Origin of the sequence: Leptolyngbya sp. NK1-12, assembly GCF_032598965.1 — a bacterium.
Classification (GTDB): domain Bacteria; phylum Cyanobacteriota; class Cyanobacteriia; order Elainellales; family Elainellaceae; genus Elainella.
Map to the genome: position 1 here is coordinate 5,744,661 of NZ_CP053586.1, position 57,671 is coordinate 5,802,331.

A 57,671-nucleotide genomic window follows, 5' to 3' on the forward strand; every position below is an offset into this window, starting at 1 on the left:
GTGGAATGTTTCAGTCCGCGAGCTAATGCAGCCCAAAGGACAGGTAGAAACCGTCATCTCTAATCAACCGCTGCTGGATGTGGTAACGCTGTTAGAGCAAAAGAAGCTTCCCGAACTGATAGTGTTGCAAGAGAATGGCAGATTAGTTGGCTTGCTAGAACGAGCATCGATTATGCAGCTACTCCAGCGTCGAGCTGAGGCTAAAACCGCCTAGCCAAATCTTTGCTATCTGTCGTTGTTGCTAAGGATTCGACAACAGTGACTTGTTATCAGCAGCAGTAGCTAGATGAGTTGAAAGCCGCGCCACCATTTCCGCCCGGGATGAGACCTCCAGTTTACGAAACATACGTTTCAAGGCTTGCTTGACGGAATGTTCTGTAATGCAAAGGGTTGCGCCAATTTCGGCATTAGTTAACCCCTGGGCAACTAGTTCGGCAATTTCAGCCTGACGCGCTGTCAAACAGGCCGTATTCAAACGTGGCGTTAAGTGCGGCTGGGCCGTGAGGGTGGCTAACCGAGTGGATAGATGTAGACACAGAGCGCTCAAATCAGCTAAGTTTTGGGCATCAAAGGCGGGATGATGTTGATCGCGAGTTAATCCCACGCCACCGATCAAACGACCGTTGTTGACCACCGGACCCACCATCACATGCCAATGATCCGGACGCGGACAGATCAGTCGCCAAGTTTTGGGAGAAACCACTAATCCTTCGTGGACCGGGGCATGGCGTTCAGTTAAATAACGCAACACCGGATTATGCTCCACCGATAAGGCGATCTTGAAGCGGTTTTGAAAACTGGCGTCTGCAAGCGAAAGTTGGTCGGGGAAAAACAGCCGCGCTCGCTGGGCCGCGAAATACTCACGCACTTCAACCTGCACCTGCTGCTGAAGTTCTTCTGCATTCGCCGCATGGGCAATCAACTCGAAGAGATCGTTTAGAGAAATAGCCATTTAATTAGATTGAATTGAGCCAAGTGTACTCGATCGAGGTCTAGGCGGAGTTGAGAAAGCACTTTATCGTAGGCAGTATCAAAGCAATCTATCTACTGATTTGCCTTCAAGGATAGCTCAGGATGATCATCAGTTCTAGCATTGATCCAACTCCATCGAGTCAGCCGTCCTACATTGGCTTCTATGTCGCAGCCGTGCTCTTCAACCTTTGCCTGGTGGCCCAAGTGCTGACGGTTGGACTAGCCTATTTCTACAATCCAGAATAGTGGAGTGTACATATTTGGCTGGTACGTGGCTATGCGGGCGTATCGCTTGTTCTCACGATATGGGCCTATCTCAGCCCCTTTTTGCGTCGGATTCGCAGCCTTGCTAGCAGTTTGCCAATACTACTAATTCTGCAATTTCTGACGATTCACCTAAAGTCACCGTTGCCTCTCGGAGTTGTACACCCACTCACAGGGTTTCTGTTGTTTTCAACTTCTACAACTCTAGTTCACCGAGCCTTTCAGGTGGCATTTCCACAAGCCGATACAGCGTTGGCTGCTAAGTCCTAGTCAGACCTGGCCTAACATATGTACGAATATTGGTAGTGCTCAAGAAGTAATGGTTTTAGGATGAGGATGTGCCGCGCGGAGCGCGGCACATCCTCACTTGTTTAGCACTACCCGAATATTAAAAGGAAGATGAACATGTTTACTCAAGATTCACCTAAGTTGCAAATTGGGATTTTTATCAGCCCGAACTGCTATATTCCAGACATCATCGGAATTTATACCGTGTTCAGTGTTGTTCCCAATTGTGATATTCACTTTATCTGGGAAAATAAAGACCTCATCATTGGTTATCCTACTTTTCCAATGCACGCTACGACAACATTCACGGAATGTCCAGAGAATTTAGATGTTTTGTGTATTGGTGCGTCCACAGCCATGTTGTCTGATCAGGCTCTCTTGTTCCTAGCCGACCGAGGTGCCAAGGCAAGATACCTGATTGGAATTTGTGGCGGTAGCCTCCTGTTAGGGGCGGCGGGTTTACTTAGGGGCTATCGAGCAACGGCAAGTTTCTCTTTAGTCGATGAACTTTCCAGCTTTGGAGCAATTCCAGTCAAAGGCGGCGAAGTCGTGGTCGATCGCAACCGAATTACGGCCAGTCCGGTTTCCGGTTCCTTTAATGCTGGGCTAATCGCGCTAGGAAAGTTGCGGGGTGAGAATGCCGCCAAAGAAGCAGAATTGACGCTGGAATATGCTTCCCATCCGCCCTATGGAACGGGTAGCCCAGAATTGGCCGGACCCGAACTGACGCAAAAAGTGCTGCAAAAATACGAAGCTGTCTTTGATGAATTTCGCCAAGCGGCGCGACAAACAGCGGCACGGTTAGCTGTTGTGCAAGCTTGAATCAATGGTGAGATGGGTTGTCATAATTGGTGGAATACTCCATTGCAGCAAAGCCATGAAAGCGTGGTACAGGGAAGATCTGGCGTACATTCATGATGTTGGACATAGAGATTACGCGCTCAAATCTGCGCCAGGCATACTCAGCATTTTGGCTCAAAACAACATTCCAGCAGGTCTAGTCGTGGATTTGGGCTGTGGCAGCGGCTTATCAGCATTGGAACTCACCAAAGCCGGCTATTCCGTTCTCGGAGTTGATATCTCTGCATCGATGATTGCAATTGCTCGCATCAGGGTTCCAGAAGCTGAGTTTCGAGTTGAGTCCCTGTTTAAGACCGACATCCCATCTTGCCATGCGGTTATTTCGGTTGGTGAATGTTTTAACTACCTGTTTGACGCAGACAACACCTGTGAACTGTTGGTTCAACTCTTTCGCCGCATCTACGCTGCCCTAGTTCCGGGTGGCGTTTTTGTCTTTGACATTGCCGAACCTGGTCAAACCGCAGCCGACCGGACTCAGAGCTTCACGGAAGGAGAAGATTGGATTGTCCTAGTTGAGAAAACGGAAGACCGAGTGCAGTCGCTATTAACTCGTCGGATTATTACACTGCGCCGGGTGGGAGAGTATTACCGGCGGGATGAGGAAGTTCATCGGCTGCGGCTGTACGAGGCAACAGAGATGGCTGAGAAACTGGGTCGAGTCGGTTTCGAGGTGCAGATCATGCGCAGTTATGGTCAGGACCAACTGCCAAACGCTCATGCCGCTTTTATTGCCCGTAAACCAATCTAGAGTCTGTTGATACTTTAGGCACCGATCCTGTCAAGCAGGAGTGGCTGAAGTGCAAGTGTCGCGATTTTGGAGGCTTCAGAGGCAGCTTCTTAATCGTCTAGCTCTTGCCTTCTGCCGCCTTCCTGCCCTATTCCAGCCCTCCCTGCCGCTTTGCCAGCTCAAAATAGTAAACAACCGTTCCATCTGCCGTCACATCGTAGATGGCATCAAAGGCTTTGGCCTGCTCATCCAGGTAGGCTTTGACGAGGTTGCCGTCCAGTCCGGTTACCATCGCCAACTGAAGCGCGGTGATGTGACCATTATTGTTTTGCAGCAGGGTAAAAAAGCGGGACTGGAGCTGCTGGGTCTGCTGCTGTTGGGCTTGTCGTCTAGCCCCATACCAGATCCATCCACCCAAACTGGCCGGAGCTAAGCCAAACATTACCAGTGCTACCTTAGCCTCTTCTCGCTCCTGCGGCGGATTATCGGGGTCAAGCAGCTTCGCCGTTGCTAGCAGCGTAATCAAGATGCCCCAGCCAAGCAGCAGCCCAATCGCCACTTTCGTCCCAAGCTTCATGCTCCCAGCCTTAATCACTGTCCTAATGATATTCAGGAAGGATAGTGAAGGAGAGATAGTCTCAGCCCTTGCCAGGCTACCCTACGCCCTCACCCATCCACCCTAACATCTGCGGCAATGCTACATGTGGGCCATGCCTGTCTACAGGATTCCCACCCACCTACACCAGCTAGGCTCGCGTTGCTTCCAAGAGGCGAGAGAAATAGAACCGGGTTTTGGTCATGGCATTGCGTTCGATTTTCCAGCCGTTGGCTTGCAGCGCTTTCACCACATCGGACTCTCGGTGCAGGTAGGCGCGGGTGGCTTTACTGGGGCCAGGGAAGAAGTCGCCGATTTTTTTCAGCAGGCTGTAGCCGAGGGTTTTAGGGGCAAAGCTGATCAACAGACGCGATTCGGCCAAACTGCTGAGATGGGCGATCATCTCCATCGCTTTGTCCTGCGGATAGTGGATCATCACATCCAAACAAATCACGGTGTGGTATCTGCCGCTCAGCGTTTCTAAATCCTGCACCACAAAGGTGGGATTAGTAGACTGACCCAATTCGGCCTGCGCCCGCTGCTTTGCCTCGCCGATCATTTTCTCGGAGATGTCGCTGGCAAACACCACGGCCCCCAACTCCGCCAAGGGAATACTGAGACTGCCGACACCGCATCCCGCATCGCAGATGGTCAGACCGGCCAGATTAGCATCGGCCTTCAGCCACGCCAGCACTGTGTCTACGGTTTTTTGATGCCCGACTCGAATATCGAGCTGCACCTTGTTGACATCGCCATTGCCATAGATGCGCCGCCAGCGGTCGAACCCGGTGGAATTAAAATAGTCCCGAACAACTGTCTTATCGTCTAGTGCCGTCATTATTAAACACAAGGATCCCAACAGTTAACGATAGTAGTACGATTTCGGGACGTTATTCTCATTCAATCTATTTGGGGTTAGATTCCCCAACCCTTGGGGCGTTCGTATTCGGTCATGTGAACCGAAATACTCCGCCGCTTGCGGCGGAGTGAGTTTATTTAATACTCTAGCTCTTGGAAATCCTCGTGATCTGGAAACGGGTAGACCCGAAAATTACGCTGATCGTTGATGTTGAGCTTTTGATAAAACATGGGATGAATGGCGCAATAATCAGTGACGAGCAGCGGCAGCCTCGATTCAGAGCTATACTCAAACGTTGCTTCCACAATCCCTGCCTTTTCGTTGCAGCTGCGAATCCGTCCCACCAAGCCCAACTCAGCCACGAGCTGCCGAAATGCATGGGGTGAGTACTCGCCAGCAGGCCATTCCGAAGCGGTGAGGGGAGCGCGTTTGTCTAACTCGTTGCCTTTGAAGATCATCGGCAAGCCAGACAGCGCCTCGACAATGCGGCCCACTTTGGGATACACCGAACTGTAGGAGTTGAACACTTCTTCAGCTAGCGCCTTTTGGCCATGCAGCACGGCTTTGACAATATCCTCTGGCCGGAAAAACGGAAAGGTGCGCTGCTGTTGGGCACGATGGGCGATTGCATTACAGAGCACAATCAACTGGCGAGGCCGCATTTGGGTGTGGCGCAGCACATAGGGAAAGCTCAATTCCGGCGTACCTCCATTATTGCGGAGACTGTTGCCAAAATACGGCGTCCACATTTTTTCGCGCACGTCGTTGTAGTCGTCCCAATCGATCTGGTACGATTCGGGAGCCAACTGCCTGGTTGCCTGTAGGTAGTGATACAGCCGCCAGCTAATCAGCCGCATCAGATCCTTGGGTCGCCAGTTGAGGTAAATTTCATTGCGAATAAACTTTAGCGTATTCAGAATCACTTCTTCTTTAATGTAGGGAAATACCTCGGCCATTGTAAAAATCTTCAAGTGAATTCCCTTGCGAGCATAGTCGCGGTTGAATTCGGAGCCATGCTGAATTAAGGCTGCCGTCGCTCGCATCATCACATCATCGTTTATATTGTAGTTCTCCAAAGTATCAACTGCAACGATAATTGGTTTGTAACGCGCTAATTCTAGAACGGCAGCGCGACCGGCTTTGACTCGTTCATCGGCTAGCAGTTCCTCTAGCTTGTCGAACAGGTTATCTTCCAATGAGAGGAAGTGATTCAGCAATCCCTTCAGCGTCAGCCGCAGAAAATCCACCACTTTCCCGTTGTGGTCGCCAAAAATGCAGGCGGCGCGAATCCGCACATCGTAGGCCTGAAGTTTTTTGAAGATAATCAACCAGATATTGACATCCTCCCCACCCTCGCGTTAGCAGGGTGGGGATTCCTAAGACTCACGACTTAGGTTTCTGCTTCTTAGCACCTGCCTTCCGAGATTTACTCTCTTCAGGTCTTACGGTCGCTCCACAGACTGACACGGTGTGTCCCACCGCCAAAATATTACGAGCCGCGTTTACATCTCGATCATGGTGACATCCACACGCAGGACAATCCCATTCACGAATGTTTAACGGCAAGCGATCGACAATGTGACTGCAGTTCCCACAGCGTTTAGAGCTAGGAAACCACTGGTCAATTTTGACGAGGGTTCGACCATACCACTCGCACTTGTACTCCAGTTGCCGCACCATCTCGCCCCATCCCGCATCGCTGATGGAACGGGCAAGTTTGTGGTGCTTGACCATGTTCTTGACTGCCAGCGACTCCACGGCTATCGTTTGGTTTTCACGGACCAACCGTGTCGTGACGTTGTGCAAATGGTCTTTCCTGGAATTGGAAATTTGCTGTTGAATCCGAGCAACCTTTATCCGTGCTTTATCTCGATTGCGCGAACCCTTCTCCTTGCGGCTCAAAGCTTTTTGCGCTCGTTTCAGCCGCTTGTGATGGCGATTAAAGTGCTTAGGGTTGGCAATCTTCTCACCCGTGGAAAGCGTCACCAAGCTGCTAAGTCCAGCATCCAAACCCACCGATTGAGCAACGGGTTCCAGTTTCAAGTTTCGCGGGTCATCAAAGCGAATGCTGATGTACCACTGACCAGAAGGGTTCAACCTGACGGTCACAGTAGACAGTTCAGTGCCCTCTGGAAGCTGTCTCGACCATCGGATATCCAACGGCTCAGCACACTTTGCCAGAAACACTTTTCCGTCTTTCCATTTGAACGCAGACTTGGTGAATTCTGCGCTGCCACCATTGCGCTTCTTCTTGAAGTTGGGATATTTCGCCCGACCCGCAAAGAAGTTGGTGTAGGCGGTTTGCAAATGTCTCAATCCCTGCTGTAAGGGAACACAACTAACCTCATTCAGAAATTGAAGGGCATCTTGTTTTTTCCATTCGGTCAGCATTGTAGAGGTCTGGTTGTAGCCAAACCTCTGCTGTTTCGAATACCATGCTTCAGTCCGTTCTGCCAGTGCCCGATTGTAAACCAACCGTACACAGCCCAAAGTTCGACGCAGGAGACGTTCCTGTTCTGACGTGGGATAGAGACGGTAACTGAAGGCTTTTTCCATATTTCACATTACAGCATTTCTTTTGTGAGGATGCCAGTGTTCAATCAGGCAAACGGATGCCGCTCCTATCCCTCCCCCACCTGCTACGCGAGGATGGGGATTTCTCGGAGAACCTGATGAATATCGTTGGAACTTTGATCAGGAGAATTTTAGTCGTGATCTCTAGTTGAATTCGGCATTAGATCTGGGTTTGGTGATTTGGTTGAGGAGCCAGGAGTCAAGAGCCAGGAGTTAGCAGCTGAAAATCAGGAGTCGGGCGTTGGGAGGTAGGAGTCGGGGTCAAGAAGTCTTCTAGCTTTGAGCTTTTGACTTACCTTTTCGTAACTGATCTAGGATTGCTATATATTGGCTGAATGATTCAGTTGAGAACGATGTCAGCTTTGGTCGTGTGTTTGGTGCATTTGTAATGAAATTTGTCCTGTTGAGACCATGAATTAAGACTATAAATTAAAGACCACAAATTAGAGACCACAAATTAGAGACCACAAAACAGTTGAAAATGCGGTACAGCAACTGGATTGAATCGTTTTACCGCCTGTAGTGCCATGCCTCCTTCTCTTAATTTAGGCCACCGCATGAATCCTTACACGCTACCAGCCGACCAGATTGCTGCCGATCCGCCGACCCAAACTCATCCCAACTGGCGTCTGCTGTTGCGGGAAACTCGAACGCGGATCTGGATGTGGTACATCGGGCTGATTGTGCTGTTCATCGGGCTATTGACTCCTGTGACCTATCGCATCGTGTCGGAGCAGGTGAATCAACGCCTGCGAGAGGAAGTTGTGGAAGAGGTGGCTGAGTTTCGGCAGGAGTTAGCGACGGCTCAGATCCGCAACACTGAGCAACTGCGCCGCTTCATGCTTGACTATCTCCAAACCGAGCCGATTGAAGAAGATCAGTACTTTATTGCCATTTTGCAGCAGCAATTTCTTCAGGCTAGCCCAGTAGAACTACCAGAGGCAATGCAGCCTGGCTCTGAGTTAATGGAAATTTGGCAGGCATTGCAACAGCCAACTCACGGCGAGCAGTCGGTACGGGATCCAGAGGTGATTCGGGTGATCTATTACGCTGAGCCAATCGAAATTGCAGGCGTACTTCAGGGGACCTTCCTCTCGGCTTACATTGCGGCTGATGAGCATCGTGAAGTGCGAGCCACCATGAGAACCGTGATTTTGGTGAAGCTGGCCATTTTGCTGATTGCCTCTTTGATTGCCTGGTTAGTTTGCGGTCGGGTGCTGCGCCCACTGCGAACAATGGCCCGGACGGTTCGTAGTATCAGCGAATCAGATCTGTCGAAACGGCTGCAAGTCGAAGGCAATGACGAACTGGCGGAGGTGGCTAAAACCTTCAATGAAATGATGGACCGCTTGCAGGGAGCCTTTACCGGCCAGCAGCAATTTATCAACGACGTTAGCCATGAGCTGCGCACACCCATCACCATCATCGAGGGCCATCTGGAGCTGATGGGAGATGACCCCGTCGAGCAGCAAGAAACTCTCGCCTTAGTTGCCGATGAGCTGGACCGGATGAAACGGTTTGTCAACGACCTGTTGCTGTTAGCCAAAGCCGATCAGCCCGATTTTTTGCGACCTGAAGTGGTGGAACTGGGAGCCTTCCTAAATGAACTGCACAGCAAAGCCAAGGTGCTAGCTGTTTGCGAGTGCAGCTTAGCAATCGAGCCAGAAATCGTCACTCAGCAGGTGTACCTCGACCGGCAGCGCATCACCCAGGCGGTGCTGAATTTGGTAAATAATGCGGTGCAGCATACGCCGGACGATGGAAAGATTACCCTGGGAGCCACGATCGTTGAAGCTAAACTGCGCTTGTGGGTCCGCGATACTGGTACTGGCATTGCCCTAGCCGATCAGCAGCGGATTTTTCAACGATTCATTCGCCTTTCTGGCTCACAGCGGTCTGAAGGGGCCGGATTAGGGTTGGCAATTGTGCAGGCGATTGTGCAGGCGTGCAATGGGCATGTAGAGTTAGATAGTCAAGTTGGTCGAGGGTCTACCTTTACTCTGGTGCTGCCCCTACTGACCTGCGGTCAAAGAAATCAGTTGCCCCAATCTAGTTAGATCAGTTTAGATCCGATAGTTAGATAGGAAGGGTACTACCGTGACTGCCATCCCTAGCGCAACCCAGCCTCGATCAACCTCGCGTCCTTGGTGGCAGCAGGTTTTGGGTGCAACTCGGACTCGGATTTTAATAGTGTATCTGCTGCTGCTGCTGCTGCTATCAGGGATAGCGACGCCGATTTTTCTGCTGCTGTTTCTCGCCAGCGTCGATAACCGGGTGCGAGAGGATTTGGCCGAAGAAATGGAAAGCTTTCAGGACACCTATGCTCTGTGGGAACAGCAGCCCGCTCAGTCTGTTGGCGACCTAAAGCAGTTTATTGTCGATTTTTTAGCCAGACGAGTTCCGGAAGATGACAATTATCTGATCTTCACGATCGAGGGTGAGTATTACCAGGCGAATCCCAGAGTCTTGCCAGACGTGATCCAACCCGGTTCCACCCTGATGAATTACTGGGCCAACCTGACTGCACCCGCTCAGGGTGAGCGATCCTCCTCCGATCCAGAAATTGGCAATATTTTGTATCTGGCCCAGCCGCTTGAGGTAGATGGCGAAGTGCAAGGGGTTTTTATCAGCGTCCACACCACAGCGGGGGAACGGCAGGAAGCGCTGGCTGGCGCCGCCATTTTTTTTCAGGTAGCGGCTGGCGTGGTGCTGGGAGCCTTTGCCCTCGCCTGGGTGGTAACTGGCAAATTGTTAGCACCCGTGCAGAAATTAGCCGTCACTGCTCGCTCAGTGAGTGAATCGGATTTAACTCAGCGTCTTCCAGTCAAGGGAACGGGAGAAATTGCCGACCTGACCCATACGTTCAACGAAATGCTCGACCGGCTGCAGTCGGCTTTTATGGCCCAGCAGAATTTTATCAACGATGCGGGCCATGAATTGCGCACCCCTTTGACGGTGATTCGCGGCCACCTGGAGCTATTGGATGCAGAATCGGAAGAACAGCAAGAAACTCTCAACCTGGTGATCGATGAGCTAGATCGGATGAATCGCTTTGTGAATGATCTGATCCTGCTGGTCCGGGCTGAACAGCCCAACTTCTTGCAGCTTGAAACAATCGACATTCCCAGCTTCATCGAAGAAGTGTTTGCCAAAATTCAACCCCTGGGCGATCGCAATTGGCGGCTGACGATTCGAGGTACGGGGCAGATGAGAGGCGATCGGCAGCGGTTAACCGGAGCCTTGATTAACCTAGCCCAGAACGCGGTACAGCATACCCGCATGGGAGATTTGATCGAGTTAGGTGCATCGGTTCGCTCTACTCAGGTGCAGCTTTGGATCCGGGATACGGGTGAAGGGATTGCTCTCAGCGATCAGGAGCGGATCTTCGAGCGGTTTGCCCGGGCAGCCCACCGCTACCGACGCTCGGATGGGGCAGGGTTGGGGTTGCCAATTGTGCGAGCTGTGGTAGAAGCACACGGCGGCAAAGTTACGCTCACCAGCCAGGTTGGTGTTGGTTCAACCTTTACGCTGATCCTGCCGCTACAGCCTCCAGAAGACTAACCCCTCAAATTATGCAACCAGTCCGCAACATGAAAGCTTTCTCATCTCCATTTCATAACCGTCTTACCCCGCTGCTGTAGCCTCAACTTACAGGCAGTTCTATAGCAACAAAAATCTTTTTTATAGTGTTTGCCAGAAGATATAGACCATCGTTGTGGGCGCGAAGCGCGCTCACGACAATGCCTCTGTCCTAACTGTCGTGGCGACGGCTATAATTTTCTGCAATCCTCTAGATTATTCTAATGTTGGAGAATACTGCTTGAGAAATAACGGTTTGAGGAATGAAAGAATCGGTAATGGCAGAGCAGCAAAAACTAGGTGTGACACAGTTAACTACAAATAAGTTAACTACAAGCAAGTTAACTACAAGTAAACTAATTACAAGCAAGCTAATTACAAGAGAACTAATTCTGAGCCGATTTGTGCAGGAAATCATAAAAAATACCATACCAAAAACCATACAAAAATCGATGCCCTCATGGGCAATCTTAGGATTGACAGCGTGGGTGGGGGCAGTGGGGTTGGCCAGTATAGCTCCGCGTGCCGTTGAGGCTGTGCAGTTAAGCAGTGGCAAAGTTTATTTTGATTATCCGCCCCGCTTAGTTGAAGCCACTGCAACCAAAACCCAAACCTTTGTTCGCAATCCAATCTACTACTTCACGCTAGAGCTGCCCCAACAGGCTGGAGAGCCACTAGGGCAGGTTGCAATTCAACAGCAGAATGGCTCCAGCCAAACTCGTCAGATTCGCTTCCGCACTGAGCGCAGCGTCGCCTTTACTGGCACCCGCACCGAGCGAGGCGAATCCCTTAACCTAGCTGCCACTGAGTTTGACCCGGAAACCCAAACCCTCACCCTGATGTTTGATCCGCCGATTCCACCGGGAACCACAGTTACTGTCGGGCTACGACCCGAACGCAATCCGCGCCTAGGAGGCACCTACCTCTTTGGTGTCACGGCCTATCCGGTTGGCACCTCTAGCCACGGACAGTTCCTCGGCTTTGGCCAATTCAATTTCTTCGAGGAAACGGAGACTTCTTTCTAGGCAGCGGCTTCGTCCTAGAACCGAAAGGTGGTTCGGATTGTGCCCAGCAAAACATCGGGATTAGCGGCATTGTGGTTAGGAGCCGTTAGCCAGATCAGTCCGGGTGTAATCGACAGGTTATCGCTGAGAGCAATCCGGTAGAAGCCTTCTACATGCAGACCAACATCTAGATCCCGGCGTCTGCCCAATGCTGCTCCTAGCCCAGGTGTGGTCCCGCTCAAGCGGGGTTCCATGCCAACGATGATGCCGCCCAAATTGCCTTCACCGCCCAAATCAGGGAAACTGAGATGCACCGCATAGTTCCAAACATCGGCATCCCCTAGGCCAATCGCTCGCACGGCAGAATGCCCGACCCAGCCTCCCAGTTGAAAGCCATCGTTGATGGCGTAATTAATGCCGAGGCCATAGGAGTTGACGACTACCGGACGGGTGTTTTCTGCGTCCGTATACTCAACCTCAACAGTTGCTGGAATGCTGCCGGTGCCGGTGCTGTTGCCGCCGTCTGGAACATAGGAGTGGGCGTAGGTAAGGGATAGCTCCAGTGGTTCAGGTGTGGCTGTAATCTGACCAATCACCCCATAGCCCCCATTGAACAGGCCATTGCCTAGGCTGGGATTGGAACTGTTGGCGGCAATGTAGCCAACCTCTATCGATAGGTCATCCAGTAGGAAAATATTGGCTCCGATGCCCGTGCCCACATCGAAACCAGAGCCGCGATAGATCGGATTGCGCTGCCCAAATCGGGAAATTGTGGCCGTACCGCTGCTAGACAAGGGATTGATATTGGTAATGAAATCATTCAAATTGCCGCCCTTGGCAATTGCGAGCACCGTAATATCCTCTCCCGCCGGAAATTCATAGGACAGCGTATCTAAGCCGATCTCGCCCTCGTCGGTGCCGGTCGCAAAACTGAGTCGCCCTTCGTTGGTAGACTCCGGAAGCATAAAGCGCTCAAAGTTGCCGAACTCTAAAGTAGCCCGCAGCCGATCTTCTCCACTAAAGCTGGCATCAAAGGTGAGATTGGTGCGACTTTGCAACACCGGATTATTCAGCCCCTCTTCATCCCCAGCCAAAACCTCACTAATCGCAAAAATCGTCTCTCCTTGAAGTCGCAAGGTTGAAGCTGATTGCAGATTGGCAAATCGCTGTTCCAGATTCGTGATATCGGATTGAAGGGCCGCTAATTCAGCCGCAAATTCCGACATCAACCGTTCCACAACCGCTAGTTCGGCTCGGGTCGCATAGCGCTCCAGTTCGGTTGCTAGTAATTGCTGCATCCGGTTGAGGCAGGCATTGAGGCCAGCCGCAAATTCATAACGCGTTAGAGCACGGTTGCCCCGAAACAACTGGTCAGGATAGCCCACCAAACAGCCATAGTTTTCGATCAGCAGTTGCAGAGCCTGATAAGCCCAATCCGTCGGTTGCACATCCGAGAGCTGGGAAACAGAAGTCACCTGCCCCCCCATTGCCCCGTCAACTGCGACGACACTGCCGGCTTCTGGCTCCTGACTCCTAACTCCCGTCGGCTGACGCTCTGGGAAGCCTGACTCCTGACTCCTATCTTCGATCGGCATCCCTTCGGATCTGTCAATCACCTGTTCAGGAGCGAAGTCGGGTTCAACAATCCTGGATTGAGCGACCGTAGATTGAGCGACCGCAACCTCAGTGAACTTGAAACTCATCCCTAACCAAACTGGAACAATTAGCAACCACTTCCCCACAGCCTTGCTTGGACCTCCGCCTGAATCAACCCTATCAGCACTTTGTCTGTCTGCTGTATTATCTTGCCTTGCAGTGGCAATACTTGCACCAAAGGCACCTAAACTTAGCAGGTTCCAGTGAAGACGAGATGAAGTGAAGATGAGAACCTTTTCATGATCAATTTAGGTATACCAATTCGCCCAATCGGGGCTAGTCGCATCGATATCATGCATCAACAGCATTAGACCGATTCCAGCACGTCCAGCACAGCCTTGGGCGACAGTTTGTCCTTAAACCAGATTACATGGGCTGGAGTGTGGTTAAAGTTGACACCAGCCTTTTCCAGGTTTAACCGCTCTGAAATCGCCAGAATCAAATCATTCCGTCCCGATTGCCGCACTTGTAAAAACTTTTTGCGCAGATATTCGGGCCGCCAGTAGCCGACAATTTCTAGCAAAAATGAGCGTCCGTCGGGATGTACCAACCGAAAATCGGGAATCATCACACTGCCGGGAATCGGAATCAAATCCACCTCTCGTTCGAGTCGCCATTCACTGTTGAGGCTGTCCCAGCGGTCGGCAAAGGAGAGTTCCAAAAAACTGTCGTAGGGCTTACCGGGCGGGTAATGGCTCACCAGCCCACAGCCCGAATCGAGCGTAAACCGCTTGGCTTGTTCCTGTTTGCTGTAGGAATCGCGCCAGTGCAGGTCAGCCGCCAGGCTCCATTTAGTTACATGCAGCAGGGCCGGAATCAGTTTGGCAATGTCGAGGCCATAACGAGTGCTGGGCTTAAACAAACTGGTGGGACCATCGATGCTAATCGTAAACCCGTGATCCGCGTCGCCTTCGATGTAAGCCATCAGGCCAAACAGCTTTAGGTAGCGAAACAGCAGCTTATATTCACCCGGATCGTTACGGTGCGCCTGAATTCGGATTTGGCTGGCCTTATAGAAAATGCCCTGCACTTGAGACAGGTTATAGCGATGCAGCAATGCTTCGGGTGTGGGCGGATCAAACTGAGTCAAGATCCGATTTTCGGAGAGGTCGGCATAGAGGCCATTTCGGATTTGCTCAGGGTAGACTTCATGGCCTAATTCCTGACTGAGCTGCTCGGCCAAAGTAGCAAAGGTATGGGCTGCCGTCTGGGGTAAGGGGGCCGCTTGCGCTGCCCAGGCAAACACCCGCTGCCGCAACTGTTGAGGCTCTAGCGGACTGACTACCTCGAACTTGCTAAAAGCATCACTTCTAAGCAAATAGGCCAAGCCGCGCTTGATCCGGTAATCGGTACTGTCCCCCTCTAACTCCTGAAGCTGCCGGTCCAATTCGTTTTGAGGCTGGCCCTGCGCCTGCTGAAAGATGCTAATCAGCGTTGCTGCCATCTCCCAATTGCGCGAGTTGATCGGCAGCCGTTTGGGAACAATTTCTTCCCCGTTGTGCCGCTGGATTAGGAGATCGGTAGGGAGCATAGGGGTGGAGCTAGTGAGAGCAATCTAGCAATCTCACGAATATAATAGGCTAACGCTTGCTCGTCTTAAAATGTTATTTTTAATCATCCTCGTGACCTACCTCAAAATGATTGTGAACAATTGCTGCACCCACGAGAACAACAAGTTGGCCAGTCATATCAAATCCGGTTGATCAGCCAGAGTTCGCGTAGAGGCGTTTCGCCGAAACGCCCGTACAACGCGGCATTTAAATTTAGGGCGTTTAGTCGGATTTAATATCAGTCTATTAGAGGCATAAGGTAGATGACGAAGCGACACGTTAAGTAAACTCAATTTAGAGACGGGTTGAACTGTTAAGTTTAAAAACACTGCGCAGGCTATGAATGCCAAGTGTCATCAGGAGATCTACCACCAATCATTCGCAATCAATCATTCGCAATCAATCATTAGGAATTGAGAAAATCACTGGTTATGGTCAACTTACCGATTAGACGAATGGTGCTTTACAAGCACGGTGTGGGATTCTTTGAACGATTTGGCTCTCTGGGAACAATGTCTTCGGTTACGCTCAACTTCAAAAAAGAGGAGATGAATGACGTTCTTAAAAGTCTAGCCGTCTTTCCCCAAGGTGAGGGACAGGTCGTTAGTGTCTCCTACGAAACCCCAGAAGAAAAGGATGAAGCCTTGAAAAAGGCACCTTTGCTGTTGAGCGATTGCAAGTCTTGGTTGGATCTGCTGCGATCGATGCGAGGCTGCCAAGTGCGACTTCACATTGCAGGACTAGAAGGCGACAGCGGCTCAGAACGATTGGTTCATGCTTCCAACTCTGAAGTCGTGATCAGTGGTTATATGGTGGGTCTCAACGAGGCAGATGGCAAACCGGAACAAACCCTGGTGGCGATCATGACTACCGGCTCAGAAGCAGACAGTAGTCCTAACGTCCGCACCTATTTACTGTCCCAAGTGCGCGGGTTAGACATCATAGATCCCCAAAGCGGTGATGATCTGCGATATGTGTTGGACCTGAGTCATTCCCGTGAAAACCAGCGCGCGGTTACGCTGTTCCTCGATCGCCCCCAGCAAGAACTGCTAGTGAGCTATGTTGCCCCCACGCCAACTTGGCGCGTCAGTTATCGGCTGGTTTATACTCCCGACTCTCTAGAGCACAGTCGCTCATCGGAATCTGATGGTGCTCTATCTGCAACTGGGCAACTGTTGATTCAGGGCTGGGGCATTGTTGATAACCAGCTCGATGAAGACCTGGAAGATGTATCGTTAACGCTGATTGCCGGACAGCCAATCAGCTTTATCTACGACCTCTACACCCCTCGCTTTGTTGAACGTCCTACAGTTGAGGATGAAACCCGCACGGTTCCCGGTCCGGTGATGTTTAACGCGGCGCTATTAGAAAAAGAACTTGAGCTAAGCCTTAATGATGACTTTAATAATGTCGCTTTTGCTGCCCTCGGAGATGACGAACTATACGCACCCGAAGCAAGAGCCGTATCGAGTGCTCCCAGAAGGAAGCGAATGCAGCGCAATTTGGCAAAGGCGACAAAAGTGCAGGCAACAGGCATAGCGCGGGGCGAATTGTTTCAATACGACGTAGGGGTTCCCATAACCATCAAGCGGGGACAGAGCGCGATGGTGCCGATCCTGGGTGCGACGATTGCCAGCCGCAAGCAGCATTGGTTTAATGCCGAGAAAATGCCAGAGCATCCGGTTGTGACAATCGTGGCAACCAACACCACTGGACTAACCCTAGAGCAAGGTCCGGCAACTGTACTGGAGGTCGATAACTACGTCGGTGAAGCGGTGCTGAACTTCACGCCTACCGAGGCAGAGTTTTTTGTGCCCTATGCTGTGGATTTGGGGGTGCGGGTATTCCAGGAGCACGCAACATGTGAGGAAACAGCGGCGATCGCCCTCGGCCAAGGTGGTTATCTGGTTCATGACTTGTGGATGGTGCGCCAGACCACTTATCAGATTGAGAACCAGACCACTTACCCCATCAGCCTAGTTATTGAGCAGCGCAAGCTGGAGGGATACAACTTAGTAGATACATCAGAACCGATGGAGCAAACAGCCGAGTTTCGCCGCTGGCAGCTACCAATTGCCTCTCGGCAACAGACAAAGTTCCAAGTGCAGGAACGGCAAAAAATCAGCCGCCGCGAACAAATTACCAATTTAGATTACCAAATCCTCAAAACATATCTGAGGAACAAATTTATTGGCGATACCCTGTTTCAGCGGCTTGAGGGCATTTTGCAGTTACACCAGCAGTGCCACCAGCTAGAACGAGATATCCAGGACCGCTGCTATCAACAAGACCGTCTGTCAACCGCGCAAAAGGAGCTGACCGAAAAGCTAAAACCCCTACAAAGCAGCGGGAATGAAGGTGAGTTGCGCCAGCGATTTGTCAGCAAAATTGGGGCACTCGAAGACGAACGAGATCGCCTCCAGGCAGAGATCACGACTCTGGAACAGCAGGCACATGACCTGAAGCAGCAACTCCAGCAACAACTCCAACAGCTATAGGAACTTTGTAACGTTCGGTTAGCCGGATGATAGCGCTGTTATCACGTCGTTGAGCAAAATTTCTTCAGTTTCACTAACCGCCAAAAGCGCCAGAAAAATAGCCCTGCCACAACTGCAATGGCCACCGATTGCCCAATCCACAGGCCCACGCTACCCAGCCCTAACTGGAACCCCAATCCATAGCCCACCGATAAGCCCACGCCCCAATAGCCCAACACATTCAGGATCATTGGCACTTGCGTATCCTGTAGCCCTTGCAGTGAACCATACACGGCTTTCTGAAATCCATCCAGCACCTGTGCAATTGCGGCAATGATCAGCAGCGGCAATGCAAGCGCCACAATCGGAGCGTTGTCAGGGTTTTGTACATCTAAGTAAATGCCAATCACCTGTTTAGGAAACAGCAGAAAGATTATAGAAACCATCAGCATAAACATTGTGCTAATGCTCATACTCACCCAAGCAGCCTGCTGAATACCGATTGAATCACGGCGTCCCAACCATTGCCCGACTCGCACTGTGGCTGCAAACGAGATCCCTAATGGCACCATAAACGCTACCACAATCGTTTGAAATACCACCTGATGTGCTGCCAATGCCTCTGTGCCCAACCGGCCCATCCAAAACATAATCACCATAAAAAAGCCGACTTCTAACCCAGAGAATAAACCAATCGGCACTCCAACCCAAATCAACTCCCACAAAATTCGAGGCCGGATGCGGTGCAGATCGTGGAACACGCGATAGGAACGCAAATTTGGATGCAGCCAGATATACAGTGCCAGAGCTAAAAACATACCCCACAATGCCAGCACACTTGCCAACGCCAAGCCGGCCAGTCCCATAGCCGGAAAACCAAATTTGCCAAATCCGAGAATATAGTTCCAAACAATATTGAATCCCGTGCCCGTCACCACAATCAGCATAACTGGACGTGCCTGCGACAGAGCCGCCACCGTAGCCCGCAAAGCTGCAAATCCCACAGCCGGAAACAACCCCCAGCGCATGATGTCTAGATAGGTCTGAACAAGTTGCACCGTCGTTTCCGTCTGCCCGGTCCGACTCAGCCAAATCTCTAGATCCCCCAGCAGAATCGAGATCGGCAGGGCTACTAACAGCGCCAGCCACAATCCCTGCCGCGCCAACTGCTGAATTCGCGTCTGCTGGCCAGCCCCAAACGCTTCCGCAACCAACGGACTTACGCCCATCACCATGCCGCTGGTAGCTGTCATCGTCGAGAGAAAGATGATTGCCGCTAGCCCCCCTGCTGCCAAAACATCCGCACCCATCCGACCCATCATGATTGTGTCAGCAAATCCGGTAGCCGACTGGGCAACTTGGGCACTGGCTAACGGAACCGCCAACTTAAGAAACTCCCGCACCTCTGTGCGCAGATCACGTTGCATCGGAAAAACAGTCATGGTTCCATCTCCGCAATGGCTCGCAATGTCGCTACTTTAGAAAAAACAGCCGGATGAAATCTCTCTTGCTTTTGCGGTTTTGTCAAAATCTTGCTGTCAATCTGCTTGCTCTGGCTGCTCTGATTGCCTTTCTGGCTTCTGAATTCCAGTGAATTCCAGGGTTTCCAACGGCAGACCACTATATCAAATGGCTGCAGACCTGGCTTCATCCACCATCAGCGTGGTCCCCGTGATAAACTTGGCCTCATCGGAAATCAGAAAAGCGACGGTTTTGGCTAACTCGGTATAGGTGGCTGGACGCCCCCACATCAAATCAGTGGGAACGTTCCATCCCTCGAGTTCTTCGAGCTGGTCAGCGACAAAAAAGGGCGCAACCGAATTCATGCGAATGTGGTCGCCTCGATAACGTTTGGCATACAGCTTGGTGAATCCAGCCATTGCTGCCCGTAAGGTGCCGCTAAAGGGAGTTCCCAAATCAGGTTCCAGCACATCGCAGGCGGAAATATTCACAATTGCGCCGCTGCCCTGTTGCTGCATTGGTTCTGTGACGAGTCGCGCCAATCGTACCACGCTCAAAAACAGCAGCTCAAAGTTCTCTAGCCACATCTGATCGGAAATATCCAGCAAATCAAGACGGGGTGGATCGCCAAAGCTATTCACGAGTGCATCTATGCGACCATAAGAATCTAATGTAGTTTGCACGAACTGTTGTAAGTCTTGTATGTTCGACATTGAGCCTTGAACTGCAATACCCTCCAGTTCTTGCGCCAAATCGAACACTGTTGCGGACCGTGCCAGCAGCGAAACCCGATAGCCCCGTGCCGCCAACTCCCTAGCACATCCAGCTCCGATTCCACGGCTAGCTGCTGTAACCATCACTACTTTTTTAGTATTCGGATTGTCATCCTCTTTGGTGACAACATCTGAATTCATACTATTCTCCCCTACTGTTTGAACTTCAACTAGAAGATACCTAGTTGATATCACTCATTCACCCATCTACCCTAACCTGTGCTCCTACAGCCGAGAAGACGGTATAGTGGCAAAATACCTGTGCCGCTGAGGAATAAATCAGGAACAAATGCTAAGCGTTCTTAATCAACTGCCCGAACTAATTGCCTTTGTCGAAAGTGTCGAATCCAGCAGTTTCAGTGCGGCGGCCCGCTCCCTCGGAACGACTCCTTCTGCGATCAGCAAGCGCGTAGCCAAACTAGAAGACCGATTGGGTGTGCGCCTGTTGCAACGAACGACCCGCTCCCTCAGTCTGACGGCAGAAGGTGGGGCCTACTACGAACGGGTGGCTCGTCTCTTGCAAGAACTGGATGAAGCCAATGACCTGGTCATTTCGGGCGGCAAGCCGCAAGGCAAACTCACCATCAGCACCTCGCTGGATCTCGGCCAGTGGTTTTTGGTTCAAGCGTTGCCTCTGTTCCTAACCCAGTATCCAGAAATTCAAATCGATTTGCGGTTGAGCGATCGGCTAGTGGATTTGGTGGCTGAGGGGATTGATGTGGCAATTCGGTTAGGCGATCTACAAGATTCCAGTTTGATCCGCCGTCACCTGGGACAGACACAATTTGTACTTTGTGCTGCGCCCAGTTATCTCGATACTTGCGGAACTCCTACCACACCAGCCGATCTGGTTTACCACAACTGCCTGCGGTATCTGTTTAACGGCCAACCTTTGTCCTGGGAATTTTGGATTGATGACACATGGCAAACAATTCCGGTCAGTGGCTCGTTGAATTCGGATAACGGAGGAGCCTTAAAGAATGCCGCTTTAGCTGGTCTTGGCATCACTCGATTGCTCAGCTTTCAGGTGCAGCCAGAACTAGAGAACCAGCAGTTAATTTCGTTGTTTCCCGATCAGTTACCGCCCGGATTGGTTGTGCAAGCGCTGTTCACCCATTCCCGCAACATATCCCCTCGCGTTCAGGTTTTTCTAGAGTTTCTCACGGTTTATTGCACCGGAAGCGGATTAGTAAAATAACAGTAGTAGGACGGAGAACCGCCATGTTTGCGATTGTCTCACCGGAAAAGATTCAACTGCCGCCAGGAAGCGTGCTACGGATGCCTGCCACTTGGCAACAGTACCAAAGTCTATGTCAACAGCGCGGGGATGGTGCAATTCCTCGCCTTAAATATCGGGATGGAGAAGTTTTGCTCATGTCGCCGCTACCCAAACATGGACGCGATGCTCATATCATTGCCAATATAATCACAACCCTGCTCGATCATGTTGGGCTTGAGTATGATGCCTTCACACCTGTAACAATGGAACTTCCTGAAGAAAGCGGGATTGAGCCAGACTATTGCTTTTATATCGAGAATTGGCAAGCCGTTTCGGGCAAAGAACGCATCGATTGGCGCATCGATCCACCGCCTGATTTGGTACTCGAAATTGATGTTACTAGCTATTCTGATGTAAACGACTATTTGCCTTATCGTGTTCCAGAAGTCTGGCTATTTCGCAAGCAACTAGCAATTTATCAGTTGCGAAATGCAGACTATTTGCTGCAATCCCGCAGCCGTTATTTTCCTGAAATCGATCTGCAAGCTTTGATTCTGCAATACCGCCAGATCGCCTACGAGCGTAATACCAGCGCAGCCATTCGCCAACTGAGGCAGGCATTGAATCAGTGAACTATGCAATCTAGAAGAACCATTAATCTTGAGAACGACTAGGAATAAATAGCACAGAACCAACCGTAAACAAAATACTAGCTGAGATATGCAACAGCGACGAGAACGAAACGCCCTTGAGGTTTTCTAACACTGCATCCAGGGTAAACAACAGCGAACCAATCAGGAACAGCCAGCTCACCAACGCTTCGCGATCCATTTCTCTAGAGTGGTTCTGAGTTGGCTGAGGCTCCTGTCCTTCAGCAGAAACTTCGGGATGTAACGGAATGACATTACCACCCTGCTCTGCAAGCGGCGAGGCCGAATTTTTGACTCCTGTGGATTCCATCGGTGAATACATGACCTTAGGTTATTACGAATTGTAACTGAATCGACTACAATTACAAATTAAGGGAATCACAGGTTTCGGGATATCTGAATCTTGCGGAGCTGTCAAAATCTTGCTGGAATCTTTTGGTTCTGTAAGCACAGATTGAAGCAGCTGGATTAATCAATGTGGCGATAGCCGAGATTGTAGGGAGCATAGGAGGCGGCCAAACCATATGGCAAAACCATCCCAAACGGCAGTTAATCCAGTGAATCCAATTAACCCAATCACAATTAACCCAATCAATAGAGTTGTCCGCTCATCTCCTGACGAGCCGCCCAGCCCGATTCTGTCGAGTCAAGCCTTAGGATGGGAGCCACTTCTGGTAGAAGAGTTTCAGCAGCCGCCTGGAGGTGTAGATGTGCCAGAAGCGTGGCCTGGGCATTCAATTGCCTTATGCTTAGCGCCCCGCCCCCATCGAATCCACCAAATCGTTGGCAACCGTCGCTACACCGGACTCTACACCAAAGGCGATATTTCGATTACTCCAGCAGATATTCCAGCCTCCTATCGGGCCGAGGGTGAGGATCATTACCTGCATATTCAAGTTCCGGCTCAGTTTCTGGCTGCCGTAGCCCAGACGACCGATCTGGATCCGGAGCGGCTAGAGCTGGTCACCGAGTTTCGTGTCCGTGATCCCCGACTAGAGCAAACCTTGCTGCTGCTGCGAACCGAACTTCACCAAGGGAGCGGTTGGGCCGGACGGCTTTATGTGGAATCGTTGGCGAATCTGCTGGCCGTTCATCTGCTGCGCCAGTACTCAACGCTGCGGTCTCGCGTCGTTTTGCAAGAGGGAGGGTTGGGCAGCCGTCAGCTTGTGCAGGTTGCGGACTATATCAACGCCCATCTAGAGCAAGACATCAAGTTGGCTGATTTGGCGGCTGTCGCCGGGATCAGCCAATTTCACTTTAGCCGCCTGTTCAAGCAATCGCTGGGGGTCGCACCACACCAATACCTGCTTCAGCAGCGGATAGAGCGAGCCAAGCAGTTGTTGACAACCTCGACTCTAGAAATTGCCGAGATCGCGCTCCAGTGTGGATTCAACAGCCAGAGTCATTTGGGCAAGCATTTTCGTGCTGTTACAGGGGTTACTCCCAACTCCTATCGCAGAAATCACTAGATATCGCCCATCTGATCTCAACTCACCAATCTACCTCAGTCCGTTCCTGCACGACGCGATTGTAAACGGTCTCGGTTTGCTGAGCCAATGTTGCCCAGTTAAAGCGACGATCCAGATCTTCGTAGGCATTATCGATTAGCCACTGGGCATAGTCGGGGTTCTTCAGCACTTCCAGAATGCCCCAGGCCAAGGAGTCGGGATTGCCGGTTTGGGTGACAATGCCGGTTTTAGTATGGTGCACCACTTCTGGTAAACCGCCCGTGTCTGACACCACCACCGGAATCCGAGCCGAGAAATTCTCTAGGGCCACAATCCCAAACGGCTCGTAGCGGCTAGGAAACACAGCACAATCGGCAATACAGCGAAACTGATTCAGCTCTTCATCAGACATAAAGCCCGTGAAGTAGCATTTGTGCCAAATTCCCAGATGCCAGGCTTGCCGCTTCAGTACATCCGCATTGCCGCCGCCGATAATAATAAACTTGGCGCGTCCACCCATCTCCCAGATCACTTTGGGGGCAGCACTCAACAAAATATCAATTCCTTTTTCATAGGTGAGGCGGCCCACGTAGTAAACAATTTTTTCTTGATCGGCAGCAAACCGACGCCGAAACCGCCAAAAGTCAAACTCCCGCCGGGGCTGCTTTTTCTCCTGACAGATACCGTTGTAGATCACATCTACCTTATCAGCAGGGCAGTGGAAGGCCCAGCCCATCTCCTGCCGCATGTATTGAGTGCAGACAATCACTCGCCAAGCTTCAGTGACCAGCGCGGCTTCTTTGCTGTTGATATAGCGATGGGTTTCAGTATGGAGACCGTTGTGCCGACCGAATTCTGTTGCGTGAATCGTAGCAATCAGGGGGATCTTAAACAGGTGCTTGAGGGCAATCGCCGCATCTGCGACCAACCAGTCATGGGCATGAATCAGGTGAAACGGTCCGTCTTCTTGCAGCAATTTGCCAGCATGTTTGCCCATGCTGTCGTTCATATTGGCGACCCAGTGGAAAAAGTCGTGGCTTTCTCCTACCGAGACGCGATGCACCCGAATTCCATCGACCACCTCGTAGCGGGGTGCATGACCAAACTCAACGGTCAGCAAATGAACTTCATGGCCCAACCTGACCACTTCAGGGTAAAGCTCTGCCACATGGCGAGAAATTCCGCCCACAATCCGAGGTGGAAACTCCCAAGCCAGTACCAGAATCTTCATGCCCACGAACCCTTAGAGTTAATAAAATCTTAATAATCTAACACGGCCTCAGCCGTTTTAAGACAAGCTTTTTTTGTATTTAACCTACATTCGAATCACTGCTCTTCGCCTCCTTGGTTCAGCCACCTTGACGCTCTGAAGTTTCTAAACCACAATAATCCCTGATAAATCTGTCAAAATAATTAAGAAACACGATCTAATTAGCAGTCAGCTCACAAGCCCCGACCTAGACCTAAATCAATGAAGAGCTGAGCAGATCTGATGAAGCGCATTGCGCCAGATATCAGATATCTAGCTCAAGCCCTCCAGTTCAATCCTAACCAGAAGTTAAAGCCTATGAATCACAGGTGTATCGACCTATCATAATCATTTTTCCATATTCGATTTCATAGCACAGTTCTTAAAGATTAAGTAGGCTCTCATGGAGGCATCGCTGCAACCCTCTGCAAATCCCGACGCATCGCTTCAGCTCGTGCTGTTTGTAGATAAGCGCCCCATCTCCAATGAACGCATCCGGCAGATCCGCCATCGCTTAAAAGAGTTAGCCGCAGACTCGACCTATCCCTACGAGTTACAGGTGGTAGATGTGAGCGAGCAGCCCCATTTAGCCGAAAATTTTAAGCTGGTAGCAACGCCTTCCCTGATCAAGATCCACCCGGCTCCTCGGCAGGTTTTGGCCGGAACCAACCTGGTGGCCCAGTTGGAAAACTGGTGGTCGCGGTGGCAGCGTTCCATTGAAGATTACTTGACCAATCTGGCAACGGTTGACCGTTCTAATGGCGATAAAGTTCAAATTCAGTCGATCGCCCATTCCGCTGAACTTCTGAAGCTGTCTGATGAAATTTTTCAGCTCAGACGAGAAAAAGAAGAACTGCAGGCCCAGTTGCAGTTTAAGGATCAAATTATTGCGATTCTGGCCCACGACTTGCGCAACCCGCTCACGACCCTATCGATTGCCCTAGAAACGCTAGAAATGGGGCTTTGCCGCGAGGTAAAACATCCCCGCCTGACGCCAGAACTGTTAGGCCAAATGGTCCAGCAAGCCCGCACCCAAGCTCGGTCGCTGGATCGGCTGATTACAGACATTTTGCAGGTGGCGCGAGAACGAGGCGCAGAGTTGCGCATCCAGCCTCAGCAGATTGATCTAGGCCAATTGTGTCTGGAGGTAATCGACCGCCTGCACGAACAGTTCCAGGCCAAATCCCACCAGATTCACACCGATATCCCCAGCGATTTACCTAGCGTCTATGCTGATCCAGAGCGGATCAGGCAGGTGCTTGTCAATTTACTGGACAATGCCATCAAATACACGCCAGCCAATGGAAAAATCAATGTGGCCATTCTGCACCGCACCACCCAGAAAGTGCAGGTCAGCATTTGCGATACGGGGCCGGGAATTCCTAGCGATAATCAGCAGCATATTTTTGGGGATCGCTTCCGGCTCCAACGAGATCAGGCCATGGAAGGCTATGGCATTGGCTTAGCGCTCTGTAAACGCATCGTTCAAGCCCACTACGGCCAGATCTGGGTAGATTCTGAACCGAATCACGGCAGCTGCTTCCACTTCATCCTGCCAGTCTACCATTCGCTACAAGCACTGAAAAACTGATTTATTAGTCGGTAGTCCTAAGAGACTGTTTGTAAATGAATTTTAAGAGGCTAGAATCGACTTCCCATCTGATCCTCCCTAACCCTCCTTAAATAAGGAGGGAACCGAGTTAAATCTCTGAAGTCCCCCTTTTTAAGGGGGATTTAGGGGGATCTCAATCTTTGTTTACAAACAAGCTCTAAGGATTGTTTTTGATGCTGCCGAAATATTGCTCAGAGATGTAGCTTGTTCTCGCGGGGGATGACATTGAGACGGAGTGGCATCAACTTAAACGAAATTGCAGGACAAATGTTTGACAATGAATATGGCTTAGCTATGGCTGTCATAGACGGAATGACAGCTCGTAGTCAAAAAGGCGGGTACATGTTGAAGCGTTTAGTTTAATTCTGCCTAGCTACTTGTGCTCTTATCAGAATCGTTAGCAATTGCAGCGCTCAGGCACATCCCTCGAAAATCAGTAACGAAATATAACTGTATCTGCAGATTTCCTGACATATATTCGAAAATTGACAGGAGAGCCATTGATTGCGCAGCAAGTCGTTACAAGAAAACCAATGATGGCACGGTAGGTTGTTACTGTCTATGAAATTGCGCAGGCAAATTCTGCACATAGGATCAATGCGCCCATTTTGAGTTTCTAATTCGATAACTAGTTGGTAACTAGATAAGGGGCTGAAGGTACACCGCTTTCAGCTCGCTTTGTTTTAGTTTTCAGTCTCCCTTCTGTTGGTAGCTACACATGTCGAGATTGCTCTCAAGAGACATAGTTGGAGACGTAATTTATGACAGTCAGTACTAATAACAAAAATCAGTCAAACTATAGCTATTCTCTAGTTCGGGTGGCAAAGTTGTTGGGCTTAAAGCCAGTCGCCAATTTTTTTATAAGCCTGATGCCACAAGCAATGCAAAGCGCTGTGAGGCGGTTTTCAGCTCGCTACTACCTCGATGAAGAATGGGACAGCATGGCCCTGTTGGTGCCTGTTGAAGCCTTAAAGCGAAAACAGCGGGAAGCGTTGCTGTATTTAAAAACCACGGTTGGTTTGGAAACAATTGGAGATTATTGGAAACAATTGGAGATTATTTAGAGTTTGGTGTATTCAATGGAACGTCTTTGGGCTGTATGTTTCAGGTATTGCAGGAGTTTGGCTTAAACCAAGTTCGGCTGTTTGGTTTTGATTCGTTTGAAGGACTACCGGAAACAGATGCCGAAGAAGATATTGGGGTTTGGGATGCCGGTGGATTTAAGTGTCACATTGAAGTCACAAAAGAAAGATTGACTCGGCTCGGCATCGACTGGAATCGGACTTTCCTGATCAAAGGCTGGTTCAGTGACACTCTCAAGCCAGAGTTTTGTCAGCAGTATCAAATCAAAAAGACTAATTTGATCATGGTGGATTGTGATATGTACTCCTCGACGGTTGATCTGCTGAAGTTTTGCGAGCCATTGATTCGAGATCAAGCTGTTATTTTCTTTGATGATTGGAATTCTGATGGCTTAGCTAGCAGAAATTTAGGTGAAAAGAAGGCCTTCGATGAATTTCTGCAAGCCCATCCTGAGTTCACTGCTCAAGAATTTGGCAGCTATCACATCAATTCGATCTGCTTTATCGTCACTCGCACTACCTAAAGGTCAAGCTTGTGCCAAGTAGAGAAAGCAATCAGGAGTCAGAATTTCTAGGTTTGCTGAATTCCGACTCCTGAATTTTGCCTAATTTACCCTGGCCTTTTGATGCGCGATGGCTCTAGTTTCGATCAACCAATAGCCACCTATCGACTAGCAACCGCTCAGGCCAATAGCCCGCCATCCATCCGGTAAATGGCCACAACGGCAGGTTTGGGCGGTTGATTCGCACCTTTGCCGGGCCAGTTCGAGCCAATCGGCACCTCGCGGGTTTGAATAAACTCTTGCCCGTCCACCGTCTTCATGGCATATTGCCGAGTCTCCGATGCCATGTCTTTGCGAACGCCGCCCACTTCACCCGGATGCTGAGCGGCCAAAAACAGCGTCTTCTGATCACGGCTGAAAAACGGTCCGGTCATTTCTGAATCCATTGGACCAAACCCAAACAAATAGGCTTCACCCGCATTTGGGCCGGAAGTAGGTAGATACCAAACGGAATTATTGCCAAACAGACCGCGCAGGTCAGACTGGCTTACGGGCTTGCCCTCTGCATCGATGCGGCTGGGAATCGCTTTGTTGTGTTTGTCGCTCGACATATCGGTGACCATCCAAAGATTGCCCTTGGCATCAAATTCCAGGTTGTCTGGGTTGGCAAAGCCCAAACCGCCTTCCATCGGTTCACCGCCCGTTGCAAACATCTCCCACTTAAAGGTCATGGCCGCCGGATCGTTGCCGTCCTCATCTAAGCGCATGATCCAGCCGTATTCATAGGCTTCTCCGTCCGGTCCTTTAAACACACGTGCGTCAGGGCTACCGTCGCTGCTGCTGGCTGAGGCCGAGGTAAACGCGATGAATAGGCTGCCATTGGCATTGACATCGGTATCTTCTGGACGCGCCGTACAGGTGGCTCCAGCAGCGTTGGCGGCATAGTGAGCGTCAATCAGGATTGCTCCTTGCATTTCCTCAGGTGTACCCTGATAGAGGTCTCCTAGGGTCTTGAACTGTTGGGTAAAGGCTGTGACAGTCGCATCGTCTTCTACCTTCACCACACCACCGGCAGCCCGATCCGGATTGGGGAGCGGAATCATCTTGCCGATGTGCACACTGGGCAGATCTGGATTGACAGGCGTATCTGCCTGCAGTGGAATCCAGCGCCCGGTACCGTCGGGGTTGAACTTGGCCGCGTAAAGCATGCCATCTGCTAACAGGCGCGAGTTGGCTTTGTCGGTTGGGTTGCTCACCGTGCCGCTGCTGACGAATTTGTAAACATGCCCACCGCGACGATCGCAACCAGAGTAGAAAGCGAGCTTCTTCCCTGCTACTGCACGTACGCCCACAGCTTCATGCCGATAGCGGCCCAGCCAGGTATGCTTAGTGCCGTAATCGCTGGGATTAGCTGGATCGACTTCTACCATCCAGCCATACTTGTTGCCCGCTAACCCAAACGCATTTCCCAGCCCAACAATTTCTTCGGCATTGCTTGAGAACATCTTCTTGGCAGGAGGCATCGAGGTTCCGTCGGCGTTGACCGGTTCCGGCACAAAGTTTTGAAAGTTCTCCTCTGCACTGAAAACCGTGCCCCAGGGGGTTGTTCCACCCGCACAGTTGTTGAAGGTGCCAATAATTTGTTCACCCAGATTATCAATGTAGCCAATGCCCTGGGTTTTGCGGAACACAGCAACAGCAGGTCCGGTTGCTTTCAAATAGCGTCCATCTTCTAAACCAGAAATGCCGGTGATGCGCCGATCAGCAGCAGAGTTGGTGCGGACCCACTGGCCGTTTGCCTCTTTGCGCAAAGAAATCACACCAATACCCAAATCGATCAGAGCTTCTTTACAGATTGCTTGGATTTGCGCCTTGAGGGGATCGCTATCGGGTAGAGCGGAGACATCTAACCCATCTTCACCTGCGGCTGCCAACGCAGCTGTTACGGCCTCAAAGGGCAGCGCTTTGCCAATCACCTGCTGGAAGGTTTGGGTCCAGGGAAGAGCGCTGATGTACTCAAAGTTAACCGTGAGATAACCTTCGTTCGGGCCGGTTTCTACAAAGGATAAATAGTCGTTGTTATAGCCAAAGCGGGAATCGCCTACCGGATCGCCCCAGGCAGCAATCACTTGATAGGTATAGCCTTCCGGCAGCACAACATCATCTACAACCGTGTATTGGCTGTAGTCGCTGAGCTGTTTGAGTCGATCTAAACCATCGGTTGGTAGAGGCATCGGTCCTCGGACAGGCTTGAAGCTGACGCCGCCGGTCTGAGCAAATGCAACTTCGCCGTTCAACGATAGAGAAGTCATCTGATCTCGCCCTTGATGCATCAAAGGCTGGAGCGCTAAGGAACCTGCACCTGCGCCCAAAAATGCTAGGAAATGTCTCCGTTTAATTGCCATTTTTAGTTCTGCTCTCGTAGGAATGGAACTCAAGAATTGAGCGCTTGTCTGCGATTGAGTTCTGTGTCACGTCTAACGCGCACAGATCCTCCTGGAGAGAACTTACCAAGGTCGATTTAAGCCAGCGTAATCCCAACATTAAGGTCCGATAGAAGGTCCGATAGAAGGTCCGACAGAACATGGGCCGCTAGCCGTCCGTTTGGCCTCTGGCGTCAGCAGGATTTGAACCAGAACACTAACCGTGCTATAGGCATCTGGGGAGCGGTCCAAGCAGGCCAGCAGCAAATGTTGCGAGCAGTTTTTGCAATTCTCAATATTGAGTTAATAAACCTTATTGTTTCTATTGGTTTCTTAATAGATATAAGTGAGTCAAATTTGATCGATTGCTGACAAAACCCTCGATTTTATGGAATCATAGTCAATAAGGAATTCTACCTAGTGGGTTCCTAACGATACGAAAATTAACTTTTTCTGGAAAATAGCCAAGAAAAATTTGTAGTTTCTTATACTATAGTTAACCTCCAAATAACAATGCGGGCACTCTTACTGGGTCGGATTCCTGCCCTCCATAGACTGCCCGAATCAAGGGGTAAGTCAGTGCGAGTATGCTGAAACTGTTTGAATACAGTTTGATATGCAATTAACGCCTGTGCAGATCTTGGAGCTATCCGATTTAGAGAGGCAGTAGGAGACGTGACTCAATCTTTCTTCGACCAGATGCGGCGCTACGACCCGCAAGCCATTCGCCAATACTACCGCTATCGCCCTTGGCAAGCGATTTGGCGTGCTCTAACTATCATCTGGTTGTTCTCTGGGTTCATTTTGAGCCTGAAGTGGGACGAATGGTTCAACCAGGTTGAAGCCAACAAACTGAAGCGGGCCACACAGCTACGACAACTGTTGACTCATTTGGGACCGACCTATATTAAAGTCGGGCAAGCCCTTTCCACCCGACCCGATCTGATCCGTAAGGATTTCCTCGATGAGCTGACCAAGCTGCAAGACCGGCTCCCCCCCTTCCCGACGCCAATTGCCTTTGCGATCATTGAACGGGAACTGGACCGCAGTATTGAAGAAACCTACAGCGAAATCTCGCCTGAGCCTGTAGCTGCCGCGAGTTTGGGGCAGGTGTATCGCGCCCGGCTCCGCAGTGGGGAAGAAGTGGCGGTAAAAGTTCAGCGGCCTAATCTGCTGCCGGTGCTGACCCTGGACCTCTATTTGCTGCGCTGGGCGGCTAGCTGGATGACTCCCTGGCTACCGCTGAATTTGGGACACGACCTGACGCTGATTGTGGACGAATTTGGCACCAAGCTATTTGAGGAAGTCGATTACCTCAACGAAGGCCGCAATGCCGAAAAGTTTGCCGCCAATTTCCAAAACGACCCCAGCGTCAAAGTGCCGTTGATTTATTGGCGCTATAGCAACCGGCATGTGCTGACTTTGGAGTGGATCAATGGCTATAAGCTGACCGATATTCCCAAAATTCGTGCGTCTAATCTCGACGAAAATCGCCTAATTGAAATTGGCGTCACAGCAGGGCTGCGGCAGTTGCTGGAATACGGCTTCTTCCACGCCGATCCCCATCCCGGCAACCTGTTTGCTACTCCCACGGGGCAAATGGCCTACATCGACTTTGGCATGATGGACCAGCTCAGTGAAGATACCAAGGAAACGCTGGTGGACGCGGTCGTGCATCTGGTCAACCAAGACTACCACGAACTGGCCAAAGACTTTGTCAAACTGGGCTTCCTGACACCCGACACTGACATTTGCCCGATCGTACCAGCCCTGGAAACTGTGCTCGGCAATGCGTTGGGTGAGAGCGTGCGGGACTTCAACTTCAAAACCATTACCGACCAGTTTGCGGAGGTGATGTACGATTATCCGTTCCGATTACCGGCCAAGTTTGCGCTGATTATCCGCTCGCTGGTGACTCAGGAAGGCTTGGCCCTCAGCCTCAATCCAGATTTCAAAATCATTGATATCGCCTATCCCTATGTGGCGCGACGCTTGCTGACTGGTGAGTCGCCCCAACTGCGGCGGCGGTTGATCGAAGTGCTGTTCAAAGATGGCAAATTCCAGTGGCAGCGGCTGGAAAACCTGATTCGCATTGCCCGGTCTGATACGAAATTCGACATTTTGCCGACGGCCCAACTCGGCTTACAATACCTGTTGTCGGATGAAGGTCAACCCTTGCGGCGGCAGTTGATCCTGGCTTTGGTAGAAGACGACCGGCTGCATACCGAAGAGGTGCGGCGGCTGTGGAATCTGATTAAAGACGATGTCAAGCCAAGTCAGTTGATTGGTGCGGCCCTGGGTGCCCTGACTGGATTCTCAAGCACGGGCGCTCTACTGCCTTCAGTAACGCCATTTATGCCATTCTCGTTTAATGGCCCTCCGGGCCGTGCGGAGCACTATCGCAGTTAAGGAGCCATCTCGTGAATTATGATCCTCCCTACGTGATGTTGATTGCTGGCCTGCTGGCCGGCATCACATCGGGTCTAGCGTTTGAGACTAAGCTGAAGCAGTCGGTGCAGGAATGGGCTAAAAATCGCTCGACCCGAACTCTGGCAACGCTCCAAGGGGCCACTCTGCTGATTCCCTTTCTAGGGATTTGTGCAGGGGTCTGTGTCTTTCTAGCATCGGGAATTGCCATCTTTGGTTTCCCAACCATGATTGCCTACGGCGTTTCGTTCTTGCTGACGGTGTTCACCGGAGCGCTCGTCTGGTATCAGCTTGGCGTGATCTTGGGTCAACTGGAGCGGGGCGGTTCAAAGGCGCTAGATTTGGATTCGTTCTAAGCTGTCTGCAGATTTGGGTATTCAAGACTGTAGGTAGAGGATATGAGGGCTTTCCTCACTCCTCTACATTTTTGTTTGTGGCCTATTTCAGGCTTTGTCAGCGAAACTTCGCGATCGGGGGTTGACCCAATCCTTATCTATAGCTTTCAAGATAGCTCTCAGGCAGACTTTAGAAACTGCAAGATCGCCGCATTTACGACCGCTGGGTTGCCGCTGGAGGCGACATGGCCACAGTTGGGAATGACTTGGAATTGAGCATTCGGAATTTGGTCTCGCAGTTTTTCACCATCCTGCAGTGGAAACCAGCGATCACAATCCGACCACAAAATCAAAACCGGACAGGTGACGTTAGCGAGGTTTTGCTGAATTGTGCTGATCCAATTGGGCCGTCCCTGTTGGCAACGTTCGATCTCTTGCGCCGCCAACTGGAGGTCAGTGGCAAATTGGGTAAAAGTGCCGGGAAAATTCAGGTAGGGATAGGTAAGCCAATGAATTTCTTCGTCGTTAATTGAAGTCGGATCATACACAACTTCCTGCCGCACCAGTTGAGTCATCCACTGCACAATTGGTTGAAACGGTCGAATCAATTGCTGTTGGTCGAGCCATTCGATCAGCGGTAAAGGCACCGCAGCGATAATTTCCATACCCCAAGACGGCAGTTTTTGCGGAAAGATGGGCACATTGATCAGCACTAACCGCTCAATTAACTGGGGATAGGACTGAGCTACGGCTAGCGCAACTAACGCCCCTAACGACTCAGCTACAAGCGTCACTGGCGGCTCTGCTAAGGCATTGATCACCCGCACTAGCTCAATCACCTGATGCCCGATCACTTCGGGGGGAGAGGCCGTTTGGGAAAACCCATAGCCTTTTGCATCGAAGCAAATTACCCGAAAGTATTGTGACAAAGGGTGGACATTGTGACGCCAGTTATAGCTCCAACTGCCAAGACCATGCAGTAGAAACAGGGGTTGCCCTACCCCAGCTTCACCATAGGCAAGGGTGACTTGGCGTTGGCTAGCGTCCTGAATGGTCAGTGTTTTGCGCCCGCTCGGAAAGGTTTGCTGCCACCAGTCGGTGGATGTTGTCTTCACTCCGTTACTGTCCTTGCACGCCGATTCGATTAAAGCATTTGCTCAACTATTCCTGGTAGGCGTCCATGGGCAGACAGGCGCAGACCAGATTGCGATCGCCATAGGCGTTGTCGATGCGGTCCACCGCAGCCCAGAATTTGCTGTCGCGGGTCCACTGGGTTGGGTAGGCAGCGCGTTCGCGGGAGTAGGGCCGGTCCCATTGGTCGCTGAGCAGGCTAGCGGCTGAGTGGGGCGCATTCTTCAGCAGGTTGTTTTGCCGATCGACTTGAGCCGCCTCGATCTCTCGAATTTCTGCACGGATGGCAATCATGGCGTCACAGAAGCGGTCCAACTCCTGCTTCGACTCGCTTTCGGTCGGCTCCACCATAATCGTACCGGCAACCGGCCAAGACACGGTGGGAGGATGGAAGCCATAATCAATTAACCGCTTGGCGATGTCATCCACTTCAATCGCCGCAGTCTTCTTGAACTGACGCAGATCCAGAATGCACTCATGGGCCACCAGACCGTTTTTGCCTTTGTAGAGCACCGGATAATGACCTTCCAGGCGTTTGGCGATGTAGTTGGCGTTGAGGATGGCAATCTTCGTAGCTTCGGTCAGTCCTTCGCCGCCCATTAAGGCAATATACATCCAGGAGATGGGCAGAATCGCCCCACTGCCCCAGGGAGCTGCAGACACCGCGCCAATCTGGTCGCTAGACTCGCCCATATCTACCACAGCATGACCCGGCAGGAACGGTACGAGATGCGCCTTGACGCCAATTGGCCCCATCCCCGGACCACCGCCGCCATGGGGAATACAAAAGGTTTTGTGCAAATTGAGGTGGCAGACATCTGCACCAAAGTCAGCTGGACGGCAAAGTCCGACTTGCGCATTCATGTTGGCTCCGTCCATATAGACTTGGCCACCGTTAGCATGGACGATTTCGCAGATCTCTAAAATTCCTTCCTCGAAAACCCCGTGAGTCGAAGGATAGGTGACCATTAGGGCTGCCAAATTCTGTTTGTGCTTTTCGGCCTTGGCCTTCAGGTCCGCAATATCGATATTGCCGGCTTCATCACAGGCAACGGGGACTACCTTCATCCCGGCCATCACCGCGCTGGCCGGGTTGGTACCGTGGGCCGACTCAGGAATCAGACAGATCGTGCGATGGCCTTCGCCCCGCTTCTCGTGGTATTGACGAATCACCAGCAGGCCAGCATATTCGCCCTGAGAGCCAGCATTGGGCTGGAGGGAGATGCCATCAAAGCCAGTAATTTCGGCCAGCCACTGCTCCAACTGCCGGAACATGGTCTGATAGCCCTGAGCCTGATCGAGCGGCACAAATGGGTGAATATTGGCAAATTCTGGCCAGGTCACCGGGATCATCTCGGATGTGGCGTTCAGCTTCATGGTGCAGGATCCCAAAGGAATCATCGCCGTTGCCAGCGACAAGTCCTTGGTTTGCAGACGATACAGATAGCGCAGTAGTTCAGTTTCCGAGTGGTAGCTGTTGAAAATTGGATGGCTCAGGTAAGCTGAGGTGCGTTGCAGCGACTCTGGAATTGCCGACTGCCCGTTTAGAGTTTGTAAAGTTTGCTGGCCCATCGGGGAACCGTTGGAGCGCAACGCAAAGATTTCCAGCAAATCCTGCACATCTGCTTCAGTCGTGGTTTCGTCGAGCGAAATGCCGACTGCGTCTGAGCCAATCGCCCGCAGGTTAATCTGCCGAGCCAGAGCGCGATCGAGGATTTCTGCCTGCTGACTGCCTACCTCAACTCGCAGCGTATCGAAAAAGGCATTGGTTCCAATTGAATAGCCCAACCCCTGCAAGCCTGCGGCTAACGATACCGTGAGGCGATGAGTCTCAGCCGCAATCTGCCGCAGACCTTCTGGCCCATGATAGACCGCATACATGCTCGCCATGATCGCCAGCAGCACCTGAGCTGTACAGATGTTGCTCGTGGCCTTATCACGACGAATATGCTGTTCGCGGGTTTGGAGAGCTAGCCGCAGAGCCGGTCGCCCAGCTGCATCTTTTGAAACGCCCACCAATCTGCCGGGAATTTGGCGCTTGTAGGCTTCTCGCGTCGCAAAGTAGGCGGCATGAGGTCCACCATAGCCCAGGGGTACGCCAAACCGTTGCGTATTGCCCACCACGATATCGGCCCCAAATTCTCCAGGCGGCTTCAACAGCGTCAGGCTGAGCAGGTCAGCAGCCACTGTCACCAAAGCACCAGCGTGATGGGCTTGTTCCACCACCGCTTCATAGTTGTAAATGGCACCATCGGTGGCCGGATATTGCAGCAGGACGCCAAACACCGAATCGTCAAATTCAGCCGTGCGATGATCGCCGACTACAACCTGAATTCCCAGCGGAATCGCGCGAGTGCGGACTACATCGACGGTTTGGGGATGACAGGCAGCGGAAACCCAGAAAGTTTTGGCGTTCCCCTTGGTCAACCCATAGCTCATGGTCATGGCTTCGGCAGCGGCAGTGCCTTCATCGAGCAGCGAAGCATTGGCAATTTCCATGCCCGTCAAATCCATCACCATCGTCTGGAAGTTGAGCAGGGCTTCGAGGCGACCTTGGGCAATTTCGGGCTGATAAGGTGTGTACTGGGTATACCAGCCTGGATTTTCCAGAATGTTGCGTTGAATCACGGCTGGAGTGATGCAGTTGGCATACCCCATGCCGATGTAGGAACGGTAAATCTGGTTTTGGGCAGCAATGGCCTTTAGCTGTTGCAGCAGTTCATACTCCGAGCGTCCTTCCCCAATCTGCAGCGGTTGCTTGAGGCGAATTGCAGCTGGAACCGCTTGATCAATCAATGCTTCCAGCGAATCATACCCAAGCAGCGCCAGCATTTCCTGGATGTCAGTGGGTCGCGGCCCAATGTGCCGATGCTGAAATTGCTTGCCCTGCTGGTTAGCTGGTTTGGCCACGAATGCAGCAGAGGCTTGGCCGTTACTGGCGTTAGAGGCTTGAGCATTTGAGGACTGAGTCGCGGCTCGTTCGACCGTGAGCGTTTGAGCATCAGCTGTGGTGTAAAGGTCCGGCTTTTCTGACCCGGTAAGGCCAGTGGAGAACTCTGAAGACATAGGGAGGAAATTTCAATGAGGGGGAGACTCGGAAAATCAAGTTAGATTATGTTCTAACGGTTTCCGCAACAGTTTGCAACAGTTTGCAACAATTAGCCTTTAACCTTAGCCTAACATTCCCCTGATCAGAAAGAGACGCGGCCCCTCTGTCTTTACAGAGTCTTGCTGTGTTTGTAGTTTTAAGTTTTGAGTTTTAAGTTTTGAGTTTTAGGCTACAGCTTGAATTGAAGATCTCAAGTCTTTACTGATGAGTTTTGGGTTACGTCTCATCTGCTTCAGTGCAAGTTCCTTGACCCCTCTCTAGCTTTCCCTGACTAAAGGTGAGAATCAGTTCGAGTTTATTTAGGCTTCACTGATTTGAACGGCTTGATAACTCAAAACTTAAAACTCAAAACTTAAAACTCAAAACTCTAAACTAGTCCCCCTCCACTTGCTCCCGATATTCGTCTGCCGTCATGGCGTCGTCGAGTTCGCCTGGATCATCCACACGCAGCTTCAGCATCCAGCCTTCACCGTAGGGATCTTCTGCGAGCTGTTCTGGGGTTTCCAGCAGGGCGTCGTTACGCTCAACCACGGTACCAGTAATCGGAGCTTTCAAATCTTCAACGGCTTTCACTGACTCAACCGTGCCAAAGGTTTCTCCTTTTTCTAGGGCTTCACCAATTTCTGGTAATTCTAGAAACACAATATCGCCGAGTTGATCGACGGCAAACGCCGTGATGCCAATGGTGGCAATTTCGCCTTCGAGCCGGGCGTATTCATGTGTATCCGAATACTTCAAATCATCAGGGTACTCAAATGCCATATGCGGTCATCCTTTCATCGTTATCATGAAGCCACGATTACCAACGCCTATCGGACGCTGCTGATCAAGCTGAAACCAGAATCGAGCCAAAACAGGTTAATGCGTTTACACCACCTGAATGCAGTCTACTCAAGAGCCGGCCTTCTAAACAATTATTTCAATAAATTCAATTGATCAAAGAAGCGGTTGCATAGAAACTTAGCCTTCACTGGCCGTTGGCTCACCAGAGTCGCTGCCCCCAAATGGATCCATACCGTTGAACGGATCAGTACCGTTGAAGGGATTGGTGATACCGTTAGCTGTGGCTCGAGGTCCCATTGCTTTTGGGTACAGAGCTTCTGGCCGCTGTTGCCAGCTCTGGGTCAAATTGGTGACTTGGGCGATTGAGCTGTTGGCCAAGGAGACTAACCCGCCAGCATGGCGCAGTTGGGTCAACCGCAGATTCATTCGTTCCACCAGTCCTGTATGTTGGCCTGTGCTAATCACATCGCCAATCGCATATTGGTCTTCCCAGAGAATTAGACAGCCCATTAATCCATCTCTGACAAAATTCTGACAAATCAGCAGCAGCGCTAGTCCGACAATTCCAGCTAATGTCAACACTAGACTCAAGGGCAGGCCCAGGTAAACCAAAGCAGCTACTATGCCAACGCCGTACACCACAACCGTCTTTACAGGCTTAATCGAGGCGAGAATCGTGGAGATGCGTAAAACATCTCGCTGCGGGTCGTCGGCTGCCGCTGCCCCAAACTTGACCCAGGCATCAGCCAGCAGGTGCAGTAATCCACTGCCCAGGCGGCTCACCAGACTGGTAAAAAACCAAATCAGCAGCAGAGTAGTAGGAGTGCCGAGAAACTGCCGTACATATTGCCTGGTCCAAGGAAAGGCCGTTAGAGCGAGGATTAGTCCTACCGTCCAAACTAGCACCTGTGCCCAAGCCAGCAGCCAGCGGAAAAACCCCACGACTCGCCGCTGTTGCTGTAGAGTTTTCTGGTGCTGAAAGCTGTCTAGAAACCTGGCTCGCAGTGCGATTAGATCGAATTCTGTCATGCCACGAGACGGCTCAGGGTAGATTTCAGCTGCAACGGCTGCTTGTTGGAGGCGAAGGCGGCGATTGCGTCGCTTCAGGGGCACTTGCAGCAGCCAGAGGACCACACTTGCTCCCAGCATGATGGCTAACACGATCAGTGATTCCCCCAGTTTGCCGTGTAGGCTCAGAGCTTCCGGTGAACGCTCCATCAGGGCGGCATAGAGACTCTGGTAGATCAGCGAGCGCCATTGTTCGGCTAAGGCGGCAACGGGCTGTCCGTTATACTCAGCATCGACATGGGTAACGGTGACCAGCTTCAGCGGCTGCGAATGATATCCATCGCTGGCAATAATCACAGGTACATCGTTCAGAGAGATGACCGAAACCTGCAAGGTTTTTGGATCAAAATTGGTCAGAATACCATCTTTATTGCCGTGGATAAAGCTGCCCTCAATCACCCGATTCAGGTTTGCCTCGACCTGTTGAGATCGGATTTCTACTGGGAGCTGGTTGCCTGGTTGTGAGCGGTCCCACACGGTCGGAGAGGTCAGGGTGAACAGAGGAGCGCCATCGAAAATCACGGGTGCCGTTTCCAGATTTCCCAAGCGCTTTACCTCATGGCTGGGCTGCTGCAACTGCTGCTCCCAAACTTTGAGTACCGGCAGATGGCCAAAAGTAGTGGGTACCCAGGCGGTAAACAGCGCAAAGGCTAACAACCCCACGATCGTAATATGCAATCCACTGTGGGCCGGTTGTTCCCAGCTTTGAGCAAAATTCTGAACGAGCTGAACTAGCTTTCTCAACACTCTCTGCACGGCTATCCTACCTCATCGCTCTGCATCAGTATAGGAGCTACAGATCGAAACCGAACGCCTGTTTACGAAATTTTCGTTAACGAGATTAAATTCCGATGGGCGTTCGATGGGCTTTGATCAATTCCTGAGGAGGGTAATCAAAGCAACCCCATATGGGGCCAAATTGCTGGATCATGGTTGAGATGGTCAAGCAATGCTTGATGCTTTGTAGAGCGGATAGTTGTATTGTTCTCTTGTATCGTTTGTACCGTTCAATGATTGCAACTCAATGATTGCAACGGCTTGGCCAGCGCCTTTCAGGGCCGATCCCCTATCGCTGTGATTGGATATGCATAAAACCTATGCCTACGGCAAATTTCGCTTGCGCTATGGACAGCCCTTTCCGTTTGGGGCAACCCCAGTTCAGGGTGGTGTCAATTTCTCGATTTATTCCAACCACGCCACCGAAGCCATTTTGGTGCTATTTCGTAAAGGAGAAACCCAACCCTATGCAGAAATTCCGTTTTTACGAGAGTTTCGCCTGGGCAACGTGGTCAGCATGATCGTGCTCGATCTGGACTACGAAAATCTGGAGTATGGCTATCGAGTGGATGGCCCCTATGAACCCCAAGCAGGGCACCGCTTTGATGCCAACAAAATCTTGCTCGATCCCTATGCCAAAAATATTGGCGGGCGCGATGTCTGGGGTGCTCCAATCCAGGACCACGGCAATTTCCCCTATCGCGGACGGATCGTCACCGATGATTTTGATTGGGAAGGTGATCGGCCTCTAGAAATTCCAGCCGAAGATCTGGTGATCTACGAAATGCATGTGCGGGGCTTTACTCGCCATCCCTCCTCTAAAGTCACCCCTGAACATCGCGGCACGTTTGCCGGCATTCAAGAAAAAATTCCCTACTTCAAAGAGCTAGGCGTCAACTGCATTGAACTGATGCCAATCTTTGAATTTGATGAGCTAGATAACCCCCGTCACAATCCTTTAACCGGCGAGCCGTTGTTCAACTACTGGGGTTACAGCACAATCGGCTTCTATGCCCCTAAAGCGGGCTATGCCGCATCTGGAGCCATCGGCGGACAGGTGGATGAGCTGAAAACCCTGGTGAAGGAACTGCACAAAAACGGCATCGAAATTATTTTGGATGTGGTGTTCAACCACACGGCAGAGGGCAACGAAGCCGGACCGACGATCTCATTTCGCGGCCTCGACAACAAAACCTACTACATGCTGACACCCAATGGGCACTACCTCAATTTCAGCGGCTGTGGCAATACGCTTAACTGTAACCATCCGGTGGTGCGTATTTTTGTCCTGGATTGCTTGCGCTACTGGGCCTCGGAATACCACATCGACGGTTTTCGGTTTGATCTGGCCTCGATCCTAGGCCGCGCTCGTACCGGCGAACCTCTGGCGAATCCTCCGTTGCTGGAAACCTTGGCGTTTGATCCAGTGCTGGCCAAATGTAAATTAATTGCCGAAGCCTGGGATGCCGGCGGATTGTATCAGGTTGGCTCCTTTCCTGACTACGATCGCTGGGGCGAATGGAACGGGAAATACCGCGATGCCGTGCGCAAATTCCTCAAAGGCGAGGGCGATGTCAGCGAAATGGCGCAGCGCTTGCAAGGCTCGCCTGATCTCTATGCTAAAGCGGGCCGTTCGGTAGATAGTTCGGTCAATTTTGTTACGGCCCACGATGGGTTTACATTGGCGGACCTGGTTTCCTACAACCACAAACACAACGAAGCGAATGCCGAAAATAATCAAGACGGCATGAACGACAACGATAGCTGGAATTGTGGTGTAGAAGGACCGACGAACGATCCAGAAATTTTGGCGTTACGCCGACGACAAATGCGCAATGCGATCACCATTCTCATGGTGAGTCAGGGTGTACCGATGCTGTTGATGGGCGATGAGATGGGACACAGCCAGAACGGTAACAATAACGCCTATTGCCACGATTCGGAGCTAACCTGGCTCGACTGGACGCTGCTTAAAACCAATGCCGCCCTATTCCGCTTTGTGAAAAACTGCATTGCCTTCCGCAATGCCCATCCCGTGCTGCGCAATCGCGAATATTTTCAGCAGCAAGATTACCTCAAGGTCGGCTATCCCGATATTAGCTGGCATGGCACCAGTGCCCATGACCCCGACTGGTCTGAGGACTGTCACTGGCTCGCCTTCATGTTGTGTGGCAAATACGCCAAGGGCGGAACTGCCGTTGATGATTTTATTTATGTTGCCATGAACCTGCACTGGGAGTCCCACAGTTTCGAGTTGCCGAAGCTGCCGATTGGTATGAAGTGGCATGTGTTTGTCAACACGGCGATGCAGCCCCCCGAAGATATCTGGGAACCGGGTTTCGAACCAATCCTCTCAGAACAGTCGTGGATTATGGTGGGCGACCGCTCGGTGATGGTGCTGGTGGGCAAATAAATGGGCAAATAAATGGGCAAATAAGCAACTAGCCGCCTAAAACTTGCCGTTTAAAACGGCCTGAAATCGCTTGTTTTTACGCAAGCTTTCCAGATCAGGATCGGTTTTAGCAGCGGGCAAATAGCGGCTAGGATTGAGCCGAATTGCCTGAGCTAGATGATCGACTGCTAGAGCAGTTTTACCTTCACAGGCGTAGCAGTAGCCTTTGTTATAAATTCCGTTGGCATGATCGGGTTTGATCTTGAGTGACTGATCGATGCTGGCATGGGCTTCTCGGTACTTGTGCAGTTTCGCCAGAGCATAGCCGCGATTATCCCAGGCTTCGTAGTTGTTGGGGTCGGCGGCAATCGCCCGATCATAAGCCGCAATCGCCTCTTTGACTCGTCCCAACCGACGCAGGGTAATGCCCTGATTGTTCCAGGCATGGGTATCGTTGGGGTTGATTTCTACCGCTTTCTGGTAACAGCGCAGCGCCTCGGTTTCTTCTCCTTTCTGACCGTACATGTTGCCTAAATTAATCCAGGCCGAGGTGTTTTCTGGATTCAGCTCAATCGCTTTTTGAAAATCCGGAATTGCTTGATCGGGGTCTTCTTGGGCCATGTAGATGCAGCCCCGGTTATACCAGCCAGTCGATTCGTCAGGATTCATGTGCAGCGCCTGATTTAGGCTGCGAATTGCGCCCTTGTAGCGCTTGAGGGCTGTGAGGGCACTAGCTCGGTTCACCAAAGCCATGTAGCCATCTGGGTTAAACTCCACCGCTCGATCGTAGGCATTCAGCGCGTCATTATGTCGCCCCAGATTCATGAAGGCAGTGCCTTTGGCATCCCAAGCTCGGTAGTCGTGGGGATAGTACTCTAGTAGTTGCGTAAAGGCCTCGACTGCTGCCTGATGTTTCTGCCATTCTGCCAGCACCAGCCCCTTGTTGTAGAGCGCCGTATGATCGGTAGGGGTACGCCGGAGCGCTTGGTCAAAACTGTCAACCGATTCGGCATAGCGCTTCAAATGGCCCAGCACCAAACCGCGACAACACCAGGTATCGGTATTATCTGCATCCAAGGCTAACGACTGCTCTAAATACCCCAGTGCTTCCTCAAAGGCCCGCGCTTCAAAGGCCTGTACGCCTTGATCAAACAGCAGTTTTGCTTGCATTTCAGGATGGCTTGTCATAGGCAATCGCTGCAATCAACACCCTATTTCATCTTAAGTGAATTGCAGGCTTAGTCCTAATCTCAGCAATACATGGGAACGGTTCATCAGCAGGAATGATGTATTCCTGCTCCCAGGGATGGGTCTTCGGCCTAAAACAAAGGGAGAGTAGGCGAAGCCCGTGCGCCTGTACATACTGACAAGAAGTGGCTTGAAGTCCCCCTTCATCTACGAAGGCGCATCCCCGCTAGGGTTTAGGAGGCTTAGCGCCTGCGGCATAGCCTGCGGGAAGCAAGCAACAGGAAAAGGGGGATCGAAAGGCTACTGTAATGACAAAAGGGTCTTTAAACACGCCCTAGAACATCTCAATCATTGATATATCTCTGAATTACAGTCTCAATCTTATTCATCAGATTTTGCAACGGTTGATTTAAATCAGTTGATGATACGTACAAACGAGCATAGCTTTCATCAGCATCTAGAGCTTCCTCTACCAAACCTGCTAAATTGCGTGCTCGCCGATCAATTTTTAACAGCATCTCCAGTAGATTTGGCTCTAAGTAGAAAATCACCTCTAACTCATCCAAAAGTCTTTGATACTTTCCTCTGGGTCTAAACTCAAGCTCTTGAACAAAAGGATAGTCTCTACCCAAATAAACGTTATGTTTGCAATTTGCCTCGTAAAGATAGAAGCCAAGGAGTTCCAGGGCAGTCAAAACTCGCTTCATCAGAGGATGTGGTTGAACAGATATGTAATCCCAGTCTTTAGGATTGACTGCCATTCCAATGTCTAATCCAGTGCGGATGTAAACTTCCTGTTGTCCCAAGGTTAGAGGAGTTCGGCAGGGAACTTCAATGGAAAATGGAATAATCTTTTCTTCTTTTGGTTTTATGGTGAATCGTTGTGTCACTTGATGCTTAAGCAATTTACACTCTTCATAGGAATGGAAGGAGGAATTTCTGCTTTCGCATTTGTACTTAGTCGCAACATAGAAATAAATTTGCTCAATATTTTGAGCGACATCTCCACCGATAACATACACCTCTCCTTTCAATGTTGCACCAGGCATAGTATCTGTTGTATACAAGTATGTATCTACCTTGGTCGCGCCAATTCCAACACTAGCTAAGACTTTTTTGAATGTGGACATACTGGCTACTGTCTTGAAATAAATAGGACTTACGCATTCGCCCCCTGAATCCCCTAATTCTGGGGGGCTTCCAATCGGGTTCCCACCAGATTTGGAGGGTTGGGGGGCAGAAATTGCTGAGCTGCGTACCTGATAAATAGGCACTCACAAACACCCTATGCTATTCAGCATATTTGGTTCAGCGATCTATTAGGCTGCACTATACCCCTTCGGGGTTTTCGGATCGGCCCTTGGCAGGTAGTAAATAAATTGCACCTGAAACCAGTGTCAGCAGAACAGACACCCAGAAAGCGACTGTGGCCGGTACCTGCCAGGCTTCACCCAAAGGCGCAATCAGCAGAGCAATCGCTAAAATCTGACTGACGGTTTTGAGCTTGCCCCAGATGTTCGCTCCAGAGATTTTGGTTTGATTGACCCGCCATCCGGCGATGGCTAACTCACGTGCCAAAATCAGAAACACGCCCCAAGCAGGAACCGCTCCCAATTCGATCAGCACCATCAGCGGAGCCATCACCAAAAATTTGTCTACCAGCGGATCCAGAAATTTGCCCAGATCAGTCACCTGGTTCAGCCGTCGTGCCAAATAGCCATCCAGCCAATCGGTACCGGCGGCGATCAAAAACACTGCTAATGCAATCCACTGTGCTTGAACAGAAGGCTGATAGAGCAAGTAAAGCAGCAGCGGAACGCCAAGGAGACGAGAGACGGTGATCCAGGTTGGGAGGTTCATGGGCGTGGCTCAGCTTACTACTCTTCTAGCGTACTCACTGTTAGGACCTGAGGCGGCGTAGAATCGGGGGGATAGAGGAAACTGAATTCAACCAGCCGCCGGTCACCGGCTGGCATTTGCAGAGTAGCGAGGGGTTCGCCTTGTTGGCCACGTCGCTGCACGAGATGCACATAGCGGGTTTGGGGCAAGCCCTGATCGTCGGTGTATCGGACTCGCACGGTGCCGCGAAAGAAGGTTTGGGGGGGCAGTGGCTCGAAGAAGCGTAACCCGTTGCGGCTGAGGGTGTCTTCTTTGATCGGGGTTTGTAGGGCAATCGTGACGGTGCGGGGCTGGTTGGTTGGATTATGGAGCGGCAAGGACAGATCATACTGAATACCGTAGTTGCCATGGGCTTCGTAGGCGGTGTCAGGATAGCGAACGCGCAGGGGGGCGGTTTGGCTCTGGTCGCTGCCGAGTCTACCGCGTGCCAGCGTGCTCAACCCATAGGAAAAGGCACTGCCGGGGTCGGGAATGGTTAATTCGGCACTAGTGGGCTGATCTGTGACCTGGGCCTGCCAGCGGGAGCCAATCCCAACTCCGGCCACACGCCCGTAGATGATTTGGTTCGTGGGAGCAGTATTGTCGAGCAGAGTGGGAGGACGATCACGAGGAGTGACTAGATTCCCGGTTTCCAGGATGGTCTGCCAGTCTTCTAACGTAGGCGCGATTTCATTGCCAGCCGCATCTTGACGGGCAAACAAGGCCAAACTGGCAAGATAGACCGGGCCATCACTGCGTAGCCGCATCAGGGTGGAGCGGCCGTTGATCGGTGGATCGAGCGGGGCAATTGGGATCGGCAGGTTGAGCAGCATCTGATAGGAACCGGGCGGCACAATTAGTTGGGGGGGAAAGATCGCTTGACGTCTACCTCGCAGCACATCGCTCATGGCCCGACTCCCCGGTCCGGCGTACACCTCACCCAGGGGATTGTCCACAAAGGGCGGCAGCGAGATGAACGGTGCATCAGGCTGGCTGAGGTAGCTAGCGGCTTGCAGCGTATTGATTGTCACCGGACGGGTACCTGGATTGTAAACAATTACGCCCAAGTAGGCGGTCGTTAGATTCTCCGGGGTCAGCGCTTTGTAGACATGATGGGCAAACAGATCGAAGCGACCCTCAAAACCAAAGTCGAGGTGAGCTTCTGGATGCCGCTTGCCTTGGCTGGGAAATGTGGAAAGTAGAATGCCCTCAGCGCCAATAATTTCTGGGCTGTTGCTATTGAAAACAGGGACAGCGTCTAACTGTCCGGGCAGGGGGCGCACCGTTTGGGGAATCACAATTTCTTGCGGTGGTGGCGGAGCGGGTGCGGATGGGGTTTGGGCAAGCCAAAACATGGTTTACACAATGCCTATCGAATACCTACTGAACACAGCCAGAGGATAACAAGGTTGCCGAGAACCAAAATCGCGCTGGCTAGAATTGAATCAAGATCATAGCTTGAAGTGGGTAAGCTCATGTCCTTTTCCCCCAATCTCAACCAATGGAGTGAGTCAGACCTAGATTGGCTGATTGACCAGCTCTATGCTGATTCGCCATGCTGATTCGCCCATATTTCGGCAAGAAGCTTTTGCCATGACCCAAGACTGCAACCCGGCACCCATTGGCCCGCAGTCGCAATCATCAGGTTGTGGTCAGTTCCACGGCTGAAGCAACAAAAATTTGGAGTTCGCCCCATTGAGCTGACTGATTGCCAACTGATTGCCAACTGATTGGTAACTGATTGCCAACTGACTGCCAAGTAGCGGCTATAGCCTAACTACCATAGGGCTTTGGTTCAATTGCTAGCTGCTGAATAATCGTTTTGTAAAACTGGTCGGCTAGAGTTTTGTAGGCTTCATCGGTGAGACTAGTGGGGGTTTGGAAGGCGGGGTCCTTAGAGTTGGCGTAGAGTTGGCGCAAATCCAGCACTTTGGCATTGGCTGAGGATTGGGTGGCCTGCTGAGCGGCGCTGACCAACTGCGTATAGCTAGCTGCAATTTTTTGGCTGTAGTTCTCGCCGAGCTGCTCCAGGATGGCTTTCTCTGAGGCTGGCATTTGTTCGGGCGAACGGCTCGACAGTTCGGGTTGAATTCCCACAATCAAGCGCTTACGGGTAGCCGAACTCCAGCGCACCATTTGCAGCAAATGATTTTTGTAGCGGTCGATGCGCGCCTTCAGTTCTGCGTCATCGCCAGCTAAGCTTTGGGCTAGAGGCTGATCGGTGACGGTTAGATTTAGCGGAATGGCTTTGACTTCCTCGGTTTGGGCATTTTGCAAAATGTAATGCCGCACTCCCTGCACTAAATACAGCTGATCAAACCACCCCCGTACAGCTTGACCGATCGGATCTTCGACGACTGGGCGTTCGCCAGCAATCAGCGCATCGAGGCCAGGAATATCGGCACCGCTATGGCTGCTGGGCAAAAGCAAATCTTCGTAGCTGTTCAGCAAAATCACGATATCGGGATTGAAGGCCACTACCTGTTGAAACAGCATCGCCAGATCATTTCCTGACGCATAGCCCGGTACAGCTGCATTGACAACGCGATATTGCCGTTCTGGAATTCGGGCGGGTCGTTGCAGCACTTTAGCCACTTCGTCAGCTGTGTAGGGCAGAACGGCAGGCTGGTACTGATTTGGGTTTTGCTGCTGTTGTTTGACTTGGTCGTTCAGCAAGGTTTCGAGCTGATTCGCCAGGGTGGCCTGATTGTTCGAACTCAACTGGCCAAACGCCATCGAGCCACCTAGAACAAAAATCCGCACTTCGTTGGGATTCTTGGTTGGTGTGATGGGTTCGTCGTCGCGAAAGCCCTGGGGGTTGATTGCCCAATAGTTACTTTGCTGCTGCGGCAGGAGCTGATACCCCATGAGCGGATTGCGAACGGCCTGAAGTTGCCCCTGATTGGGTAAATTTTTGTAGGGCTGGCGATCGGGGCTGAGGAACCCTAGCTGATAGGCTTCTACCCGCTTAGCCTGATCCGACTGCTCCTGGCTGAAGGCTTGGTCTAACCCCGTGAAGCCAAACAGCAACCGGGTCAAGATCTCTAAGCCAATTGGGATTCCCACAATCGGTATCAGGTAAAAATACCAAGGACGGCGACGGGGTTTCCGCTTCCAGCTCCGACGGCTGCGCTTATACATGGGCAACGGTTTCAGTGACGACACGGCAATAGGTTTCGAGTTTTAGTTAACAACAAAATGCAACGCAAAACACAAAGTGTAGATGCAAGATTGGGCCAGAGCCAATCGTGTGTTGCTCGTGTAATTGGCTACTGATTCAACCCGTGGGTAGTGGTTCAATTGAACTTCCAGTTGAATTCTTGGGCAATGCTATTAGGGCCAAGGCTGCCGGGGGTTTAGCTGAATTTGCTCTCGTGAATTTGTTTAGCTCAATGCAGCTTTAAATTTGTTGGCTTTGTCAGATTGATCGTACAAATCGTACAAATTTACTGGATTCTGGTTAGATGCAGCCAATTGGGTCAAGTGGATTGCAGTTACTGCTTGTCTGATTGCTCTGGCTGCAAGTCAGTAAACTCGTCAGAGTTTTAGAATTTCAAAACCCGAAGGGGTCTTCGGATCGGCGCTTAGTGGTCCAGGGTTAACAATCGCTCCAGCAGTTGACGAAAATCGACAGCAATTGGCTCCCGATTGTGGGCCGTTAGCAGGGGAACATGAACAAAAAGACCGTTTTGGTAGGGAGCACAACTTTTCAAATAATTTAGCATTGCATGGTACAAGCTATTACAAACAAATCGTCCAGCATCATAGCTGATCACGGTGTGATTTAAACCAAACGTGAGCTGCTTCAGATTAAGCCTGGTAGCCAAAACGACATTATTGACAACAGCCTGGGCTTCAACATTGAGTTGAGATCGAGACTCGGCCATACCACAGCAAACTACTAAATCAGGTTGAATTTGTTCTAGTTTGGCGATGATTATATCCCTGCTCACCGGCAGGTTGACAGGTAAGTACCTCAAGCAATAAAGTGACCGAGACAACGTAGGAATTTGGGTGATTTCTGCGAGGAGCTGATCAGAAGAGTTACCTCGATGATGAGCTTTCCAGGGCGCAAAAGAAGTCAATAAAATTCGTCTAGCCACGATGTTTGATCTAGTCAACAGCTCAGATTAAAAAACATTAAATCATCGAAATGAATCATCTCACGGCTATTCCTATCGTTGATTTCGCTCCGTTTTTAACCCAGGATCTTGCGGCCAAACAGCTTGTCGCCCAGCAAATCAAACAAGCTTGCCAAACCTACGGCTTTTTTTACTTGACAGGATACCGCTTAGCAGCAGCCCGAATCGAACAAACCTTCGCAGAGGCAAAATCTTTCTTTGCCCTACCTACAGCAGTTAAGCAGCAAGTGTTGCGGTCGCCTCAGACCAATTGTGGCTATGTGCCTTTAGCAGCAGAACGCCTGAACCCAGACCGAGCATGGGACTTAAAGGAAGCGTTTAATGTGGGTATGCAAACGGACTGGCCGTCCGACCTAGAGCAGTTTCGGCAGGTGGTTGAGCAGTTTTACCAAGATTGCATTACCAAAGCGGCGCTACCTCTTCTGGAAGCCATCGCCTTGGCACTGCATCTGCCAGAATCTTTTCTGGTCGAACGCCACGGCCAAAATTTCTTTTTGCGCTTGCTCCATTATCCGGCTTGGCCCCATCCTGGCGGCACCAATCAGCTGCGGGCTGGAGAGCACACCGACTATGGCACAATCACGCTGCTGTTTCAGGAGCATGGAGCCACAGGTGGGCTAGAAATTCGCTCTTTTCAGGGTGACTGGTTGCCTGTGCCTGCCTTGGATGGGGCTATTGTGGTCAATATCGGGGATGCTCTGCAACGCTGGACCAATGATGACTGGCACTCGACACCGCACCGAGTTGTGCTGCCTCAGGGAGCCGCGATAGGACGCTCTCGCTATTCAATGGCGCTATTTTGTGACCCAAATCCAGAGGTGGAAATCGCCTGCCTCGATACTTGCCGAAACCAGCCACCACGCTACCCGCCTGTTACGTTTCGCGACTATCTGCAAAGTCGGTTTGCAGCTACCTACTAACCACCCATCCGAGACCCGTCAGAGGGTTGGGATAGCTCTGATTACAGCTACATGCTAAACCAACTCAACCAACTAACAGAGCGCCATACAGAAAAATCCCGACGAGGGTCGCCGGGAGACAAACTGCTTAGGTATATCAGATGCTTCTAAGCATAACCACTGATCCGAGAATAATCATCACCCACTAGGGTAATTTATTCTTTTTTTACAATTAAAAGTGTGGTGGGTTTGGATGGGGTTGGGGGTTGGGGGTTGGGGGTTGGGGGTTGGGGGTTACAGCCTTTTTTAGGCTAGTGAAGTACGAAAGACGGGGTGCAGGGGCAGTGCCCCTGTGGGGGGACGAAGCCCCCCCCCCCTGTACCTCTGGTGATTTTGAAGATGCAGCCAGGAGCTTCGATGTTTATAACCAAGCTGGGGTTGCTATGGTTGGGCTGCCTGTTCAATTAACCTACCGATCAATCAACTAACCACAGATCAAGCGGTTCAGTAAGAAGGGAGCTTCTGAAATAATTTCTAGCTTGGTGATGGCTGTGGTCTGGACCTGGACTTGATGGCGGACTGGTGCTGCTGGGTTGTGGGCGGAGGAATAGGACGATTGGCCCAGGTGCTGCTCGGCTATACACTGATCGGCTGGTTTGTCTGTGGTGCACGGCAGAACACCTTTGGCCTTCAAACAGGGAGGAGCATCGTTAAAGACTCTGACGACAATTTGCTTTACCCCGACCAATCCAATGTTCACCTGCTGGTAGGGCAGATTAAAGTAAATGGTCAGAGGCACTTGCTGGCTGATGGGCATCAACCCAATCGGCTGTTCCGAGTTTGTGAAGGCAGGATTGGATGGCTGAAGTGCAATGGCATCAGAAAACTGAATTCCCCAAGGTCGGAACTGATCGCGCACCTGAGTAAATGAACACAGCTCAGAGAAATCAAGATGGATCCGTCTTGACAGCCAAGGTGGACTAGGGAACGGACAGTGGAAGGGGTGCCTGAGCGGCATGGCTGTGCCTTGAGTTCTAATGGGCACCATGCTGGAAGCAATTGGTGGTGAGGCATCCAATTGGCAAGACGGAAATGAAATCAGGGGCTGAACCAGAAATTCGCGATTGGTTGTTTTGCGATTGGTTGCTTCTGGATCGGTGGGGGGCTGGAGTTGCAGGGAAACCATAAGATTAGAACAGGGGTACAATGCACTGCTCAATCGATACATAGAGGCCATCCTCGCCTCCGTATGCACCACAACTTTGATCCTGATTCTTAACAACCGATAAAGTTTGGATGAATTACGAATCAATTACTGAGCCGGAGCTCTGAAGGGATTTTGAAATTCAAGCACTCTGACAAGTTTCGGATAGCTACTAAACAGCAATAGCACCACCGACGAAACTAAAGCCTGTACTGAAATTCGAGAAAGTATCTCCTTGAACGATCGCCACCAATTCAGGCACGGCTTGCCCAGCAGTCAAGTAGATCGCTTTACCGGCCACACCAGCAATCGGGGAGTTCCCAATCGAGTAAGCTCCGGCTGACCCCGCTAACTGCATTACATCTGTCATTTTGTTAAAGTCTTTGATTAGAGCGTAATCAGCTTGGCCTGCCGTTGCCACATTGCGATCGTTGTAGAAAACGCGACCTGGGATGCCGAGCACAAACGTATCGCCACCGCTTGCACCAACCATGACATCGATTTCACCTCTACCCGTTGCTACTGTGGAAGTACCCTGAAGCCGATCATTGCCAAGGCCGCCATTGAGGGTGTCGTTGTTTTCTTGGCCGTAGAGTTGGTCATTGCCATCATCGCCCTCTATGTGGTCGTTGCCGCTACCTCCGTAGAGAAAATCACTGCCATCTGCTCCGAGCAGTTCGTCGTCACCGTCTTCTCCATGGAGGGTATTGGAGGCGAAGTCAGACGGAGCAGTTGGATCACCATTGGCGTTCATCACATCATTGCCGCTACCGCCAACCATGTAGTCACTGCCCAACCCGCCATTCATGCTGTCATTACCCGAGCCACCATACAGCGAGTCGTTGCCATCAAATCCCTGTTGGATGTCATCTCCCGCTTCACCGCGCAGCACATCGTTACCAAATCCACCATCCAGGAAGTCGTTGCCTTCTCCACCATAGAGGGTGTCGTCGTCGAACCCTCCGTAGATAGTGTCATCTCCGAATCCACCAAAGATCGTATCGGCACCGCTGTTGCCAAACAGGTCATCATTTCCGTTCATGCCATAGAGAACATCATCGCCGGCCTGTCCCTGAAGCCAATCCTGAAGCTGGCTGCCATTTAGGACATCATTGAATGATGTGCCAATGCGTGTAACCATATCAATCTCCATTTGTAACGTTAATAGGTACTCAAAAGTAGCGGTTCAGTTCATTTGGCAATTACTCTGAATCCGCTATTTACAGTCTGGTGATACAGCGAGTGATGAAAAGAAACAGGCAACCCTGAAACGATACGAATCAGCTCAACTCTGGAGCGCAAGTTGAAAATAGCACTAAACATCAAAAACGAGTGCTATCCTCCTGGCATGTCATCAATAAAATAACAGCAGGAGGATAACGCTAGGTTTTGGCTTTGGAAATGCTGGCTTCAGCAGCACAGGTAGGTCTTTCAGTAGCGATTTGGTTTGGGATCAAGACTTTATAGAGACCCGCTCCAATCGATTCCCGGAATTAATCTCAGCCCTGCACATGTGCTGCTTTAGGCAGCCTTGGTTAGGCTTAAGCGACTGGACCACCCGTAAAGTTGAATCCAGAGCTGAAGTTGGTGAAGGTGTCTCCTTGAACGATTGCTACCAACTCAGGCGTGGTTTGTCCAGCGGTTAGGTAGATGGCCTTGCCTGCAACGCCAGCAACCGGTGAGTTACCAATTGAGTAGGAACCGGCTGTTCCAGCCAATTGGATCACATCAGCGACCCTGCTGAAGTCCTTGATTAGGGCATAATCTGCTGCACCGGATGTGAACCGGTTGCCATCATTGTAGAAAGCCTTACCAAATTCGCCCAGCACAAATCTGTCGTTGCCAGGGCCGCCAGTCATGACATCCCTTTCCCCTCTACCACCGGAGAAGTAATCAGCACCTTGTAACCGGTCATTGCCGAGGCCGCCATTCAGGGTGTCGCTGTTTTCTTCACCGTAGAGTTCGTCGTTGCCGCTGTCTCCTTCCATATAGTCGTTGCCAGTGCCACCATACAGGTAATCACCACCTTCAGCACCCAGCAGTTGGTCGTTGCCGGCTTCTCCATAGAGGTAGTTTGTAGCAAAGTCAAACGGCTCGGTCGGATCGCCATTAGCATTCATGACATCGTCACCGCTGTCGCCGTACATCCAGTCACTGCCGAGGCCGCCATTCATGATGTCATTGCCAATGCCACCATCCATGTAGTCGTCGCCATCGAAGCCACTCATGTTGTCATTGCCGGTTCCGCCGTACATATCGTCGTTGCCGAAACCGCCATCCATGAAGTCATCACCGTCTTCACCATAGAGGATATCATCGTCCCAACCACCGTAGATGGTGTCACTGCCAGAACCACCAAAAATGGTGTCACTGCCAGTATTACCGAATAGGTCATCATGGCCGCCCAGCCCGTAGAGGACATCATTACCAGCATTACCTTGAATCCAATCCCGCGATTCGCTACCGGTTATAACATCATCAAATGGTGTTCCAATGCGTGTAACCATAGTTAGTCTCCATTTGTGCAAGTTCTATAACTAAATCATTGCTTGTCAGACTACAAACGCAATCACCCTTATAGGTACCATTTTGATAAAATAAATGGCTTTTAAGATGTTTGGGTTCATATCGCCTGATTGCAGAAATTTAGCGTTCAAATGTTGAAAAGTGGTTATTTTCTTCAAATTCATCACTTTTCACACATGAAAGCTTCTCTCATATTGAGAGTTCGTTTTTTCTACAGTTCTTCTTCGCACAGTTCTTCCTTATACAATTTTCCCAGGAGAGTTGATGGCCAGCCGGCTATGACAGTTGTGCCAATCAAGCCCACTCAAATTTGGGAAACAAATTTGGGAAACAATGCCAGCCAAAATCAAACTACAGTTCTGGCAAGCTATTTCTAACAGAAGCCAGATAGAAGTCAGATAGAAGTCAGATAGAGTAGGGGCAAATGCCCACTGCCAGCAAGATGTTTGCAGACGCTCTAGGTCCGACACTCGATAAAGTTGACTTCTGACAAAGTTGACTTCTGACAAAGTTGACCTACTTAGAGCCTATCCAAGCACTCATCAGAGTTTTTGAATTTCAAAACCCCGAAGAGGTCTCCGGACAGGTAATTGGAATCGATGAAGCGAACCAAGTCGATTGCTCAAAGAGCTACCTCAACGCAGGGTTGATCTAGCGAAAACCACTCATTGCCTATGGCTTGATCGAAGGATTTGCCAGATGAGGTGTATCTCGTTGAATTTGCCTAAATTTGCTTTGCAATGGGTAGGGCACGAACTGATTACTAAATGTAGATTACTTGTAGATGCAGTCACTCTTACGGCTTGAGCGAATAGCAGCTGCAACCAGTTAACTAACTTGAATTGAGTGACAAACAAATAAGTTGTCGATCTGGCTGCTGATCATGATAAACGCTGACTAGTGAACCGTTTTAGTAGACTGTTGACCTAAACTGAGTTATATGTACCCTGTGGCGATAAGACTTGTATCAATGTAATCTGCTACTGACACACATTTTATGTCGATGCAGTGTCAATGTAGTATTACTTGAATTTCTTACTCTACTCATAGACTACTCAACAGGTTACAGCAAATCCGGTAACTTTGATCTTTTTCCAAATTGCTTAATCTTTTAAATAGATCTTAAATAGATCAATTCCATGCTTGGTAGTGCTCAAGAAGTAATGGTTTTGGGATGAGGATGTGCCGCGCGGAGCGCGGCACATCCTCACTTGTTTAGCACTACCCCATGCTTCGGCAAATCCGTAGCGCTGACAGCTAGTCGGCTAGCAGGCCGGATGGCTGCTCTAGGTTGATAGCTGTTGATAGCTAATGCTGTCTTACTAATCTTCTACGGGCTGGCCGACGACTTCAGCTCAATGCTTGGGACGCAGCCTCATTCATCTGCACTACACGCTGTTGATACAGACTGACAATTTTAGCTACCACTTCGTCGATTGTCAGATCGTCCGTGACAATTTCGATGGCATCGCCTGCTTTGCGTAAGGGTGAAATGGGGCGTGTGCTGTCCTTGAGATCCCGCTCGTAAATGGCCTGTTCCAAATCGGCTAGCATCACCTCAGGATGGCCTTGATTTTTTAGATCCTGCTGGCGACGGCGAGCGCGTTCCTGAACCGAAGCGGTAAGAAAGATCTTGAGTTCGGCATCAGGAAAAACACAGGTGCCGATATCTCGTCCATCCATGACAATTCCGCCCCGACGCCCATAAGCCTGCTGTCGCTTGACCATCTCACGTCGCACCACAAGCTGAGCTGAAACCGCCGAAACCTGTTCGGTCACTTCCGGAGTACGAATCGCGTGGGTGACATCTTGCCCATTGATAGAGACGCGCATCGTGGTGGGATCACCACTAATATCGATTTGGCACTGGCTGACCAATTCTGCAATCGCCGCTTCGTCCTCGACTGCAATGCCCGATTGCAGCACCAACCACGTCACCGCCCGATACATTGCCCCCGTATCCAGATAGAGCAAGCCCAATGTCTGGGCTACCTGCCGCACTACGGTTGATTTACCGGCACCGGCAGGACCATCAATCGCCAAGACAGGCTGGCGGTTTTGTAACACAATGTTGTCGATCAGGCGAGTGGAGCCAACCCGAGCGGCAATTGCCAGCAGGCCAGCTTCTTCGATCTGTTCTAGGGGCTGCATAGTATGAGGATGCACGAGTTCGATATACTCCAGTTGAACGCTAGGCACGGTTTGTAATTCTACCTTAACGGTGTCAATTAATGCTGGACGGGAGCGAGTTCCTTGTTGAAAGGCTCGCTCAGCTCGCTTCAGACTGCGATACAGGACCGTTGCCGCCGAGCGTTGCTCTGGGGAAAGGTATTGGTTACGAGAACTGAGGGCTAACCCATCTGATTCCCGCACAATCGGACAGGGCACTAGCTCGACGGGCATATTCAAATCGGCAACGACACGACGTAAAACAGCAACTTGTTGAGCGTCTTTCTGACCAAAATAGGCTCGCTGAGGCTGAACGATTTGCAGTAATTTGGTCACGACTGTCGCAACCCCAGCAAAATGACCGGGACGCGAGCGGCCACACAGTCCTTCAATCAAAGCAGTGGGCGGAATCACCTGGGTCAGCCGTTCCTTCGCCAAACGTCCAGAATCAGCATCCGATTCGCTGAATAGCTGGCTGTACAACTCCTCTGGGGCTGGTGCAAAAATCACATCCACTCCAGCCTGCTCACACAGCTGCTGATCCTGTTCTAAGCTGCGCGGATACTTCTGAAAATCTTCGTTGGGACCAAATTGCAGTGGATTGACAAAAATGCTGACGACAACCCAATCGTTTTCCTGTCTGGCTCGCTGAATTAAGCTGAGGTGACCTGCATGCAGCGCTCCCATCGTCGGAACTAGCCCCACAGAAACGCCTTGCGGGTAACAGGAAGGGTTGGTGTCATCCCGTGCCGCAGCTTGGATTTGACCTGATTGCAACTGGCTCAAATAGCAGCGCAATCCAGCGACAGTTTTAAATAAACGCACCAGGTTCTCCTGCTGACTTACTCAGTTCCTCCGCTTAGTAGTTTACAAAATTCCGGTTGAGGAAGTGGGAAAGGCGGAGTAAGGTTTGTGTGAAGCGATACCGTTCCCCAAAAACGCGATAGGGTTAGATTAAGTCGATGCCGAAGGATTAGTTGGATAGTGACTCAAGCCACGCAGCAAATTGTTGTGGCTGGGCAAATCGTGCAAACGCAGCACCTGCTACCCGGTTTCCAAATCGCCGTAGACGAACTGCTGGCGTGATGGTTTCCGACGATCAACTTTCTGGCTCTTCACCCCAGTTGCCTCCAGCTTCTGCTGCACGAGGCATGGGGCGTTGAGCTACCTGATAAGGGGATGGTCCCGGCTCTAAAGGCTGCCGTTGGCGGGATGGGGGCTGACGACGACGAGAGACGCCCTCTTCGGTCGTTTCTTCCGCTACAACTTCGTATAGAACCGCAAATTTATCTGTACTACCTTTGCGCAACACGCGGCCCAACCGCTGAATGTACTCACGAGTTGAACCAGTCCCTGATAGCAGAATCGCCACGCTTGCTTCGGGCACATCAACGCCTTCATTCAGCACGTGGGATGCGACTAGGGTTTTATAGCGCCCTTCCCGAAAATTTTTTAGAATTTCGTGCCGCTCTTTTACTGGGGTCTGATGGGTAATGGCTGGAATCAGGAATTCCTGCGAGATGCGATAGACGGTGGCATTATCGTTGGTAAAAATCAGCGTTTGCTGCGGGTAGTGCTGGGCAATCAGATCGGCTAGAACGCGCAGTTTTCCAGCAGTGCCGAGGGCAATCGAACGAGCTTCCCGATGGGCGAGCATAGCTCTGCGTCCGGCTTTGGACTGAGCGCTAGCCTGTACGAACCGCTGCCAACCTTGCAGTGTGCCTAACCAGATGTTGGACTGGCGCAAAAACCGATCGCGGGTGTCGATCAGCGCATCGTAGCGTTCTCGCTCCTGTTGGGACAGCTTCACCCGAAGC

46 protein-coding genes (2 of these 46 cut by a window edge) are annotated in these 57,671 nt (G+C 51.0%); 19 read left to right on the plus strand and 27 right to left on the minus strand.

The window, feature by feature from the left end:
• On the plus strand, window positions 1-214 hold the end of the coding sequence (locus HJG54_RS24500) for a site-2 protease family protein (protein WP_316431841.1). 911 nt of this gene lie to the left of the window's left edge; the window shows 214 of its 1,125 coding nt (coding positions 912-1,125); the start codon falls outside the window, past its left edge; its stop codon occupies window positions 212-214.
• 27 nt (window positions 215-241) lie between these two features.
• Here the strand turns inward: HJG54_RS24500 and HJG54_RS24505 are convergent, their stop codons facing one another.
• Entirely contained in the window at window positions 242-952 is a 711-nt protein-coding gene (locus HJG54_RS24505; protein WP_316431842.1) for a LuxR C-terminal-related transcriptional regulator, read from the minus strand.
• A 122-nt stretch (window positions 953-1,074) separates the two neighbouring features.
• Here HJG54_RS24505 and HJG54_RS24510 point away from each other — a divergent pair, with 122 nt between their 5' ends.
• From HJG54_RS24510 to HJG54_RS24525, 4 genes are all read left to right on the plus strand, one after another.
• The gene (locus tag HJG54_RS24510; RefSeq protein ID WP_316431843.1) at window positions 1,075-1,218 is read left to right on the plus strand and encodes a hypothetical protein; all 144 of its coding nucleotides are present in this window, start codon (window positions 1,075-1,077) and stop codon (window positions 1,216-1,218) included.
• A 12-nt stretch (window positions 1,219-1,230) separates the two neighbouring features.
• The gene (locus HJG54_RS24515; RefSeq protein WP_316435667.1) at window positions 1,231-1,506 is read left to right on the plus strand and encodes a DUF6220 domain-containing protein; all 276 of its coding nucleotides are present in this window, start codon (window positions 1,231-1,233) and stop codon (window positions 1,504-1,506) included.
• 135 nt (window positions 1,507-1,641) lie between these two features.
• Window positions 1,642-2,346: a DJ-1/PfpI family protein gene (locus HJG54_RS24520; protein WP_316431844.1), complete on the plus strand. Its 705-nt coding sequence runs from the start codon at window positions 1,642-1,644 to the stop codon at window positions 2,344-2,346.
• Window positions 2,347-2,401: 55 nt separating this feature from the next.
• Window positions 2,402-3,133, plus strand: coding sequence for a class I SAM-dependent methyltransferase (locus HJG54_RS24525; RefSeq protein WP_316431845.1), 732 nt, complete (start codon window positions 2,402-2,404; stop codon window positions 3,131-3,133).
• Between the two features lie 127 nt (window positions 3,134-3,260).
• Here the strand turns inward: HJG54_RS24525 and HJG54_RS24530 are convergent, their stop codons facing one another.
• From HJG54_RS24530 to HJG54_RS24545, 4 genes are all read right to left on the minus strand, one after another.
• Entirely contained in the window at window positions 3,261-3,689 is a 429-nt protein-coding gene (locus HJG54_RS24530; protein ID WP_316431846.1) for a hypothetical protein, read from the minus strand.
• 169 nt (window positions 3,690-3,858) lie between these two features.
• Window positions 3,859-4,545 (minus strand): magnesium protoporphyrin IX methyltransferase, encoded by a 687-nt coding sequence (gene bchM, locus HJG54_RS24535; protein ID WP_316431847.1) that lies wholly within the window; start codon window positions 4,543-4,545, stop codon window positions 3,859-3,861.
• A gap of 158 nt (window positions 4,546-4,703) precedes the next feature.
• Entirely contained in the window at window positions 4,704-5,894 is a 1,191-nt protein-coding gene (locus HJG54_RS24540; protein ID WP_316431848.1) for a P-loop ATPase, Sll1717 family, read from the minus strand.
• A gap of 55 nt (window positions 5,895-5,949) precedes the next feature.
• A complete protein-coding gene (locus tag HJG54_RS24545; RefSeq protein WP_316431849.1) occupies window positions 5,950-7,122 on the minus strand; it encodes an RNA-guided endonuclease InsQ/TnpB family protein in 1,173 nt (390 codons plus the stop codon).
• Between the two features lie 545 nt (window positions 7,123-7,667).
• On the opposite strand from HJG54_RS24545, the gene HJG54_RS24550 reads away from it, so the two are divergent.
• From HJG54_RS24550 to HJG54_RS24560, 3 genes are all read left to right on the plus strand, one after another.
• Complete coding sequence (locus HJG54_RS24550; protein ID WP_316431850.1) at window positions 7,668-9,197, plus strand: sensor histidine kinase; 1,530 nt, start codon at window positions 7,668-7,670, stop codon at window positions 9,195-9,197.
• Between the two features lie 40 nt (window positions 9,198-9,237).
• Window positions 9,238-10,701, plus strand: coding sequence for an ATP-binding protein (locus tag HJG54_RS24555; RefSeq protein ID WP_316431851.1), 1,464 nt, complete (start codon window positions 9,238-9,240; stop codon window positions 10,699-10,701).
• A 470-nt stretch (window positions 10,702-11,171) separates the two neighbouring features.
• Window positions 11,172-11,744, plus strand: a complete 573-nt coding sequence (locus tag HJG54_RS24560; protein WP_316431852.1) for a DUF2808 domain-containing protein — start codon at window positions 11,172-11,174, stop codon at window positions 11,742-11,744.
• Window positions 11,745-11,758: 14 nt separating this feature from the next.
• Here HJG54_RS24560 and HJG54_RS24565 read toward each other — a convergent pair whose 3' ends face one another.
• Window positions 11,759-13,426 (minus strand): iron uptake porin, encoded by a 1,668-nt coding sequence (locus HJG54_RS24565; protein WP_316431853.1) that lies wholly within the window; start codon window positions 13,424-13,426, stop codon window positions 11,759-11,761.
• Between the two features lie 260 nt (window positions 13,427-13,686).
• Entirely contained in the window at window positions 13,687-14,910 is a 1,224-nt protein-coding gene (locus HJG54_RS24570; RefSeq protein ID WP_316431854.1) for a DUF790 family protein, read from the minus strand.
• 474 nt (window positions 14,911-15,384) lie between these two features.
• Between HJG54_RS24570 and HJG54_RS24575 the strand changes: the two genes are divergently transcribed.
• Entirely contained in the window at window positions 15,385-17,427 is a 2,043-nt protein-coding gene (locus HJG54_RS24575) for a hypothetical protein (RefSeq protein ID WP_316431855.1), read from the plus strand.
• Between the two features lie 41 nt (window positions 17,428-17,468).
• On the opposite strand, the gene HJG54_RS24580 is transcribed toward HJG54_RS24575, so the two are convergent.
• Together HJG54_RS24580 and HJG54_RS24585 are read right to left on the minus strand one after the other, a co-directional pair.
• The gene (locus HJG54_RS24580) at window positions 17,469-18,848 is read right to left on the minus strand and encodes an MATE family efflux transporter (RefSeq protein ID WP_316431856.1); all 1,380 of its coding nucleotides are present in this window, start codon (window positions 18,846-18,848) and stop codon (window positions 17,469-17,471) included.
• Between the two features lie 183 nt (window positions 18,849-19,031).
• Window positions 19,032-19,781 carry an SDR family oxidoreductase gene (locus HJG54_RS24585; RefSeq protein WP_316431857.1) on the minus strand — a complete coding sequence of 250 codons (750 nt, stop codon included), beginning with the start codon at window positions 19,779-19,781 and terminating at the stop codon, window positions 19,032-19,034.
• 148 nt (window positions 19,782-19,929) lie between these two features.
• On the opposite strand from HJG54_RS24585, the gene HJG54_RS24590 reads away from it, so the two are divergent.
• Both HJG54_RS24590 and HJG54_RS24595 read left to right on the plus strand, forming a co-directional pair.
• A complete protein-coding gene (locus HJG54_RS24590; RefSeq protein WP_316431858.1) occupies window positions 19,930-20,838 on the plus strand; it encodes a LysR family transcriptional regulator in 909 nt (302 codons plus the stop codon).
• A gap of 23 nt (window positions 20,839-20,861) precedes the next feature.
• Window positions 20,862-21,491: a Uma2 family endonuclease gene (locus HJG54_RS24595; protein WP_316431859.1), complete on the plus strand. Its 630-nt coding sequence runs from the start codon at window positions 20,862-20,864 to the stop codon at window positions 21,489-21,491.
• A gap of 22 nt (window positions 21,492-21,513) precedes the next feature.
• Here the strand turns inward: HJG54_RS24595 and HJG54_RS24600 are convergent, their stop codons facing one another.
• Window positions 21,514-21,819, minus strand: a complete 306-nt coding sequence (locus tag HJG54_RS24600) for a hypothetical protein (protein ID WP_316431860.1) — start codon at window positions 21,817-21,819, stop codon at window positions 21,514-21,516.
• A 214-nt stretch (window positions 21,820-22,033) separates the two neighbouring features.
• Here HJG54_RS24600 and HJG54_RS24605 point away from each other — a divergent pair, with 214 nt between their 5' ends.
• Complete coding sequence (locus HJG54_RS24605; RefSeq protein ID WP_316431861.1) at window positions 22,034-22,978, plus strand: AraC family transcriptional regulator; 945 nt, start codon at window positions 22,034-22,036, stop codon at window positions 22,976-22,978.
• A gap of 22 nt (window positions 22,979-23,000) precedes the next feature.
• On the opposite strand, the gene HJG54_RS24610 is transcribed toward HJG54_RS24605, so the two are convergent.
• Entirely contained in the window at window positions 23,001-24,188 is a 1,188-nt protein-coding gene (locus tag HJG54_RS24610) for a glycosyltransferase family 4 protein (RefSeq protein WP_316431862.1), read from the minus strand.
• Between the two features lie 421 nt (window positions 24,189-24,609).
• Between HJG54_RS24610 and HJG54_RS24615 the strand changes: the two genes are divergently transcribed.
• The 3 genes from HJG54_RS24615 to HJG54_RS24625 all read left to right on the plus strand — a co-directional run bounded on the left by HJG54_RS24615 (window position 24,610) and on the right by HJG54_RS24625 (window position 27,424).
• Window positions 24,610-25,797, plus strand: coding sequence for a histidine kinase (locus HJG54_RS24615; RefSeq protein WP_316431863.1), 1,188 nt, complete (start codon window positions 24,610-24,612; stop codon window positions 25,795-25,797).
• 890 nt (window positions 25,798-26,687) lie between these two features.
• Window positions 26,688-26,882, plus strand: coding sequence for a hypothetical protein (locus HJG54_RS24620; RefSeq protein ID WP_316431864.1), 195 nt, complete (start codon window positions 26,688-26,690; stop codon window positions 26,880-26,882).
• Window positions 26,858-27,424 carry a TylF/MycF/NovP-related O-methyltransferase gene (locus tag HJG54_RS24625; protein WP_316431865.1) on the plus strand — a complete coding sequence of 189 codons (567 nt, stop codon included), beginning with the start codon at window positions 26,858-26,860 and terminating at the stop codon, window positions 27,422-27,424. The genes HJG54_RS24620 and HJG54_RS24625 overlap by 25 nt, the downstream gene beginning before the upstream one ends.
• 158 nt (window positions 27,425-27,582) lie before the next feature.
• Here the strand turns inward: HJG54_RS24625 and HJG54_RS24630 are convergent, their stop codons facing one another.
• The gene (locus HJG54_RS24630; protein WP_316431866.1) at window positions 27,583-29,808 is read right to left on the minus strand and encodes a PhoX family protein; all 2,226 of its coding nucleotides are present in this window, start codon (window positions 29,806-29,808) and stop codon (window positions 27,583-27,585) included.
• A 693-nt stretch (window positions 29,809-30,501) separates the two neighbouring features.
• Between HJG54_RS24630 and HJG54_RS24635 the strand changes: the two genes are divergently transcribed.
• Both HJG54_RS24635 and HJG54_RS24640 read left to right on the plus strand, forming a co-directional pair.
• Entirely contained in the window at window positions 30,502-32,235 is a 1,734-nt protein-coding gene (locus HJG54_RS24635; protein ID WP_316431867.1) for an AarF/ABC1/UbiB kinase family protein, read from the plus strand.
• An 11-nt stretch (window positions 32,236-32,246) separates the two neighbouring features.
• A complete protein-coding gene (locus HJG54_RS24640) occupies window positions 32,247-32,609 on the plus strand; it encodes a hypothetical protein (protein ID WP_035999597.1) in 363 nt (120 codons plus the stop codon).
• A 158-nt stretch (window positions 32,610-32,767) separates the two neighbouring features.
• Here HJG54_RS24640 and HJG54_RS24645 read toward each other — a convergent pair whose 3' ends face one another.
• The 4 genes from HJG54_RS24645 to HJG54_RS24660 all read right to left on the minus strand — a co-directional run bounded on the left by HJG54_RS24645 (window position 32,768) and on the right by HJG54_RS24660 (window position 39,435).
• Window positions 32,768-33,703, minus strand: coding sequence for an alpha/beta fold hydrolase (locus tag HJG54_RS24645; RefSeq protein ID WP_316431868.1), 936 nt, complete (start codon window positions 33,701-33,703; stop codon window positions 32,768-32,770).
• Window positions 33,704-33,749: 46 nt separating this feature from the next.
• A complete protein-coding gene (gene gcvP / locus HJG54_RS24650; RefSeq protein WP_316431869.1) occupies window positions 33,750-36,785 on the minus strand; it encodes an aminomethyl-transferring glycine dehydrogenase in 3,036 nt (1,011 codons plus the stop codon).
• Between the two features lie 415 nt (window positions 36,786-37,200).
• Window positions 37,201-37,590, minus strand: a complete 390-nt coding sequence (gene gcvH, locus HJG54_RS24655; protein WP_035999589.1) for a glycine cleavage system protein GcvH — start codon at window positions 37,588-37,590, stop codon at window positions 37,201-37,203.
• 198 nt (window positions 37,591-37,788) lie between these two features.
• Entirely contained in the window at window positions 37,789-39,435 is a 1,647-nt protein-coding gene (locus tag HJG54_RS24660) for a mechanosensitive ion channel family protein (RefSeq protein ID WP_316431870.1), read from the minus strand.
• 328 nt (window positions 39,436-39,763) lie between these two features.
• Here HJG54_RS24660 and glgX point away from each other — a divergent pair, with 328 nt between their 5' ends.
• Window positions 39,764-41,869, plus strand: a complete 2,106-nt coding sequence (gene glgX / locus HJG54_RS24665; RefSeq protein ID WP_316431871.1) for a glycogen debranching protein GlgX — start codon at window positions 39,764-39,766, stop codon at window positions 41,867-41,869.
• Window positions 41,870-41,905: 36 nt separating this feature from the next.
• On the opposite strand, the gene HJG54_RS24670 is transcribed toward glgX, so the two are convergent.
• The 6 genes from HJG54_RS24670 to HJG54_RS24695 form a co-directional block, all read right to left on the minus strand.
• Window positions 41,906-43,036 carry a tetratricopeptide repeat protein gene (locus tag HJG54_RS24670; RefSeq protein WP_316431872.1) on the minus strand — a complete coding sequence of 377 codons (1,131 nt, stop codon included), beginning with the start codon at window positions 43,034-43,036 and terminating at the stop codon, window positions 41,906-41,908.
• A 344-nt stretch (window positions 43,037-43,380) separates the two neighbouring features.
• Entirely contained in the window at window positions 43,381-44,166 is a 786-nt protein-coding gene (locus tag HJG54_RS24675; RefSeq protein ID WP_316431873.1) for a sporulation protein, read from the minus strand.
• 199 nt (window positions 44,167-44,365) lie between these two features.
• Complete coding sequence (gene pgsA / locus HJG54_RS24680; RefSeq protein WP_316431874.1) at window positions 44,366-44,896, minus strand: CDP-diacylglycerol--glycerol-3-phosphate 3-phosphatidyltransferase; 531 nt, start codon at window positions 44,894-44,896, stop codon at window positions 44,366-44,368.
• Between the two features lie 17 nt (window positions 44,897-44,913).
• On the minus strand, window positions 44,914-46,269 hold the full coding sequence (locus HJG54_RS24685) for a DUF3370 domain-containing protein (RefSeq protein ID WP_316431875.1): 1,356 nt from the start codon (window positions 46,267-46,269) through the stop codon (window positions 44,914-44,916).
• A 418-nt stretch (window positions 46,270-46,687) separates the two neighbouring features.
• Window positions 46,688-48,079, minus strand: a complete 1,392-nt coding sequence (locus HJG54_RS24690; RefSeq protein WP_316431876.1) for an SGNH/GDSL hydrolase family protein — start codon at window positions 48,077-48,079, stop codon at window positions 46,688-46,690.
• 419 nt (window positions 48,080-48,498) lie between these two features.
• Complete coding sequence (locus HJG54_RS24695; RefSeq protein ID WP_316431877.1) at window positions 48,499-49,017, minus strand: peptidase C15; 519 nt, start codon at window positions 49,015-49,017, stop codon at window positions 48,499-48,501.
• A gap of 50 nt (window positions 49,018-49,067) precedes the next feature.
• On the opposite strand from HJG54_RS24695, the gene HJG54_RS24700 reads away from it, so the two are divergent.
• Complete coding sequence (locus HJG54_RS24700) at window positions 49,068-49,976, plus strand: isopenicillin N synthase family dioxygenase (protein ID WP_316431878.1); 909 nt, start codon at window positions 49,068-49,070, stop codon at window positions 49,974-49,976.
• Between the two features lie 463 nt (window positions 49,977-50,439).
• Here the strand turns inward: HJG54_RS24700 and HJG54_RS24705 are convergent, their stop codons facing one another.
• The 5 genes from HJG54_RS24705 to HJG54_RS24725 all read right to left on the minus strand — a co-directional run.
• Window positions 50,440-51,141 carry a hypothetical protein gene (locus HJG54_RS24705; RefSeq protein ID WP_316431879.1) on the minus strand — a complete coding sequence of 234 codons (702 nt, stop codon included), beginning with the start codon at window positions 51,139-51,141 and terminating at the stop codon, window positions 50,440-50,442.
• A 190-nt stretch (window positions 51,142-51,331) separates the two neighbouring features.
• A complete protein-coding gene (locus tag HJG54_RS24710; protein ID WP_316431880.1) occupies window positions 51,332-52,300 on the minus strand; it encodes a calcium-binding protein in 969 nt (322 codons plus the stop codon).
• 400 nt (window positions 52,301-52,700) lie between these two features.
• Window positions 52,701-53,666 carry a calcium-binding protein gene (locus HJG54_RS24715; RefSeq protein WP_316431881.1) on the minus strand — a complete coding sequence of 322 codons (966 nt, stop codon included), beginning with the start codon at window positions 53,664-53,666 and terminating at the stop codon, window positions 52,701-52,703.
• A 1,369-nt stretch (window positions 53,667-55,035) separates the two neighbouring features.
• Complete coding sequence (locus HJG54_RS24720) at window positions 55,036-56,679, minus strand: bifunctional pantoate--beta-alanine ligase/(d)CMP kinase (protein ID WP_316431882.1); 1,644 nt, start codon at window positions 56,677-56,679, stop codon at window positions 55,036-55,038.
• A 274-nt stretch (window positions 56,680-56,953) separates the two neighbouring features.
• A protein-coding gene (locus HJG54_RS24725; RefSeq protein WP_316431883.1) for a DEAD/DEAH box helicase family protein crosses the window boundary here: on the minus strand, window positions 56,954-57,671 show its end. It continues 758 nt past the right edge of the window; only the last 718 of its 1,476 coding nucleotides appear in the window; the start codon falls outside the window, past its right edge; it ends in the stop codon at window positions 56,954-56,956.

Bases quoted from the DNA above. Each gene is read 5' to 3' on its own strand.
- HJG54_RS24505 (WP_316431842.1), bottom strand. From the start codon at position 952: ATGGCTATTTCTCTAAACGATCTCTTCGAGTTGATTGCCCATGCGGCG.
- HJG54_RS24510 (WP_316431843.1), top strand. From the start codon at position 1,075: ATGATCATCAGTTCTAGCATTGATCCAACTCCATCGAGTCAGCCGTCC.
- HJG54_RS24520 (WP_316431844.1), top strand. From the start codon at position 1,642: ATGTTTACTCAAGATTCACCTAAGTTGCAAATTGGGATTTTTATCAGC.
- HJG54_RS24525 (WP_316431845.1), top strand. From the start codon at position 2,402: ATGAAAGCGTGGTACAGGGAAGATCTGGCGTACATTCATGATGTTGGA.
- HJG54_RS24530 (WP_316431846.1), bottom strand. From the start codon at position 3,689: ATGAAGCTTGGGACGAAAGTGGCGATTGGGCTGCTGCTTGGCTGGGGC.
- bchM (WP_316431847.1), bottom strand. From the start codon at position 4,545: ATGACGGCACTAGACGATAAGACAGTTGTTCGGGACTATTTTAATTCC.
- HJG54_RS24545 (WP_316431849.1), bottom strand. From the start codon at position 7,122: ATGGAAAAAGCCTTCAGTTACCGTCTCTATCCCACGTCAGAACAGGAA.
- HJG54_RS24550 (WP_316431850.1), top strand. From the start codon at position 7,668: ATGCCTCCTTCTCTTAATTTAGGCCACCGCATGAATCCTTACACGCTA.
- HJG54_RS24560 (WP_316431852.1), top strand. From the start codon at position 11,172: ATGCCCTCATGGGCAATCTTAGGATTGACAGCGTGGGTGGGGGCAGTG.
- HJG54_RS24565 (WP_316431853.1), bottom strand. From the start codon at position 13,426: ATGAGTTTCAAGTTCACTGAGGTTGCGGTCGCTCAATCTACGGTCGCT.
- HJG54_RS24570 (WP_316431854.1), bottom strand. From the start codon at position 14,910: ATGCTCCCTACCGATCTCCTAATCCAGCGGCACAACGGGGAAGAAATT.
- HJG54_RS24575 (WP_316431855.1), top strand. From the start codon at position 15,385: ATGGTGCTTTACAAGCACGGTGTGGGATTCTTTGAACGATTTGGCTCT.
- HJG54_RS24580 (WP_316431856.1), bottom strand. From the start codon at position 18,848: ATGACTGTTTTTCCGATGCAACGTGATCTGCGCACAGAGGTGCGGGAG.
- HJG54_RS24585 (WP_316431857.1), bottom strand. From the start codon at position 19,781: ATGAATTCAGATGTTGTCACCAAAGAGGATGACAATCCGAATACTAAA.
- HJG54_RS24590 (WP_316431858.1), top strand. From the start codon at position 19,930: ATGCTAAGCGTTCTTAATCAACTGCCCGAACTAATTGCCTTTGTCGAA.
- HJG54_RS24595 (WP_316431859.1), top strand. From the start codon at position 20,862: ATGTTTGCGATTGTCTCACCGGAAAAGATTCAACTGCCGCCAGGAAGC.
- HJG54_RS24600 (WP_316431860.1), bottom strand. From the start codon at position 21,819: ATGGAATCCACAGGAGTCAAAAATTCGGCCTCGCCGCTTGCAGAGCAG.
- HJG54_RS24605 (WP_316431861.1), top strand. From the start codon at position 22,034: ATGGCAAAACCATCCCAAACGGCAGTTAATCCAGTGAATCCAATTAAC.
- HJG54_RS24610 (WP_316431862.1), bottom strand. From the start codon at position 24,188: ATGAAGATTCTGGTACTGGCTTGGGAGTTTCCACCTCGGATTGTGGGC.
- HJG54_RS24615 (WP_316431863.1), top strand. From the start codon at position 24,610: ATGGAGGCATCGCTGCAACCCTCTGCAAATCCCGACGCATCGCTTCAG.
- HJG54_RS24620 (WP_316431864.1), top strand. From the start codon at position 26,688: ATGCCACAAGCAATGCAAAGCGCTGTGAGGCGGTTTTCAGCTCGCTAC.
- HJG54_RS24630 (WP_316431866.1), bottom strand. From the start codon at position 29,808: ATGGCAATTAAACGGAGACATTTCCTAGCATTTTTGGGCGCAGGTGCA.
- gcvP (WP_316431869.1), bottom strand. From the start codon at position 36,785: ATGTCTTCAGAGTTCTCCACTGGCCTTACCGGGTCAGAAAAGCCGGAC.
- gcvH (WP_035999589.1), bottom strand. From the start codon at position 37,590: ATGGCATTTGAGTACCCTGATGATTTGAAGTATTCGGATACACATGAA.
- glgX (WP_316431871.1), top strand. From the start codon at position 39,764: ATGCATAAAACCTATGCCTACGGCAAATTTCGCTTGCGCTATGGACAG.
- HJG54_RS24670 (WP_316431872.1), bottom strand. From the start codon at position 43,036: ATGACAAGCCATCCTGAAATGCAAGCAAAACTGCTGTTTGATCAAGGC.
- HJG54_RS24675 (WP_316431873.1), bottom strand. From the start codon at position 44,166: ATGTCCACATTCAAAAAAGTCTTAGCTAGTGTTGGAATTGGCGCGACC.
- pgsA (WP_316431874.1), bottom strand. From the start codon at position 44,896: ATGAACCTCCCAACCTGGATCACCGTCTCTCGTCTCCTTGGCGTTCCG.
- HJG54_RS24685 (WP_316431875.1), bottom strand. From the start codon at position 46,269: ATGTTTTGGCTTGCCCAAACCCCATCCGCACCCGCTCCGCCACCACCG.
- HJG54_RS24700 (WP_316431878.1), top strand. From the start codon at position 49,068: ATGAATCATCTCACGGCTATTCCTATCGTTGATTTCGCTCCGTTTTTA.
- HJG54_RS24705 (WP_316431879.1), bottom strand. From the start codon at position 51,141: ATGGTTTCCCTGCAACTCCAGCCCCCCACCGATCCAGAAGCAACCAAT.
- HJG54_RS24710 (WP_316431880.1), bottom strand. From the start codon at position 52,300: ATGGTTACACGCATTGGCACATCATTCAATGATGTCCTAAATGGCAGC.
- HJG54_RS24715 (WP_316431881.1), bottom strand. From the start codon at position 53,666: ATGGTTACACGCATTGGAACACCATTTGATGATGTTATAACCGGTAGC.